At 69.5% G+C, this 55,613-nt stretch carries 55 protein-coding genes (2 of these 55 cut by a window edge); 28 read left to right on the top strand and 27 right to left on the bottom strand.

What is annotated here, in order from left to right; genetic code table 11:
• Positions 1-665, bottom strand: partial view of a sensor histidine kinase gene (locus tag ACERZO_RS26525; protein ID WP_372667477.1) — the 5' end (the start) only. Its footprint begins 1,132 nt before the window's first position; 665 of the gene's 1,797 nt are visible here — the first part of the coding sequence; its start codon is at positions 663-665; its stop codon lies off the left edge, out of view.
• Positions 666-839: 174 nt separating this feature from the next.
• On the opposite strand from ACERZO_RS26525, the gene ACERZO_RS26520 reads away from it, so the two are divergent.
• Positions 840-1,541 (top strand): ABC transporter ATP-binding protein, encoded by a 702-nt coding sequence (locus ACERZO_RS26520; RefSeq protein WP_372667476.1) that lies wholly within the window; start codon positions 840-842, stop codon positions 1,539-1,541.
• On the top strand, positions 1,538-3,781 hold the full coding sequence (locus tag ACERZO_RS26515; RefSeq protein WP_372667475.1) for an FtsX-like permease family protein: 2,244 nt from the start codon (positions 1,538-1,540) through the stop codon (positions 3,779-3,781). The genes ACERZO_RS26520 and ACERZO_RS26515 overlap by 4 nt, the downstream gene beginning before the upstream one ends.
• Before the next feature lie 39 nt (positions 3,782-3,820).
• On the opposite strand, the gene trmB is transcribed toward ACERZO_RS26515, so the two are convergent.
• The 6 genes from trmB to ACERZO_RS26485 all read right to left on the bottom strand — a co-directional run bounded on the left by trmB (position 3,821) and on the right by ACERZO_RS26485 (position 8,710).
• The gene (gene trmB, locus ACERZO_RS26510; protein WP_372667474.1) at positions 3,821-4,516 is read right to left on the bottom strand and encodes a tRNA (guanosine(46)-N7)-methyltransferase TrmB; all 696 of its coding nucleotides are present in this window, start codon (positions 4,514-4,516) and stop codon (positions 3,821-3,823) included.
• A 9-nt stretch (positions 4,517-4,525) separates the two neighbouring features.
• A complete protein-coding gene (locus tag ACERZO_RS26505) occupies positions 4,526-5,077 on the bottom strand; it encodes a hypothetical protein (protein WP_372667892.1) in 552 nt (183 codons plus the stop codon).
• Between the two features lie 174 nt (positions 5,078-5,251).
• Positions 5,252-6,007 (bottom strand): hypothetical protein, encoded by a 756-nt coding sequence (locus ACERZO_RS26500; protein WP_372667473.1) that lies wholly within the window; start codon positions 6,005-6,007, stop codon positions 5,252-5,254.
• On the bottom strand, positions 6,004-6,909 hold the full coding sequence (locus ACERZO_RS26495) for an ABC transporter ATP-binding protein (protein WP_372667472.1): 906 nt from the start codon (positions 6,907-6,909) through the stop codon (positions 6,004-6,006). The genes ACERZO_RS26500 and ACERZO_RS26495 overlap by 4 nt, the downstream gene beginning before the upstream one ends.
• A gap of 92 nt (positions 6,910-7,001) precedes the next feature.
• Entirely contained in the window at positions 7,002-7,754 is a 753-nt protein-coding gene (locus tag ACERZO_RS26490) for a hypothetical protein (RefSeq protein WP_372667471.1), read from the bottom strand.
• A gap of 17 nt (positions 7,755-7,771) precedes the next feature.
• Positions 7,772-8,710, bottom strand: coding sequence for an ABC transporter ATP-binding protein (locus tag ACERZO_RS26485; RefSeq protein ID WP_372667470.1), 939 nt, complete (start codon positions 8,708-8,710; stop codon positions 7,772-7,774).
• Positions 8,711-8,907: 197 nt separating this feature from the next.
• Here ACERZO_RS26485 and ACERZO_RS26480 point away from each other — a divergent pair, with 197 nt between their 5' ends.
• Both ACERZO_RS26480 and ACERZO_RS26475 read left to right on the top strand, forming a co-directional pair.
• Positions 8,908-9,495 (top strand): TetR/AcrR family transcriptional regulator, encoded by a 588-nt coding sequence (locus ACERZO_RS26480; RefSeq protein ID WP_372667469.1) that lies wholly within the window; start codon positions 8,908-8,910, stop codon positions 9,493-9,495.
• Positions 9,492-10,403 carry an SDR family NAD(P)-dependent oxidoreductase gene (locus ACERZO_RS26475; RefSeq protein ID WP_372667468.1) on the top strand — a complete coding sequence of 304 codons (912 nt, stop codon included), beginning with the start codon at positions 9,492-9,494 and terminating at the stop codon, positions 10,401-10,403. Before ACERZO_RS26480 ends, ACERZO_RS26475 begins: the two co-directional genes overlap by 4 nt.
• Positions 10,404-10,409: 6 nt before the next feature.
• Here ACERZO_RS26475 and ACERZO_RS26470 read toward each other — a convergent pair whose 3' ends face one another.
• Positions 10,410-11,135: an SDR family oxidoreductase gene (locus tag ACERZO_RS26470; RefSeq protein WP_372667467.1), complete on the bottom strand. Its 726-nt coding sequence runs from the start codon at positions 11,133-11,135 to the stop codon at positions 10,410-10,412.
• Positions 11,136-11,230: 95 nt separating this feature from the next.
• Between ACERZO_RS26470 and ACERZO_RS26465 the strand changes: the two genes are divergently transcribed.
• Positions 11,231-12,067, top strand: coding sequence for a LysR family transcriptional regulator (locus ACERZO_RS26465; RefSeq protein ID WP_372667466.1), 837 nt, complete (start codon positions 11,231-11,233; stop codon positions 12,065-12,067).
• Positions 12,068-12,073: 6 nt separating this feature from the next.
• On the opposite strand, the gene ACERZO_RS26460 is transcribed toward ACERZO_RS26465, so the two are convergent.
• Both ACERZO_RS26460 and ACERZO_RS26455 read right to left on the bottom strand, forming a co-directional pair.
• A complete protein-coding gene (locus ACERZO_RS26460) occupies positions 12,074-12,730 on the bottom strand; it encodes a response regulator (protein WP_372667465.1) in 657 nt (218 codons plus the stop codon).
• Positions 12,727-13,893: a sensor histidine kinase gene (locus ACERZO_RS26455; protein ID WP_444843236.1), complete on the bottom strand. Its 1,167-nt coding sequence runs from the start codon at positions 13,891-13,893 to the stop codon at positions 12,727-12,729. The genes ACERZO_RS26460 and ACERZO_RS26455 overlap by 4 nt, the downstream gene beginning before the upstream one ends.
• Before the next feature lie 191 nt (positions 13,894-14,084).
• On the opposite strand from ACERZO_RS26455, the gene ACERZO_RS26450 reads away from it, so the two are divergent.
• From ACERZO_RS26450 to ACERZO_RS26400, 11 genes are all read left to right on the top strand, one after another.
• Positions 14,085-15,593 carry a dynamin family protein gene (locus tag ACERZO_RS26450; RefSeq protein WP_372667890.1) on the top strand — a complete coding sequence of 503 codons (1,509 nt, stop codon included), beginning with the start codon at positions 14,085-14,087 and terminating at the stop codon, positions 15,591-15,593.
• Between the two features lie 59 nt (positions 15,594-15,652).
• Complete coding sequence (locus ACERZO_RS26445) at positions 15,653-16,300, top strand: hypothetical protein (protein WP_372667464.1); 648 nt, start codon at positions 15,653-15,655, stop codon at positions 16,298-16,300.
• 46 nt (positions 16,301-16,346) lie between these two features.
• Complete coding sequence (locus ACERZO_RS26440; RefSeq protein WP_372667463.1) at positions 16,347-16,733, top strand: nucleotide exchange factor GrpE; 387 nt, start codon at positions 16,347-16,349, stop codon at positions 16,731-16,733.
• The gene (locus ACERZO_RS26435) at positions 16,730-18,568 is read left to right on the top strand and encodes a dynamin family protein (RefSeq protein ID WP_372667462.1); all 1,839 of its coding nucleotides are present in this window, start codon (positions 16,730-16,732) and stop codon (positions 18,566-18,568) included. The genes ACERZO_RS26440 and ACERZO_RS26435 overlap by 4 nt, the downstream gene beginning before the upstream one ends.
• A gap of 104 nt (positions 18,569-18,672) precedes the next feature.
• Positions 18,673-19,374 (top strand): hypothetical protein, encoded by a 702-nt coding sequence (locus ACERZO_RS26430; protein ID WP_372667461.1) that lies wholly within the window; start codon positions 18,673-18,675, stop codon positions 19,372-19,374.
• Between the two features lie 351 nt (positions 19,375-19,725).
• Positions 19,726-21,549, top strand: a complete 1,824-nt coding sequence (locus ACERZO_RS26425) for a phosphoenolpyruvate carboxykinase (GTP) (protein ID WP_372667460.1) — start codon at positions 19,726-19,728, stop codon at positions 21,547-21,549.
• Positions 21,550-21,630: 81 nt separating this feature from the next.
• On the top strand, positions 21,631-22,473 hold the full coding sequence (locus tag ACERZO_RS26420; protein WP_372667459.1) for a TIGR03621 family F420-dependent LLM class oxidoreductase: 843 nt from the start codon (positions 21,631-21,633) through the stop codon (positions 22,471-22,473).
• Between the two features lie 14 nt (positions 22,474-22,487).
• Positions 22,488-23,369 (top strand): LLM class F420-dependent oxidoreductase, encoded by an 882-nt coding sequence (locus tag ACERZO_RS26415; protein ID WP_372667458.1) that lies wholly within the window; start codon positions 22,488-22,490, stop codon positions 23,367-23,369.
• Positions 23,366-23,971, top strand: a complete 606-nt coding sequence (locus tag ACERZO_RS26410) for an ABC transporter ATP-binding protein (protein WP_372667457.1) — start codon at positions 23,366-23,368, stop codon at positions 23,969-23,971. Before ACERZO_RS26415 ends, ACERZO_RS26410 begins: the two co-directional genes overlap by 4 nt.
• Positions 23,965-25,242, top strand: a complete 1,278-nt coding sequence (locus ACERZO_RS26405; protein WP_372667456.1) for a hypothetical protein — start codon at positions 23,965-23,967, stop codon at positions 25,240-25,242. The genes ACERZO_RS26410 and ACERZO_RS26405 overlap by 7 nt, the downstream gene beginning before the upstream one ends.
• Positions 25,243-25,272: 30 nt before the next feature.
• Positions 25,273-25,851 carry an EndoU domain-containing protein gene (locus ACERZO_RS26400; RefSeq protein ID WP_372667455.1) on the top strand — a complete coding sequence of 193 codons (579 nt, stop codon included), beginning with the start codon at positions 25,273-25,275 and terminating at the stop codon, positions 25,849-25,851.
• On the opposite strand, the gene ACERZO_RS26395 is transcribed toward ACERZO_RS26400, so the two are convergent.
• The 3 genes from ACERZO_RS26395 to ACERZO_RS26385 form a co-directional block, all read right to left on the bottom strand.
• Positions 25,848-26,663 (bottom strand): GNAT family N-acetyltransferase, encoded by an 816-nt coding sequence (locus tag ACERZO_RS26395; protein ID WP_372667454.1) that lies wholly within the window; start codon positions 26,661-26,663, stop codon positions 25,848-25,850. The genes ACERZO_RS26400 and ACERZO_RS26395 overlap by 4 nt on opposite strands.
• 9 nt (positions 26,664-26,672) lie before the next feature.
• Positions 26,673-26,945, bottom strand: coding sequence for a helix-turn-helix domain-containing protein (locus ACERZO_RS26390; protein WP_372667453.1), 273 nt, complete (start codon positions 26,943-26,945; stop codon positions 26,673-26,675).
• Positions 26,946-27,058: 113 nt separating this feature from the next.
• Entirely contained in the window at positions 27,059-28,678 is a 1,620-nt protein-coding gene (locus tag ACERZO_RS26385) for an alpha/beta hydrolase (RefSeq protein WP_372667452.1), read from the bottom strand.
• A 190-nt stretch (positions 28,679-28,868) separates the two neighbouring features.
• On the opposite strand from ACERZO_RS26385, the gene ACERZO_RS26380 reads away from it, so the two are divergent.
• Together ACERZO_RS26380 and mctP are read left to right on the top strand one after the other, a co-directional pair.
• On the top strand, positions 28,869-29,147 hold the full coding sequence (locus ACERZO_RS26380) for a DUF3311 domain-containing protein (protein ID WP_372667451.1): 279 nt from the start codon (positions 28,869-28,871) through the stop codon (positions 29,145-29,147).
• Positions 29,144-30,799, top strand: a complete 1,656-nt coding sequence (mctP, locus tag ACERZO_RS26375) for a monocarboxylate uptake permease MctP (RefSeq protein ID WP_372667450.1) — start codon at positions 29,144-29,146, stop codon at positions 30,797-30,799. The genes ACERZO_RS26380 and mctP overlap by 4 nt, the downstream gene beginning before the upstream one ends.
• Here the strand turns inward: mctP and ACERZO_RS26370 are convergent.
• The 4 genes from ACERZO_RS26370 to ACERZO_RS26355 form a co-directional block, all read right to left on the bottom strand.
• On the bottom strand, positions 30,796-31,398 hold the full coding sequence (locus ACERZO_RS26370) for a hypothetical protein (RefSeq protein ID WP_372667449.1): 603 nt from the start codon (positions 31,396-31,398) through the stop codon (positions 30,796-30,798). The genes mctP and ACERZO_RS26370 overlap by 4 nt on opposite strands.
• Positions 31,399-31,473: 75 nt before the next feature.
• Positions 31,474-32,400, bottom strand: a complete 927-nt coding sequence (locus ACERZO_RS26365; RefSeq protein WP_372667448.1) for a bifunctional helix-turn-helix transcriptional regulator/GNAT family N-acetyltransferase — start codon at positions 32,398-32,400, stop codon at positions 31,474-31,476.
• A gap of 227 nt (positions 32,401-32,627) precedes the next feature.
• The gene (locus tag ACERZO_RS26360; protein ID WP_167344411.1) at positions 32,628-32,777 is read right to left on the bottom strand and encodes a hypothetical protein; all 150 of its coding nucleotides are present in this window, start codon (positions 32,775-32,777) and stop codon (positions 32,628-32,630) included.
• Positions 32,778-33,014: 237 nt separating this feature from the next.
• Entirely contained in the window at positions 33,015-34,205 is a 1,191-nt protein-coding gene (locus ACERZO_RS26355; RefSeq protein WP_372667447.1) for an AAA family ATPase, read from the bottom strand.
• Positions 34,206-34,524: 319 nt separating this feature from the next.
• Here ACERZO_RS26355 and ACERZO_RS26350 point away from each other — a divergent pair, with 319 nt between their 5' ends.
• Positions 34,525-35,064 carry a DoxX family membrane protein gene (locus tag ACERZO_RS26350; protein WP_372667446.1) on the top strand — a complete coding sequence of 180 codons (540 nt, stop codon included), beginning with the start codon at positions 34,525-34,527 and terminating at the stop codon, positions 35,062-35,064.
• A gap of 46 nt (positions 35,065-35,110) precedes the next feature.
• On the opposite strand, the gene ACERZO_RS26345 is transcribed toward ACERZO_RS26350, so the two are convergent.
• A complete protein-coding gene (locus ACERZO_RS26345; RefSeq protein ID WP_372667445.1) occupies positions 35,111-36,400 on the bottom strand; it encodes an acetyl-CoA C-acetyltransferase in 1,290 nt (429 codons plus the stop codon).
• 92 nt (positions 36,401-36,492) lie between these two features.
• Between ACERZO_RS26345 and ACERZO_RS26340 the strand changes: the two genes are divergently transcribed.
• Together ACERZO_RS26340 and ACERZO_RS26335 are read left to right on the top strand one after the other, a co-directional pair.
• Entirely contained in the window at positions 36,493-37,827 is a 1,335-nt protein-coding gene (locus ACERZO_RS26340) for a 3-oxoacyl-ACP reductase (RefSeq protein ID WP_372667444.1), read from the top strand.
• A 1-nt stretch (position 37,828) separates the two neighbouring features.
• On the top strand, positions 37,829-38,662 hold the full coding sequence (locus tag ACERZO_RS26335) for a MaoC family dehydratase (RefSeq protein WP_372667443.1): 834 nt from the start codon (positions 37,829-37,831) through the stop codon (positions 38,660-38,662).
• Here the strand turns inward: ACERZO_RS26335 and ACERZO_RS26330 are convergent.
• Positions 38,654-39,310 (bottom strand): TetR/AcrR family transcriptional regulator, encoded by a 657-nt coding sequence (locus ACERZO_RS26330; protein ID WP_285457250.1) that lies wholly within the window; start codon positions 39,308-39,310, stop codon positions 38,654-38,656. The genes ACERZO_RS26335 and ACERZO_RS26330 overlap by 9 nt on opposite strands.
• 126 nt (positions 39,311-39,436) lie before the next feature.
• Here ACERZO_RS26330 and ACERZO_RS26325 point away from each other — a divergent pair, with 126 nt between their 5' ends.
• On the top strand, positions 39,437-40,099 hold the full coding sequence (locus ACERZO_RS26325; RefSeq protein WP_372667442.1) for an SCP2 sterol-binding domain-containing protein: 663 nt from the start codon (positions 39,437-39,439) through the stop codon (positions 40,097-40,099).
• A 69-nt stretch (positions 40,100-40,168) separates the two neighbouring features.
• Positions 40,169-40,720 (top strand): SCP2 sterol-binding domain-containing protein, encoded by a 552-nt coding sequence (locus ACERZO_RS26320; protein ID WP_372667441.1) that lies wholly within the window; start codon positions 40,169-40,171, stop codon positions 40,718-40,720.
• 647 nt (positions 40,721-41,367) lie between these two features.
• Here the strand turns inward: ACERZO_RS26320 and ACERZO_RS26315 are convergent.
• A complete protein-coding gene (locus ACERZO_RS26315; protein ID WP_372667440.1) occupies positions 41,368-41,763 on the bottom strand; it encodes a hypothetical protein in 396 nt (131 codons plus the stop codon).
• A gap of 648 nt (positions 41,764-42,411) precedes the next feature.
• Here ACERZO_RS26315 and ACERZO_RS26310 point away from each other — a divergent pair.
• The 3 genes from ACERZO_RS26310 (at position 42,412) to ACERZO_RS26300 (ending at position 46,346) form a co-directional block, all read left to right on the top strand.
• Entirely contained in the window at positions 42,412-43,050 is a 639-nt protein-coding gene (locus ACERZO_RS26310; RefSeq protein WP_372667439.1) for a hypothetical protein, read from the top strand.
• Positions 43,051-43,112: 62 nt separating this feature from the next.
• Positions 43,113-44,519 (top strand): transcriptional regulator, encoded by a 1,407-nt coding sequence (locus ACERZO_RS26305; protein ID WP_372667438.1) that lies wholly within the window; start codon positions 43,113-43,115, stop codon positions 44,517-44,519.
• Positions 44,520-46,346, top strand: a complete 1,827-nt coding sequence (locus tag ACERZO_RS26300) for a DEAD/DEAH box helicase (RefSeq protein ID WP_372667437.1) — start codon at positions 44,520-44,522, stop codon at positions 46,344-46,346.
• On the opposite strand, the gene ACERZO_RS26295 is transcribed toward ACERZO_RS26300, so the two are convergent.
• Positions 46,339-47,646 carry a DNA cytosine methyltransferase gene (locus ACERZO_RS26295; RefSeq protein ID WP_372667436.1) on the bottom strand — a complete coding sequence of 436 codons (1,308 nt, stop codon included), beginning with the start codon at positions 47,644-47,646 and terminating at the stop codon, positions 46,339-46,341. The genes ACERZO_RS26300 and ACERZO_RS26295 overlap by 8 nt on opposite strands.
• Before the next feature lie 53 nt (positions 47,647-47,699).
• On the opposite strand from ACERZO_RS26295, the gene ACERZO_RS26290 reads away from it, so the two are divergent.
• Positions 47,700-48,158 carry a very short patch repair endonuclease gene (locus ACERZO_RS26290; protein ID WP_372667435.1) on the top strand — a complete coding sequence of 153 codons (459 nt, stop codon included), beginning with the start codon at positions 47,700-47,702 and terminating at the stop codon, positions 48,156-48,158.
• A gap of 76 nt (positions 48,159-48,234) precedes the next feature.
• Here ACERZO_RS26290 and ACERZO_RS26285 read toward each other — a convergent pair whose 3' ends face one another.
• The gene (locus tag ACERZO_RS26285; protein WP_372667434.1) at positions 48,235-48,708 is read right to left on the bottom strand and encodes an FxsA family protein; all 474 of its coding nucleotides are present in this window, start codon (positions 48,706-48,708) and stop codon (positions 48,235-48,237) included.
• A gap of 69 nt (positions 48,709-48,777) precedes the next feature.
• Between ACERZO_RS26285 and ACERZO_RS26280 the strand changes: the two genes are divergently transcribed.
• Positions 48,778-50,016, top strand: a complete 1,239-nt coding sequence (locus ACERZO_RS26280; RefSeq protein WP_372667433.1) for a pentapeptide repeat-containing protein — start codon at positions 48,778-48,780, stop codon at positions 50,014-50,016.
• On the opposite strand, the gene ACERZO_RS26275 is transcribed toward ACERZO_RS26280, so the two are convergent.
• The 5 genes from ACERZO_RS26275 to pdhA form a co-directional block, all read right to left on the bottom strand.
• On the bottom strand, positions 49,973-51,919 hold the full coding sequence (locus tag ACERZO_RS26275; RefSeq protein WP_372667889.1) for an ABC transporter ATP-binding protein: 1,947 nt from the start codon (positions 51,917-51,919) through the stop codon (positions 49,973-49,975). The genes ACERZO_RS26280 and ACERZO_RS26275 overlap by 44 nt on opposite strands.
• Before the next feature lie 20 nt (positions 51,920-51,939).
• Positions 51,940-52,524 (bottom strand): TetR/AcrR family transcriptional regulator, encoded by a 585-nt coding sequence (locus ACERZO_RS26270; protein WP_372667432.1) that lies wholly within the window; start codon positions 52,522-52,524, stop codon positions 51,940-51,942.
• 123 nt (positions 52,525-52,647) lie between these two features.
• Positions 52,648-53,958 (bottom strand): dihydrolipoamide acetyltransferase family protein, encoded by a 1,311-nt coding sequence (locus tag ACERZO_RS26265; RefSeq protein WP_372667431.1) that lies wholly within the window; start codon positions 53,956-53,958, stop codon positions 52,648-52,650.
• 16 nt (positions 53,959-53,974) lie between these two features.
• Positions 53,975-54,967 (bottom strand): alpha-ketoacid dehydrogenase subunit beta, encoded by a 993-nt coding sequence (locus ACERZO_RS26260; RefSeq protein ID WP_372667430.1) that lies wholly within the window; start codon positions 54,965-54,967, stop codon positions 53,975-53,977.
• On the bottom strand, positions 54,967-55,613 hold the 3' portion of the coding sequence (pdhA, locus tag ACERZO_RS26255; protein ID WP_372667429.1) for a pyruvate dehydrogenase (acetyl-transferring) E1 component subunit alpha. It continues 559 nt past the right edge of the window; 647 of the gene's 1,206 nt are visible here — the last part of the coding sequence; its start codon lies beyond the right edge, outside the window; the stop codon is at positions 54,967-54,969. The genes ACERZO_RS26260 and pdhA overlap by 1 nt, the downstream gene beginning before the upstream one ends.

The raw sequence follows: 55,613 nt of genomic DNA, 5'->3' as shown, positions 1-55,613 counted from the left end.
CCGAACTCGAACAGCAGCGCGAACCCGAGCAGCCCGATCAGCGGCCACTGCCCCATGGCGAGCTCGTTCACCCGCTGCAGCTTCCGCGTCCGCGGATCGGCCTTCGGCCGGCGGTCCCGCAGCGTGATGGCGGGCGCGACCGGGCCGAGGAGCAGCAGCAGGCCGAACACCAGGCCCTGCGTCGCCGTGCCGCCGTCGATGTCGTCGACGCCCCGGTACCGGCCGAACAGGGCGACCAGGCCGCCGACGACCAGGAAGCTGACCACGCAGAACGCCACGCCCGCCCGCGCCCGCCGGGTGACGTAGTAGACCATCAGCACCCCGGCCACGACCTCGGTGATGGTGATCTTCGGCAGCACGCTGGAGTACGCCGGGATGCGGAACGCGTGGATCCAGAGCGTCGAGAACACCAGCACCACGCCCCCGGCCACGCCGGCGACGGCGGCGCGTTTCTGCGCCCACTGCGCGCAGGCGACCATCGCGAAGATGCCGGGCAGCAGCCCGAAGTCGATGAACTTGGGCCCGTGGTCGTCGAGCGCCGCCTGTGTCGTGAAGACGACGTCGAAGAGCAGGGCGGCGAACAGGACGGCCGAAGGCACGCCGATGCGCCGCACCAGGGCGGCGGCGCGGGCGTACAGCGTTTTCGGCGGGGGCGCGGCGGTCACAACGTGACGTTAGAGGATCCGGCCGCGTCCGCACCTTGGCCGAGTGGCCCGCGCTCCCTCGGCCGATCGGCCGATGCCGCACCGGGCGTGACTGGCCGTCTGCCCGAAGTGGACACCCCCTGGTCTCCGCGAAGCTCGTCGGCACAGCAAGATCCGAACCGACAGGAGAACGTGGTGGACCCGAACACTCCACAGTGGACCAATGGGCCGGTGCTCTCCGGCCGCGGGCTCGTGAAGCGCTACGGCGCTCAGCACGCCCTGGCCGGCATCGACATCGACATCCAGCCGCGGGACGCCGTCGCCATCGTCGGGCCGTCGGGCTCGGGCAAGACGTCGCTGTTGCACGTCCTGGCCGGGATCCTCCGCGCCGACGACGGGCAGATCTTCCTGGCCGGCCAGCGGATCGACCACCTCGGCGAGAAGAAGCGCAGCGAGCTGCGCCGCACCGAGTTCGGCTTCGTCTTCCAGTCGGGGATGCTGGTCGCGGAGCTGTCGGCCGAAGAGAACGTCGCGCTGCCGTCGCTGCTGGCCGGGCTCGGCCGCAAGGAGGCCATCGAGGCCGGCCGCCAGTGGCTTTCGCGCCTCGGCTTGGCCGGCAAGGAAAAGCGGCGCCCCGGCGAGCTGTCCGGCGGCGAGGCCCAGCGCGTCGCGATCGCCCGCGCCCTGACCCACCGGCCGAAGGTGATCTTCGCCGACGAGCCGACCGGCGCGCTCGACACGCGCACCGGCCGCGACACGATGGACGCCCTGCTCGGCGCCGCCCACGAGACCGGCGCCGCGGTGATCGTGGTGACCCACGACCGCGAGCTGGCCGAGTCGATGCCCAAGACCGTCGCCATCCGCGACGGCCTGATCGCGACGAGGCTAGCGGCGTGAACTCGCTCCAGATCGCCCTGCGGGTGCTGAAGGTCGACCGGCGGACCCGGACGTCGGCGATCCTCACCGCGATCGGGGTGGCCGTCGCGACCGGGCTGGTGCTGCTGCTGGCGACGCTGCCGTTCGCCACGCAGAACCGCGAGCAACGGGCCCTCTGGCAGGGCGAACACCACGTCGGCTACCAGCTCGACGGCCAGCGGAACGTGCTGTTCAACTCCGCCACGGACTACTTCGACGGACAGCAGATCATCCGCGTCGACGTCGCGCCGGTCGCCGGGGCCGGGTCGATCGCACTGCCGCCGGGCGTGCCGCAGCTGCCGGGGCCGGGCGAGACCGTCGTGTCGCCTGCGCTCGGCCGGCTCCTGCAGGGCCACCCGGCCGACCAGCTTGGCGACCGGTTCGGCAAGCCCGTCGGCGCGCTCGACGAGAACGCCCTCCGCTTCCCCGAGCAGCTCGTCGCGCTCGTCGGGCACACGCCGGACCAGATGCCGGAGAACGCCTACCCGCTGGCGGGCTTCCCCAGCGGCAAGGCGGGCGCGGATCCGCTGCTCATGCTGCTGTCCTGGGTCGGGATCATCGTGCTGCTGGTGCCGAGCCTGGTGCTGGTCGCGTCCTCGGCGCGGCTGACCGCGGCCCGGCGGGAGCGGCGGCTGGCCGCGATCCGGCTGGCCGGGGCGACCCCGGGACAGGTCACGAACATGGTGGCCGCCGAGACGACGTTGTCCGCGGGCATCGGCGCGCTGCTGGGGCTGCTGATCAGCCCGGCGCTGCACGGCCTGGCCTCGTTCGTGCCATGGGCGGGCGGCACGTGGCTCGCGTCCGACTTCGCGCTGCCGGTCGGCCTGACGGTGTTCATCGTCCTGGCCATCCCGGTGCTCGTGGTGCTCGCCGGCGTGCTCGGTCTGCGCCGCGTGCTCAAGAACCCGCTGTTCGCGACGGGCGGCCACGCGAAGAAGCCGTTGCGCTGGTGGCGCCTGCTGGCGCTGCCCGCCGCCGGGCTGTTCTTCCTCGTCGCGGTGACGACGGCGAAGGAATCCGGCGGCATCACGATGGTCATGGCGGGACTGTTCCTGCTGGTCGGCTCGGCCGCGGTCGTCGGGCCGTGGGTGACGTCGGCGGTGGGCGGCACGTTCGTCCGGATCTGGCGGCGCCCGTCGGCGCTGCTCGCCGGCCGCCGCCTGCGTGACGACCCGAAGGGCGCCTACCGCGCCTCCGCCGGGATCGTGCTCGCGGTGTTCGCCGGGTCGATGGCGCTGACGCTGCTGCCGACGTTCGAGTCGATGGCCGGCGGCGGGCGGTCCTTCCAGGACTCCGTGCTCTACGTCGACACCGACGCCCAGCACGCGGGGACGATCGTCGACCAGGCCAACGCGTCCCTGCGGAAGTACGGGCAGTCCGAGAAGGCCGTCGCGGTCGGCGAGGTCTACCTGGTGCAGGGCGAAGGCCGCGAGCGCAACGGCAACCGCGCGCTGGTGATGACCTGCGCCGACGCCGTCAAGCTGACCCGCTACGGCCTCACGCCCGCGAACTGCACCGGCGGCCCGGCCGTCTTCGGTGACAAGCAGCTGGACCTGGCGACGTACAAGATCGCCACCGAGTGGGAGGCCCCCGCGGTCGCCGTGAACTCGGGTACGCGGGCGGAAGCCGTCCCGCCTCGGGACTCGGACCTCTCCAGCACGCTGATCATCGACCCGGCCGCGCTGCCGGCCGGCCTCACGCCGAAGTGGGTCACCGTCGTCGCGCCGACCACCGACGCCAACCGCGAGATCGTCCGGACGGCGCTGGCCGCGCCGGCCGCGGGCGAGGAGATCGGCAGCCGGGACCAGTACCTGTTCAACCAGCAGACCGAACTCGGCGACCTGCGCCGCGTCACGGTGATCGGGCTGATCGCCGCCGGGATCCTGGCCGGCTGCAGTGCCGCGGTCGCGACCGCGGGCTCGGTGATGGACCGCCGCCGGACGTTCGGGGCGCTGATGGCGGCCGGCACGCCGGTGCGGGTGCTGGCGAGGGCGTTGCGGATGGAGGCCGCGCTGCCCGCGCTGGTCGCCACGATCGGCGCGGGAATCGTCGGGGTGGGAGTCGGTGTTGGGCTCTACAGCATGGTCGACGAGCGGGGCATCGTGCTCAGCCCGTGGCTGCTGGCCCCGGTCGTGCTCGGCGTCGGTGTGGCGCTGCTCGGCGCGTCGGTCTGCACCCCCGCCCTCAAGCGGGTCCAGGCCGAGCCGCTCGCCGAGGAATAGGGAGGAAGTTCGCCCCTCTGTCGGGGGAGGGGCGAACTCCTACCGCTTTTCGAAGATCAGGTCGTGCGAGACGCGGCCTTCGACGTCGGCCCGCTGCTCGAACTTGGTCACCGGCCGCCATTCCGGCCGCGGCGCCCAGCCGTCGTACCGGTTCTTCAACGCGGGTTCCGCGGAGCAGACCTCGAGCATCTGCTCGGCGTAGTTCTCCCAGTCGGTCGCCAGGTGGAAGGTGCCGCCGGGCGCGAGCCGCGACGCCACGAGCGCAGCGAACGACGGCGACACGATCCGCCGCTTGTGGTGCTTCTTCTTCGGCCACGGGTCCGGGAAGAACAGCCGCACGCCGTGCAGCGTGTCCGGCTCGACATGCTCGGTCAGCAGGACGACGGCGTCGCCGTGCAGCAGCCGCAGGTTCTCGACACCCAGCTTTTCCGCGCGCAGCATCAGCTGGCCGAGGCCCGGGTCGTAGACCTCGGCCGCGACGTAGTTCAGCTCCGGCGCCGCGGCAGCCAGCTGCGAAGTCGTCTCGCCCATGCCGGAGCCGATCTCCAGCATGACCGGCGCTTCGCGGCCGAACCACTCGGTGAAGTCCAGCTTTCCCTCGGGCAGCTCACCGACCGTGCGGCCGAGCTTCGGCCACAGTTCGTCCCACGCGCGTTGCTGCCCGACGGTCATCCGGCCGCCGCGCTTCACGTAGCTGACGACGCTGCGCAGCCGGGGCTGGTCTTCGTTCTCCACCCACCGAGGCTAACGAACGGCTTCGAGCTCCCCGAGACGAGACCGCAACCCCGCGAGTCCGGCGATCGCGATCGGGTCCGGCGTCCGGCCGCTGTGCGCGGGCAGGACGTCGATCCAGCCGGGGTGCCGGTCGGTGTTCATCACCGTCGTGGGAATCGCGTGCCCCGATTTCCCGCGTTCGGACGGCATGAACTCCCAGTAGCCGGATTCACCGTCCGCCGCCCACGGGACGAATTCCCAACCCGGCCGCCTGCCGAGCAGCTGGGCGATGCGGTCTTCGACGCGGAAACCCTGTTCCCGCGAATCCAGCTTCCCGTCCGCGACCGCGCGCAGCCACCACGGCGCCGGGATCGGCCCCGCCATCCCGGCCGAGGCGCGGAACAAGGCCAGGACGGTGTCTTCGGCCGCGCGGTGCACCCACGCCCGGCGGAGTTCGGCCGGCGTCGCCGCCGTCATGGCAGCCTGCGGGAGCTCGATCGCCCGCGACCATTCGAGGTCCAGCATCGGTTCGAGCCGGGGAGCGTCGTCTTCGACACGGGCTCGGGGAATCGTGTTGCCCAATTCTTGACCGGTGTTCACCGTCAAGGATCACCTCCAGGGGAGCGCAGACGGTTCCGGTGCTCACTTACGAATATTGCCTGGTCATAGCAGTATGTCCGGTGCCTGTGAGAGAAGCCACAGGCACTTCATCTTTTGTTAACACGAATTTTTGCGGTATTGACAGCGCCGTCACGCTCAGGCGTCGCGGCGTGCCGTGGTGATGACCCCGGCCACGAACAGTGCAACGCAGATCGCCGCGAAGTAACCGAGGTACCCCCACGGGCCGAGCGGAGCGGCCGGCAGCTGCACCGGTCCCCCGCCGAGTCCGCCCGCGCCGACGAACTGGTCGGCCGCGTGGAACGGCATCCACTGGTAGATGTGCTTGCCTGCGCCCGGGATGAAGATCACCACGCCCTCGAGCACCTGCGTCCACACGAGCACCACCGTCAGCGCGAAGGCGACACTGCGCAGCAGCAGGGCGACGCCGACGCCGGCCACCGCGGCGAGCAGGAAGACCAGGCTCTGCCCCAGCACCGAGCGCCACTCCGAGCCGGAGTGCAGCGCGAGGTCGGCGTCCGGCGCCACCACCGTCGCGAGCCCCCACGAGCCGAAGCCGACGAGCAGCCCGAGCCCGGCGCCGACCGCGCCGACGACGGCCACCTTCGCCAGCAGCGCGGGCACCCGGCTCGGCACGGCCTGGAACGTCAGCCGCATCGTGCCCCAGTTGAACTCCGACGCCGTCGCGAGGATCGCGAGCACGACCAGCACGGTCCGGCCGTTGCCGCTCGCGAGCTGGGTGTTGCCGACCGTCGGCGGGATCTCCGGGCCGGCCAGCGCGAAGAACAGCGCGGTGAAGCCGAGCGGCGCGGCCAGGGCGAGCAGCAGGCACCACCACGGTGCCCGGGTGCTGAAGAGCTTGATGCGCTCGGCGCGCAGCAGGTTGGTGATCATCGGCCGGCTCCAGCGGTGAACTCGGTGGCCTCGCGGGTGAGGTCGAGGTAGGCCTGCTCCAGGGAGCCGGTGATCGGGCTCAGCTCGTGCAGCGTCGCTCCCGCGTCGAAGGCGAGCTGCCCGATCCGGTCACTGTCCATTCCGGACACCACGAACGCGCCGCCGTCTTCGGTGAACTCCGCCTGCCCGGTCAGCGCGGCGCGCAGCTCGTCGGCGTGCGGGGTGCGCACGCGAACGCCGTGCCGGCTCGTCTGCGCGATGAAGTCGTCCATCGTGCCCTGGTAGATCAGCCTGCCCCGGCCGATCACGACCAGGTCCTGCGCCGTCTGCGCCATCTCGGGCAGCAGGTGGCTGGAGACGAAGACGGTCCGGCCCTCGGCGGCCAGCGCGTGCAGCAGCCGGCGGATCCAGGCCATGCCCTCGGGGTCGAGGCCGTTCACCGGCTCGTCGAACAGGAGCACGCGCGGGTCGCCGAGCAGCGTGGCCGCGATGCCGAGCCGCTGCAACATGCCGAGCGAGTACTGCCCGGCGCGGCGGCCCTCGGCGCTGGTCAGCCCGACCAGGGCGAGCACCTCGTCGACGCGCTTCTCGGGCAGGCCGTTGGTCGCGGCGAGCCAGCGCAGGTGGTCGCGCCCGCTGCGGCCGGGGTGGCGCCAGGTGGCGTCCAGCATCGCGCCGACCGTCCGGAGCGGGTCCTTCAGCTGCCGGTACGGGACGCCGTCGACGAGGACCGTGCCCGCGTCGGGCGTGTCGAGGCCGAGGACCAGGCGCATGGTCGTGGACTTGCCGGCGCCGTTGGGGCCGAGGAAGCCGGTGACGCGCCCCGACCGCGCGGTGAACGTCAGCTCGTTGACCGCGGTGGTGGCCCCGTACCGCTTGGTCAGTGCGTTCGCTTCGATCACGTGAGGAGACTATCGGGAAATGGGGAATCCGGGTCGCCCCCCGACAGCGCGACCCGGATTCCCGTTTTCCCCTTTATCCCCTTGTTCCCCCTTTATGCGTCCCGCTTCTTCGCGACCCCGAGCGCGATGAGCAGGAACACGATGGCGACCCCCGCGAAGTAGGCCAGGGCCCAGCCCGGGCTCAGCGGCGAGTCCGACACCGGCGGGCCGTCGCCCCCGACGGCCGAGCCGCGCAGGAACTTGTTCGCCACGTTGAACGGCAGCCACTCGTGGATGGTGTGGCCGATCTTCGGGATCAGCTGCACCAGCTCTTCCACGGCCAAGTAGTAGATGAGCAGCAGGGCGATGGCACCGGCGCTGTGCCGGATGAGGATCCCGAGCGCGACCGCGAGCACCGCGCTGAGGGCGAACACCGGCCCGAGACCGGCGACGTTCAGCCAGTCCTGCGAGGTGTGCAGGCCCAGGTTGTCGTTCGGCCGCATGAGCAGCCCGAGGCCCCAGGCGCCGAACGCGGCGATCTCACCGATGACCAGCGCGACCAGCGCGACGACGACCGCCTTGGCGATCAGCGCGGGCGAGCGGTGCGGCACCGCCTGGAACGTCGTGCGGATGGTGTTGAAGCGGTACTCGGTGGTCACCGCGAGGGCGGCGAGCACCATGACGACGGCGATGCCGAACTGGGAACCGCCGAACTGGGTGGCGGCCACCGAGAGCGGCTCGTCGGCGGGCGACGCGCCGGCGATGATGGCGGCGAAGCCGATGGTCAGGGCCAGGGTGATGAGCGCGCACCACCACGGCGAGCGGGTCGAGAACAGCTTGATGCGTTCTACGGCGAGCAGGTTCATGGTCTTGGTTTCCCCGGTTACTTGGCGGACTCGAGCACGTGCTGCGCCTCGGCGTCGAGACCGGTGTGGTACTCGACGGAGTCGCCGGTGATCTGCATGAAGGCCTGCTCCAGCGAGCCGGTCTGCGGGCTCAGCTCGTGCAGCACGATCCGGTTGGCGGCGGCGATCTCGCCGATCTTGTCGCTGTCCATCCCGGACACCACGAGCGCGTTCGCTTCCTCGGTGACCCCGGCGCTGGCGCGCTGCAACGCGTCGCGCATTTCGGCCAGCTGCGGCGAACGGACCTTGACGGTGTTCTCCGCGGCGCGGGAGACGAAGTCCTCGGTGGAGGACTGCGAGATCAGCTGACCCCGGCCGATCACCACGAGGTTGCTCGCGGTCAGCGCCATTTCCGAAAGCAGGTGGCTCGACACGAACACCGTGCGGCCTTCCTCGGCCAGGCGGTGCATGAACTTCCGGATCCAGAGGATGCCCTCCGGGTCCAGGCCGTTCACCGGCTCGTCGAACAGCAGGACTTCCGGGTCGCCCAGCAGGGCGGCCGCGATGCCGAGCCGCTGCGACATGCCGAGTGAGAACCCGCCGGCGCGCTTGCCTGCGACGCTGGTCAGGCCGACGATCTCGAGCACCTCGTCGACGCGGCTCGCCGGGATGCGGTTGGACTTCGCCATCCACAGCAGGTGGGCCCGCGCCGAGCGGTTCGGGTGCACCCACTTCGCGTCGAGCAGCGCACCGACCGTGCGCAGCGGTTCCTTGAGTTCGTGGTACTTCTTGCCCCCGATGGTGACCTGGCCGCCCGTCGGGTTGTCCAGGCCCAGGATCATCCGCATGGTGGTGGACTTGCCCGCCCCGTTCGGGCCGAGGAAGCCGGTGACCTGACCCGCGGCCACGGAGAACGACAGGTTGTTCACCGCCAGCGTCTTCCCGTACCGCTTGGTGAGGCCGGTTGCCTCGATCATGACTGCTCCTCTTCCGCCCCTCGCTTACGACGCGTTCATCGTCGCGGGTCGGGGGCGGTTCGCGCGTCACCCTGCGGGCCTAACCGCTCCCCCTACCTGAGTAGTACCTTGCTGGCTCTTCGGCCGATGCGCGATCCGTGATGACCCTGAGACGACCCTGATTCGACACAATTAATGAACTGTGGTTCAATAACGGCGTGGCCCGGCCGAGGAGCATCACCGACGAGCGGCTGCTGGGTGCGGCGGAGACCGTGATCGGCAGGTGTGGCCCCGGTTTCACGCTCGCGCAGGTAGCGGCGGAGGCGGGGGTGTCGGTCGGCACGGTCGCGCAGCGGTTCGGTTCGAAGAGCGGCCTGCTGCAGGCGATGAGCCGGCGGGCCACGCGGCGGGCGGTCGAGCAGATGCGGGAGTGCGCCGAGAAGGCGGACGACCCGGTCGACGGCCTGCGCGCCGCGGCGGTTTCGGTCTACGCGGTGCTCGGCGACGCCGAAGAGGCGGCGAACCACCTGGGCCAGCTCGGCGTGGACATCGGCGACCCGGTGCTGCGGGCGCTGCTGGGCGAGCACTTCACGGCGGTCGAGGAAGAACTGCGGCAGCTGGTGCGGGCGGCGGCTCCTTCGCTGCCGCGCGCGCCGAGCGTGCCGCGGGCCGCCCGGGTCGTGCTGGACGTGATCAACGGGGTGTCGATCGACTGGTCGATCCGGCCGCACGGGCGGCTGGCCGACCGGCTGGCGGAGGACGTCGACGCGGTTTTGACCGCGTGGCGGGGACGGGAGGATTCATGAGCTTGCAGGGCAAGGTCGCGGTGGTCACGGGGGCGACCCGGGGTTGCGGCCGGGCGATCGCGGTGGAGCTGGGCCGCGCGGGCGCGACGGTGTACGTCACCGGCCGCACGACACGCGAAACGGTCTCGCCGATGAAGCGGCCGGAAACGATCGAAGAGACGGGCGAGCTGGTCGAGGCGGCGGGCGGCCGCGCGGTCGTCGTCCGCTGCGACTTCACGTCGGTGTCCGATGTGGACGCGTTGAAGGCTCGCATCGAGTCCGAAGTGGACGGAATCGACATCCTCGTCGACGACGTCTGGGGCGGCGACATGTACTTCCACTTCGACGCGCCGTTCTGGGAGACGCCGCTGGAGGACGCGCTCAAGCTGACGCACAACGCCCTCGACACGCACCTGATCGCGCTGCACAAGCTGCTGCCCCTGGTGGTCGCCCGCCGCGGCCTGGTACTGGAGGTGACCGACGGCGACAACGACGACTACGTCGGCGCCGGCCTCCCTTACTACCTGGCGAAGTGCGGCATCCGCGCGCTCGGCCGGGCGCTGGGCGTGGAGCTGAAGAAGAACGACTGCGTCGGCCTCGCGGTGACCCCGGGCTTCCTGCGGTCGGAGTCGATGCTCGACCACTTCGAGGTCACCGAGGAAAACTGGCGCGACGCGGTCGGCAAGCTCGCCCCGGTCGACTTCAAGATCTCCGAGACGCCGTACCTCCTGGCCCGCGGCGTCGCGGCCCTGGCCCAAGACCCCGACGTGTCCCGCTTCGCGGGTCAGACGCTGGCGTCCTGGACCTTGATGAAGGAGTACGGCTACACCGACATCGACGGCGACCGCCCGGACTTCGGCCGCTGGATCACCGAAGTCCGCAACGCGGGCAAGGACCCGGCGACCACCCCGCCGGACGACTTCCGCTGACCCCCGTCACCACGGCACCTCCCCGGCGTCGTCGAAGAGCCCACCGCTCGGGCCGTCGTCGGGGAGAGTGGCGAGCCGGATGGCGGTCTTGGCGCCCTCCTCGGGCGTACTGGTGCCGTGGAAGCCGTTCAGGTCGGTGGCGACGTAGCCGGGGCAAGCGGCGTTGATCTTGATCGGCGTGCCGGCCAGCTCCTTGGCGTACTGGATGGTGAGCGCGTTGAGGAACGTCTTCGACGGCGAATACGCCCCGCTGACCCCGCCGAGGTCGACCCCCGGCGTGGTCTGCAGCGTCAGGGACGCGACGTGGCTGGACTGGTTGACGATCCGCGGGTGCGCGGAGCGGCGCAGCAGCGGCAGCATCGCGTTGGTGACCCGGACGACCCCGATCACGTTGGTCTCCACGACCGCTCGCAGGCTCTCCGGCGTGACGGCCGACGGCTCGTCCGGCCACGCTCCGGCGATACCGGCGTTGTTGACCAGCACGTCGACCCGCCCACCGCGCTCCTCGAGCAAGGCGGCGGCGGCCGCCACGCTCGCGTCGTCGGTCACGTCGAGCGGCACGCCGAACGCGTCGACGCCGGCCGCGCGCAGCTTGGCCATGGCCTCCTCGCGACGCTGTTCGTCCCGGGCACCGATTCCGACGCTCCAGCCCAGCGCGCCGAGCCCGGCCGCGATCTCGTACCCGATCCCCTTGTTCGCGCCGGTGACCAGCGCGATCGTCTGTTCGCTCATGCTTCGATCGTGGCGCGGAACCGGCGGCCGACCAACACTTCCCGGGTCCGGCATCGATACCCGCAAGACATGGATCGGCCGGGTAGCCTGACCGGGTGGAGACACGGGAGCTGCGGTGCTTCGTCGCGGTCGCCGAGGAGCTGCACTTCGGCCGGGCCGCCGAGCGGCTGGGCATCGCCCAGCCGCCGCTGTCGCGCACGATCGCCCGGCTCGAGCGACGGCTCGGCGTCGCGCTGCTGGAACGCACCAGCCGGCGGGTCTCGCTCACCGAAGCCGGAGCGGTACTGCTGACCGAGGGCCGGGCGATCCTCGGCGCGCTGGCCACCGCGGAGCGGCTCACCCGCCGCGCCGCCGCGAACCGGCCTTCGCTCGTCCTGGCCACAAAGGCCGGTGCCGTCCGCGAACTGCTGACGAAGCTGCTCGACGCGTACGCCGCCGAGCCGGGTGCGGTCGCCGTCGACCTGCTGCTCTGCGAATCCCAGCCGCAGCAGACGCTGCACGACGGCCGGGCCGACGTGGCGCTGCTGCACCTGCCCTTCGACTCGACGGCCGGGCTCGACACCGAAGTCCTGCACACCGAGGGCCAGGTCGTGATCCTGCCCAGCTCGCATCCGCTCGCCGCCCGGTCCGGCATCCGGCTGGCGGAGGCCGGCTCCGTGCCGGACCTCCCGCTCGCCCGCTGGCCCGGCCCCGGCGGTCGCTACCCGGACGGCCCCGGCGCGGAAGTCCGCAGCCTGACCCAGCTCTTCCAGCTGATCGCGCTCGGCCGGACCACCGTGGTGATGCCCGAGTCCAGCCGCGCGGACCTGCAGGAGGGCCTGGTCGCCGTGCCGGTTCCGGACGCGCCGCCCGTCACGACGGTCATCGCCTGGCCGCCGCACAGCCGCTCCCGGGCAGTCGCCGACCTGGTCCGCGTGGCCACCCGGCGCTGACTGCCGTCAGGCGAGGCCGGGGCGGGCGAGACCGGTTTCGTAGGCCAGGACCACGGCCTGCACCCGGTCCCGCAGCTCCAGCTTCGCCAGGATCCGCCCGACGTGCGTCTTCACCGTCGCCTCCGAGAGGAACAGCGCCTCGGCGATCTCCAGGTTCGACATGCCCTTGGCGATCAGCACGAGCACCTCGCGCTCGCGGTCGGTCAGCACGTCCAGCTCCGCGGTGTCGCGCATCGGCGCGCCGCCGGCGCCGACGAAGCGGTCGAGCAGCCGGCGGGTCACCGACGGCGACACCACCGCGTCGCCCGAAGCCACCGCCCGCAGTGCCGAAACGAGGTGGCCGGGCTGGGTGTCCTTGAGCAGGAACCCGCTCGCCCCGCCCTGCAGCGCCGCGTAGACGTACTCGTCGAGGTCGAACGTCGTCATCACGAGCACGCGCGCGGTGCCGGCCGCGACGATCCGCTTGGTCGCTTCGACGCCGTCGAGCACCGGCATCCGGACGTCCATCAGCACGACGTCGGGGCGTAGTTCCTCGGCCAGCTTGATGGCCTGCGCGCCGTCGCCCGCCTCGCCGACGACGTCGATGTCGGCCTGTGCGCCCAGCACCATCCGGAACCCGACGCGCATCAGTTCCTGGTCGTCGACGACCACCACCCGGATCACTTGTCCAACCTAACCGGCAGCTCCGCGCGGACCTGCCACCCACCACCCGGAGCGGGGCCCACGTCGAGCGTCCCGCCGTACACGTGCGCGCGTTCGCGCATCCCGATCAAGCCGTTGCCGCCCGGCAGCCGCTGAGAAGCACCGGCCAGCTGCGGGACGCGGCCGGCGCCGTCGTCGGAGACCAGCACCTCCACCAGGTCGCCGGTCCGGTGCACCCGCACCGACGCCGTCGCGCCGCGCCCGGCGTGCTTGAGCGTGTTCGTCAGCGACTCCTGCACGATCCGGTAGATCCCGAGCGAGACGCCGGCGGGCAGGTCGCCGAGGTCGTCGGCCGCCAGCTCGACCGGGACGCCGGCGGTGCGCATCCGCTCGGCCAGGTCGGCGATGGCGTGCGCGTCCGGCTGCGGCACGCGGGGTTCGCCGTCGGCGTCGTCGCTGCGGAGCACGTCGAGCAGGCGCCGCAGCTCGCCGAGCGCGCCGCGGCCGGTCTCGGAAATCGTTTGCAGGGCCCGTTGGGCGAGCTCGGGGTTGCTTTCGATCGCGTAGGACGCGCCGTCGGCCTGCACCACCATGACGCTCACCGCGTGCGCGACGACGTCGTGCAGCTCGCGCGCGATCCGCCCGCGCTCCTCGGCCACCGCGATCCGGGTGGCCTGGTCCCGTTCGGTCTCGAGCAGGTGCAACCTGGCCTCCACTTCCACGTCGTAGGCGCGCCGGGCGCCGACGAACTCGCCGAGCGTCCAGCACAGCGCGATGCCGAACGCGAGGAACAGGATCGCGATGACGAGCTCGTCGTCGAGCGGCTCCAGCGCCAGCTGCACGGCCGACCCGGCGACGACGGCACCGACGTACACCAGCCCCTGCCGCCGCCCCGCGTAGACGACGACCGAGTAGATGCTCATCGCCAGGGCGGCGACGCTGGAGATGCCGAGCTCGAGCGTGCCGTGCACAACGCCGATCACCAGCACGACGTAGGCCGACCACAGCGGCGACTTCCGCCGGAACACCAGCGGCGCCACCATGGCGAGGTTCACCGGCACGGCGATGTACCAGGGCGGCATTTCGGCGAATTCGGCGAAGCCGTCGGCGACGAACAGCAGTAAGTCGACCAGGCCCAGCAGGATGGCGAGCACCGTGTCGCCCGCCATGGGGTGGGCACGCATCCAGAGACTCAGCCGTCGCACCACACAACACTAGGTCGCGGCCCGGGGACGGCGCGTCGGTCGGCGGTACCACCTTCGGTGCGACCTGCGGATGAGGGACATGGCACGATTCACGGGGTTGTCCGTACGACCGGGGAGGACTGGGGGCCGTGACGTCACCGGAGCAGGGCCGGCTCGCGGGACCGCTGTCGATGTCGGTGGCCAACCTGTGCCACCGCCTGCAGTCGCAGGTCTCCGCGCGCACCGCGGCCGGCTTCGCCGAAGTGCTGCGCCGGCTCGGCGCGCCGCTGCAGGTGGCCGTCGCCGGGCGGATCAAGTCGGGCAAGTCGACGCTGGTCAACGCCCTGATCGGGCGCCGGGTCGCGCCGACCGACATCGGCGAGTGCACGCGGCTGGTGACCCGGTTCCAGTACGGCACGGTCGACCGGGTCGAGATCGTCTTCACCGACGGCCGCAAGCAGGTGCTCCCCTTCGCCGCCGACGGGATGATCCCGGCCGAGCTGGGCGTCGACATCGAAAAGGTGTCGCACATCGAGGCGTACCTGACCAACGCCGTCCTGCAGGGCATGACGGTGATCGACACTCCCGGCCTCGGCTCGCTCGACGCCGCTTCGGTGTCGCGGACCGAGCAGCTGCTGGGCGCCGCGAAGCACGCCAAGGACGACGAAGGCTCCGACGAGCTGGACGACACCTCGCGCAACGCCGTCGCGGGCGCCGAAGCCGTCCTCTACGTTGTTACGCAGGGCGTCCGCGCCGACGACCAGCAGGCCCTCGCCGCCTTCACCGCGGCCACCGCGAGCCGCGAGGCGGGCCCGGTCAACGCCATCGCCGTGCTGAACAAGGCCGACACCATCGCACCGGAGTCGGTCGACGGCGCGGACGGTGACGTCTGGAAAGCCGCGACGATCCTCGCCGAGAAGCAGGCGAGCACGCTGAAGCCGCGCGTGGCCGACGTGCTGCCGGTGATCGGGCTGATCGCCGAGTCCGCCGAGTCGGGCGGGTTCACCTCCGCCGACGCCGAGGCGCTGCGGCAGCTCGCCGACCTCGACGACGACATCCTGCAGACCATGCTGATCTCGGCCGACATCTTCACCACCTGGGAGTGCGACGTCCCGTCGGGCACCCGGCTGCGGCTGCTGGAGAAGCTCGACCTGTTCGGCATCTCCCACGCCGTCGAGGCCATCCGCAAGGAACCGGAGATCACGGCGGGCGCGCTGCGGCGTTCGCTGCTCGACGCGTCCGGCCTCGAAGCGGTGCGGCAGCGGTTGTCGATCGTGTTCGCCGCCCGCGCCGACGGCATCAAGGCGGCCGCCGCGCTCGCGTCGGTCACCGCGCTCGCGCACGCTTCCGGCGATCCCGGTGAACGCCAGCGCGTCCACGACGCCATCGAGGTGCTGCTCGCCAAGCCCGAAGCCCACCAGCTGCGGCTGCTCGAAGCGCTGACGCTGGTCGCTTCCGGCGCGGTCGACATGCCGGAAGACCTGTCGGAAGAGGTCCTGCGCGTCGGCAGCAACGCCGACATCGGGGCCCAGCTCGGCAAGCCCGGCGCACCCCGGCCGGACCTCGCCGCGCACGCGCTCGAGCGCGCCGGCTGGTGGCGGTCCTTCGCGTCCTTCGGCGCGACGCCCGCGCAGAGCCGCGTCGCGCACGTGGTGCACCGGGCGTACTTCTTGATCTGGCAACAGGTCCGCGAAGCCTGAGTTTGTTTCTGCTTGCCGACTTCGCCGGTCAGCGCCCTTTTCCCGCGTACTGTTGAGGCGTGCGCCTAGAAAACACGACATCGTGGCGAGCGGGCTGGAGCAGCGAGAACGAGATCGACGTCGCGCTGTACATCCGTGACGCCCTCGCGCTGTCCGTTTCCGAAGGACAGGTGCTGCCGCCCGTGGAGCCGCAGGTCCCGGTGCACGTCCCCCGCGAGATCGACCGCGCGGCCGTCCAGGCGCAGTGGGCCGACTGGTGGGTCGACCTGCTGGCCTTCCTGCGCAACCGCGAGGACCCGGACCCGCGCAGCCCGCGCTCCCGCTACGGCAGGCCCGCGCTCGCGCAGGGCTCGGCGATGCGCCAGGCGCTCGAGTTCTTCGGGCCGGCCGCGGCCCGCCACTTCGCCAACGCGCGCGGGCCCGCCCTGCGCGGCGCGGGCGAGCCGTCCGGCGGCACGCCGTGGGCCCCCGGCTTCTACCGGCGCCAGATCGTGGCCGGCGAACGGCTCGGCCAGCTCGTGCGCGAGGCCGAGGTCCGGCTGGGCCGGCGCGCGTACCCGTTCCGGCTGAACGTCATCGAGATCTCCGTCGCCGGGTCGATCTGGCTGCGCACGGCCGAGGACCAGCTGCTCGTCAGCTCCCGGCTCGCCGAGGACGGCCCCGGCCTCGAAGCCGTGCTCCGCGAGGTGATCGACCAGCTCGTCTGATCGGGTTCCGCTCCCGGCCGGCGGCAGAATCCGCCAGACTGTCCGCATGGCGTGGTTTCGCAAGGACGGAACCGACCGCGGGTCCGCCGCGTCGGACACCGATGTGCACCCCTTGCAGCAGGTGAGCGATCTCGAACGGGCCCTCGCGGATCGCCAGGCACTGATCCAGATGTGCCTGTACGCCCTGGACCGCGCCCGCAGTGGCGGCGTCGTCGAACGCCTGGAAGAAGGGCTCGCCGCGATCGGCGTCCAGGCCCTGCGGCCCGACGGCGAACGGTTCGACCCGGCCCGCCACGAGGCCGGCGGCGCGGTCCCGACCGACGACCCCGCTCTCGACGGCGTCGTCGCCGAAACCGAGGTCACCGGCTTCGCCGACCACGACCGGCTGCTGCGCGCCCCGATCGTCACCGTCTACGCGAAGAAGACCCCGTGAGCGCACCGACCGCGCCGAGCCTGCCCGCGCAGGTCCAGGCGGCCCGCGACCAGCTGCTGACCGTCGTCCGCGACGCCGACCCGGACGCCGCGAAGTGGGTGGACGAGGTCCGCAAGGCCCGGCCGAAGAAGCCGGCCGTGGTGGTCGTCGGCGAGACGAACCGCGGGAAGAGTTCGCTGGTCAACGCGCTGCTCGCGATGCCGGGACTGTCTCCTGTGGACGCCGACGTCGCCACCGCCACCTACCTCGTGTTCGACCACGCCGACGCGTGGGGCGCGCAGGCCTGCTACCCCGGCCAGCTCGCGTCGGTCCCGATCGACCTCGGCCAGCTGATCAACTGGGTGTCCGCCGCGCACGAGCTGCCGCCCGGCCAGCTCCCGCCGCGGTACGTCGAGGTCACCGGGCCGGTCCCGCTGCTGGAACGGCTTTCGCTGGTCGACACGCCGGGCGTCGGCGGGCTCGACTCGCTGCACGGCGAGCTCGCCAAGGAAGCCGCCGCGGGCGCGACCGCGCTGCTGTTCGTCGTCGACGCCTCGGCGCCGTTCACCTCGACCGAGCTGCAGTTCCTGCGCGACGTCGGCGAGCGCGTCGAGACCGTCGTGTTCGCGCTGACCAAGGTGGACATGTTCCGCGGCTGGCGCGAGGTCATGGAGGCGGACAAGCAGCTGCTGCGCGAGCACGCCCCCCGCTTCGCCGACGCCGTGTTCCACCCGGTGTCGGCGCGGATGTTCGAGACGGCCTCGAAGGCGCCGAACGAGCAGATGGCCGCGATGCTGCGGGAGAAGTCCGGCGTCGCCGCGGTGCAGACCGCGCTGCAGGAGCTCCTGGTCGGCCGCTCGGCCATGCTCGGCGAGGCGAACACGCTGCGTGCGCTGTCCAGCGCGCTCGGCGAGCTGAAGGCGAAGCTGCAGGCCGAGAGCCGGGCGCTGTCCGCGGGCGAGGCCGAGGCCGAGCAGCTGCGCGAACGCCGTGACCAGTTGCAGGCCGAGCGCCGGACGTCGACCCGCGGCTGGCAGCTGAAGCTGCGCGGCGAGGTGCAGCGCACCCGCGTCGAGGTCGGGCACGAGAGCGCCCGGCAGATGCGGGACGCCCAGACCCACTTCCGCCAGCTGATCGACGCCGCCAAGCGCGACGAGCTGGCCGCGTTGCCGCAGCAGGTCGACATCGCGCTGCAGACGACGTCGCAGCGCATCTCGATGTTGCTCTCGCAACGCCTGAACCAGGTCACCAACGTCTCGCTCTCGGAGCTGTTCTCCCCCGAGGAGCTCGACGTCATCCGCGCGCAGTTCGCCCGGGCCGGCGGCCCGCCGGTGGTGCTGCGGCCGCCGGACAAGAAGCCGCCGACGGCCGAGGACAAGCTGCTCGTCTTCATGGGCATCTCCGGCGGCGTCGGGGCCGGCAAGGTGGCCGCGTTGCCGCTGGCCGGCGTAGCGATCCTCAACCCGGTGGTGCTGCCGGCGACGATCATCATCGGCCTCGGCGCCGGCTGGTGGATGGCCCGCACCCGCAAGCACGCGGCCGACAAGCAGCACATGAAGCAGTGGCTGGTCGAGGCCATCGCGGACGCCCGTTCGACGCTCGACCAGCTCGTCGCCGAACAGCTCATCGAGGCCGAACAGCAGCTGTCGATGGCGCTGGACGAGGCCCTCGGCCGGCGCATCGACGCGATCGAGGCCGAGCTGAAGGAAGTCGACAAGACGATCAAGATGGGCGCCCAGGAACGCGCCAAGAAGATCGCCATCGTGTCGAAGCGGCTCAAAGAGGTTTCCGAAGGCCGCGACCGCGCCGAAGCCTTCCTCACCAGGATCCGGGCACTGCGGGACAAGACGGCCTGAGCACCCGTCCGGTTGTGGAGCGGAACCGAACGGGCCTACGGTGAGTCATACCCTCCGACAGCAGGTCAGAGACGGCGTTACCCGGTTCTAAGGGGGCAGTTCCCATGTGGGTCGACGAGAGCGGCGGCAGCGACACCGATGCCAGCGGCACCGAGGCGATGACCGTCCACGTCGACGGCCAGGAGTACCAGGCCGAGGTCAACTACGACGTGAACGAGGACGGCGTCAACGACACCGCGATCGTCGAGCACGACGACGGCACGGCCCAGGCCTTCATCGACACGAACCACGACGGTGAGGCCGACCAGTACGCGGTGCTGGACGAGAACGGCAAGGTCGTCGAGCAGGCCGTCTACGACGAGGCCAGCGGCGAGTGGGTCGAGGCCTCCGGGGGCGGCCACGACGACTCCGGCACGAGCGGTCACGACGACAGCTCCGGCGGCCACATCCACGCGGACATGCCGGACGGCGAGGTCGACGCGGGTGCCGCGACGATCGACACCGACCACGACGGCCACAACGACACCGCCATCGTCGAGACGAAGAGCGGCGGCACGATCGCCTTCACCGACAAGGACGGCGACGGCGAAGCGGACATCGCCGTGCAGACCGACGCGGACGGCACGACCACGACGTTCGAGCACAGCGGACCCGGCCAGTGGACCGAGGTCTCCAGTGGACTGATGGACTCCGGCAGCGAGGGCGACCCGGCGGCCGACGCCGAATGGGGCGGCGCCGGCACGCAGACGCTGGAGGGCGTCGCGCGCATCGACTCCGGCACGGGGCAGTGGATCTCCCCCAACTGAAAAGTAACCCAGGTCACAGTTTGAAAGCCCGGTGCGCGAGCGCCGGGCTTTCTTCATGTCGCAAATGAAAACGACCAGGTCACGGGCGTGATCGCGGTCACCGGAAGATTTACTGCGAATGCACCGATCCGGTGACGTCTGAATCGATTCCCTTATCGTTCTTGTGAGAGAACGTACACGTCAGCTATCGGTTACCTGCCGGTCATGCGGCTACTCTCGAAGAATCCCAAATCACCGCACACCGGTTCGCCAGCCGGTGTGCGAAGCCATTCGGTCGTCGGCAATGTGGCCCGCGCCGGAACAGCGTCGTTCCGGTGTGGGCTCTTTTGTCGTCGGAAGTCAGGAGTAGAGATGACCGCAGTCGCCATCCCCGGACTGGACACCGCGCCGACGACGCACACTGGCGTGCTGTCCTTCGTCCGGGAGGTCGCCGAGCTGACCACCCCGGACCGCGTGGTGTGGGTCGACGGGTCCGACGAAGAAGCCGCCCGGATCAACCAGGAGCTGGTCGAGGCCGGGACGTTCGTGCAGCTCAAGTCGAAGCCCAACTCCTTCTGGGCCACTTCCGACCCGAACGACGTCGCCCGCGTCGAGGACCGCACCTTCATCTGTTCGGAGCGCCCCGAGGACGCCGGGCCGACGAACAACTGGATGGACCCGGCCGAGATGAAGGCCACCATGACCGAGCTCTTCCGGGGCTCGATGCGCGGCCGCACGATGTACGTCATCCCCTTCTGCATGGGCCCGCTCGGTGACGAGAACCCCAAGCTGGGTATCGAAATCACCGATTTCGCCTACGTTGTCGCCTCCATGCGCGTGATGACGCGCGCGGGCAAGGCGGCCCTCGACAAGTTCGTCGCGCCGGATGGCACCGAGCGTGAATTCGTGCCCGCCCTCCACTCCGTGGGTGCGCCGCTCGAGCCGGGGCAGAAGGACGTTTCCTGGCCCTGCAACGAAACGAAGTACATTTCGCACTTCCCGGAGGAGCGCGCGATCTGGAGCTACGGCTCGGGTTACGGCGGCAACTCCCTGCTGGGCAAGAAGTGCTACTCGCTGCGCATCGCTTCGGTGATGGCCCGCGACGAGGGCTGGCTCGCCGAGCACATGCTGATCCTCAAGCTGATCTCGCCCGAGGACAAGGTCCACTACGTCGCGGCCGCGTTCCCGAGCGCCTGCGGCAAGACCAACCTCGCCATGCTGCAGCCGACCATCCCGGGCTGGCGTGCCGAGACCCTCGGTGACGACATCGCCTGGATGCGCTTCGGCGAGGACGGCCGCCTGTACGCGGTCAACCCCGAGTTCGGCTTCTTCGGCGTCGCGCCGGGCACCGACTGGCACACCAACCCGAACGCCATGCGCACGATCGAGAAGGGCAACACGGTCTTCACGAACGTCGCCCTGACCGACGACGGCGACATCTGGTGGGAGGGCATGGAGAACAAGCCCGAGCACGCCACCTCGTGGAAGCACCAGGACTGGACGCCGGACTCCGACGAGAAGGCCGCCCACCCGAACTCGCGCTACTGCACGCCGATGTCGCAGTGCCCGATCCTCGCGCCGGAGTGGGACGACCCGAAGGGCGTGCCGATCTCGGCGATCCTGTTCGGCGGCCGCCGCAAGACGACGGTCCCGCTGGTCAACGAGGCCCGCGACTGGCAGCACGGCGTCTTCATGGGCGCCACGATGTCGTCGGAGACCACCGCCGCGGCGGCCGGCGCGGTCGGCAACGTCCGCCGCGACCCGATGGCGATGCTGCCGTTCCTCGGCTACCACGCCGGTGACTACTTCAAGCACTGGCTGAACCTGGGCAAGAACGCCGACGCGAACAAGCTGCCGAAGATCTTCTACGTCAACTGGTTCCGCCGCGGCGACGACGGCCGCTTCCTGTGGCCGGGCTTCGGCGAGAACTCGCGGATCCTCAAGTGGGTCATCGAGCGCGTCGAGGGCAAGGGCAACGCCGTCGAGACGCCGGTCGGCTTCGTGCCGCGCGCCGAGGACCTCGACACCGAGGGCCTGACCGAGCCGATCGAGGACATCCAGGCCGCCCTGGACGTCAAGCCCGAGGAGTGGCGCGAGGAGCTGCCGCTGATCGAGGAGTGGTTCGAGAAGATCGGCGACCGGGTTCCGACGTCGCTGCGTGACGAGCTCGACGCGTTGGCCCAGCGCCTCGCCTGAGTTCCCTGAGACAGAAGGGGACGCCTCCCGGCCGCATCCGGGAGGCGTCCCCTTCTACCTTTTCCCGGTAGTTTCGCGGCCATGAAACCGTTTCGCTTCGGGGTGGCGCTCGTGGCGCCCGGTTCGCGCGCCGAGTGGGTGGCGAAGTGCCGGCAGGCCGAAGACCTCGGGTACGACGTCGTCGGCGTGGTCGACCACCTAGGGCGGGTCGCTCCGGTGCCCGCCCTGCTGCTCGCCGCGGAAGCCACCGAACGGGTCCGGCTCAACACGTACGTGCTCAACGCGAGCTTCCACAACCCGGTGCTGCTGGCCCGCGACCTCGGCGGGCTCGACGAGTTCACCGGCGGCCGCCTCGAAGTCGGTATTGGCGCCGGTTACGCCCGCGGGGAGTTCGAGGCCACCGGCATCGAGTGGGGCACGGCCGGGCAGCGGTTCGAGCGGCTCGTCCGCGCGGTCACCGAACTCGAGCGCGCCTACGAAGGCCGCCCCCGCCCGCCGCTGCTGCTCGGCGGCCGCGGCGACCGGATGCTGACGTTCGCGGCGGAGCACGCCGACACCATCGCCTTCACCGGCACCGCGCCCGGCGCGGCCGAAGGGCGGCTGGCGTTGGCCGGTCCCGATGCGCTCGCCGAGCGCATCGAATTCGCGAACCGGGCGCTCGGCGGCCGCGACGCCGAGCTCAACCTGCTGATCCACTTCATCCGCGTCACCGACGACCGGCGGTCGGCGCTCGAAACGGCGCGCCGGCTCGTACCGCACCTCGGCGCCGACGAGCTCGGTGAGCTGCCCACCGTCGTCATCGGGTCGGCCGGGGCGGCGGCCGAGCAGCTGCTGCGCACCCGCGAGACGCTCGGCGTCAGCTACTTCACGGTGATCGAAGAAGACCTCACGCGGCTGGCGCCGGTGATCGAAAAACTCCGGTGAGTATTTTGGGGATCATGACTGGGGATTTCCGCTTCGGCGTCAACATGGTGGTTCCGGACAGCCGCGCCGCGTGGGTCGACAAGTGCCGCAAGGTCGAGGACCTCGGCTACGACGTGCTGTCCGTCGCCGACCACCTCGGCATGGCCACGCCCTTCCCGTCGCTGGTGCTCGCCGGCGAGGCCACGTCCCGCGTCCAGCTGAACACCTTCGTGCTCAACGCGCCCTTCTACAACCCGGTGCTGCTCGCCCGCGACGTCACGGGCACCGACCAGTTCACCGACGGCCGGCTGGAGCTGGGGCTCGGCGCCGGGTACGTCAAAGCCGAGTTCGAAGCGGCCGGCATGCCGTTCCCGTCCGCCGGCGAGCGCGTCGACCACCTCGAACGCACCATCCTCGAGCTGAAGCGGCTCTACGCCGACCCCGAGCACAAGCCGTCGCCCGTTCGTCCCCAAGGGCCGCCGCTGCTGCTCGGCGGCCGCGGCGACCGCGTGCTCGGCCTGGCCGTCGAGCACGCCGACATCATCGGGTTCACCGGCACGGCGAAGACGCCGGACGGCGCGCCGATCGCGGCGGCCCCGCCCGAGGACGTCGACGAGCGGGTGGATTTCGTCCGGGCGAAGCTCGGCGGGCGAGCGTCCGAAGTGGAGTTCAACCTGCTCTGCCAGTTCGTGAAGGTCACAAACGACCGCGCGGCCGGCCTGGCCGAGCTCGAGCAGCTCGTCCCGGGCGGGATGACCGCCGAGCAGATCGGCGAGCTGCCGATCGCGCTCGTCGGTACGCCGGCCCAGATCGCCGACCAGATCCGCGCGCACCGGGAGCGGTGGGGGTTCACCTACTTCACCATCCTCGAGATGTTCTTCGACGAGTTCGCCCCGGTGCTCGAGCACCTCCGATGATCGACGCGCGGGGCATCGGGGTCCGGGCCGGCGAACTGTGGCTGTTCGACGACCTGGACTTCTCCGTCGACCCCGGCGAGTGCGCCGCGATCGTCGGGCCGAACGGGGTCGGCAAGTCGACCTTGATGCGCTGCTTCTACGGCATGCAGAAGCCGCAGCGGGGCCGCGTGCTCGTCGACGGCAAGGCGCCGGACGAACGGGACGTCGAGTTCCGCCGCAAGGTCTCGGTGCTGTTCGACGACTCCGACTTCTTCGCCGAGCTGACGCCGGTGCAGCACCTCGAGCTGCTGTCCGGCTCGTTCGGCGCCGACCTCGGCGACCACGAGGAACTGCTGCGCGACGCGGGGCTGGGTGACCGCATGCGCGTCACGTCCGGGCACTTCTCCGCGGGGCAGCGTCGTCGGCTGCTCCTGCTCGGCGTCACCGCGCGGCCGCACAAGCTCCTGCTGCTCGACGAGCCCGAGCGAGCCCTCGACGTCGAGGGCAAGGAATGGCTGGTCGAGCTGATCGCCCGGTCGACGGCGGCCGGCGCGGCGGTCGTGGTGGCCACGCACCACCCGCCGCTGCTGGAAGCCGCCGACAGCACGCTCGAACTGTGGTGACCCTGACGCCGCGGCGGATGCGGATCCCGGGCCGCAAGCGGTTCGGCGGGATCTTCAGCGGCGACTCGGCGTCGTTCCTCTTCCTCTTCGCCTTCGGGTTCCTGTTCACCGCGTTCTTCCACGTCGACGCGTGGCGCCAGGCCGTCTACGGCTCGGCCCACGTGGACTTCCCGGCCGTGCTCGGCCTCCTGACGCTCTGCTGCGCGGTGGGCTGGCGCGGCCTGCTGCGCCGCGGGTTCGCGTGGGTCGAACCGGCCGAGCTGACCTGGCTCGACTTCGCGCCGGTGGACCGCGGCCGCGTCGTCACGCTGCGGCTGCTCGGCGCCTGGACCGGCGTCGTCGCGGTGACCGGTTACCTGGCCGCGCTGATGCTCGCCGTCGGCGGCGCCGGGCTGGACCAGTGGCGCGCGGGCGTCGCCGTCGTGGCCGCGACCGCGGTGGTCGCGTTCGTGAGCGCGCGGCGGACGTCGTTGCGGTTCGACGCGGCCGGCCCGCTGGCGCTCGCGGTCGTCGGGCTGGCGATCACCGCCTTCGGCCTCGGCCCGGTGACCGTCGAAGTCGTCGCGGCGGGCGTGCTGGTCGCGGCGCTGCCGCTGGCCTTCGGCGGCGAACCGGTCTCGCGCGCGGGCCGGTCCGCGCTGCTCGCCGGGTGGGACGGCCGGGTGCTGCGCTCGGTCGCCGTCACCTTCCTCGACCCGATGATGCTGCTCCCGCCGTCCGCGCCGATCGGGCTTTCGGTGCGGCGCCCGACCCCGCCGCGGCTGGCGGTGGCGGGCACGCTCGGCCGGTCGCGGTACGCCGGGGCGGCGGTGCTGGTCGGCTTCGCGGTGGTCGTCGCGCACATCGCGTTGCCGACCCTGCCGGGCGCGGTCCTGGTGGGCGTCGGCGCGTACGTCGCGCTGACGCCGTTCGGCGCCGGGCTCGGCGAGCTGTGGCGCAACCCGGGCCGCCGTCGCTGGCTCGGGTCGTCGAACCGCGACCTCGTCCTGGCGCACGGCGTCGTGCTCGCCGGCGTCGGCCTGCTCTGGGCGGGCGCGCTCGCCGTGGTCACCCTCGCGGGTGGGACGTCGTTCGGTGCGGGCGCTTGGCTCGCCGTGCCGCTGGCGGTGCTGTCGATCCTGCGCACGGTCACGCGCACCGCGGTTGACTACGCGAATCCGGGTTTCGTGGACACCCCGATGGGGCCGATGCCCGCCAACCTGGCCCGGCAGTTGTTCCGCGGTCCCGACCTGCTCGTGCTCGGCATCGTGGTGCTGTCGGCCGCCGTTTGACCTACGCTCGTTCCGTCGAAGGGAGCAGCGGTGGGCGGCGGACACGCACCGGGCGTCGGGCGGCGGGCGACCAGTGAGTTCCCGCCCGGCTGGAGCGACGAGCACATCATCTCGGTGGTCAAGGACGTCGCGAACGACCCGAGCGAAGCCCGGCGGCGGCAGCCGAACGGCCGCTGGCGCTGTGCCGGCGAGCGCTACAACGTGCACCTGATCGTGCTGGTCGAGGAGAACGGCCACGTCCACACGGCGTACCCGGTGGCGGGCCCCGGCGTGGTCCGCAACCCGGACGCGGCCCGCGACCCGGCGAACCCGACGGTGGCCGACCTCAAGGAGAACCGGATCAGCTTCTTCGGCGACAGCGTCCTGACCCAGCTGGCCGACCGCCTGTCCCCGGAGGACTACACGCACTACCGGACGCTGCTGTGGTCCGGCGAGTGGGAAGAGCTGGCCGACGTCCTGGCGGCCCACGCGGTCAAGGTCGGCTTCGGCTTCTCGACGGACGAGTTCTCCGACTTCGAGCGGCTGCTGAACAGCTACGACCTGCCGGTCCCGGCGTGCGCGTTCCTCAACGACCGCGAGCACATCCTGAACCAGCTCCGCCCGGTCTAGCCGAAGTCGTACCCGGTGAACGCGGCGATCGGGACGTAGCCGAGGCGCCGGTACAGGGCGTTGCTGGTGACGTTGGCGGGATCGGTGTAGAGGACGACGTCCGTCGCGCCCGCCGCCAGCGCGGCCTGGCTCACCGCGAAGGTCACGGCGCCCGCGTAACCCCGGCCGCGGAACCGGGCCGGCGTGTAGACGGGGTCGACCCGGACCATGCCGGCCACCATCGCGGTGGCGCCGGCCATGGCGACCGGCGCGTCGGTCGCCCAGAACGTGAACTGCTTGTCGGCGAAGTTCGAGGCGGCCCAGGACTGCTCGTCGGCGAAGGGTGCCTGCCCGACGGCGGTGGCGAACTCGCTGCACCAGCGGATGATTTCCGCGCGGTCCGGCGCGTCCGAGGCCTGGCCGTCCGGCATCGGCTCCGGCGGGACGAGGATGCCGAGCCGGTGGAGGCGGACCCGCACCCCGGGTATCGGCGCGGCGTCGGTGCGCCGCTGCCACGCCTCGGCGAACGCGGCGGCCGAATCGTCCGGCGCGGTCACTCCGCACAACGGACGGCCGGCCAGTTCCGCGGCGAGGGCGTCGGCTTGGGCGGGGTCGACTTCGGTGAGGATCAGGCGTTGCTCAGAGCGGCAGTAGCAGATCGCGCGGACCTCGCCGTCCTGCTCCAGACGGCCGAAGAGCGTGCCCTCTTCCTCCTGCTTCCGCAGCTTCTCGAGCCGGGTCAGCGGCGAGGTGTGCAGCGCGGGACGCGAGCGTAGGAAGTCGTCGGTCCGGGCCAGGAAGTCGTCGATGTCCTCGGTGAGGTGCCAGCTCATGTGCAGTGGTCAGCTCGCCTGGGAAAGCGGTGGGGACGCCGTCTCCGCGACGGCCGCGCGCAGCTCGTCCAGCGGCAGGCCCACGGCGTCCGCGATGGCCGTGACCGTGAAGAACGCGGGGGTCGGGATCCGTCCCGTCTCGATCTTGCGGAGCGTCTCGACCGAGATCCCGGCCTCCGCGGCGACGTCGACCATGCTCCGGCCGGCCCGCGCCGCTCGTAGCGCTTGGCCGAGGCGTTCGCCCCGTTCGCGCTCTTCGTCCGTAAGCGGTACCCGCACCATGGGGCCAATACTAATACCAGAGTTGTCCACAGGTGGTGGACAACTCTGTGCACAGGTGTGGAAAAGGCCCCGCCGATCCGGAGATCGGCGGGGCCCCACCACATCTAGTGCCCTCAGGCGCCCGCGGGCACCGGAAGTGGCATGCCGGGCAGGCTCTGGTCGTTCGGCACGACGCCGTCGACCAGGTAGGCCTCCACGACCTTGTCCACACCCGCGTTGCCGCCGGCGTAGATGCCGTGGTCACCCTCACCGGTGATCGTCAGCATCCGCGAGTTCTCGAACGCCTTGTGCGCGCGCCGCGCGCCCTCGATCGGCGTCGCCGGGTCGTGCTCCGACTCGACGATCAGCACCGGCGGGACGCCCTTGCCGTTGAGCACCGGCAGCGGGGACGGCGGCTTCTTCCAGAACAGGCACGGCTGGATGAACCAGCCCGCGCCGAGCAGGGGCAGCTGCTGGTCGATCAGCTTCTGCGACTGCTTGATGGCGCTCTGGGTCGAGCCGGTCCACGGACCCTCGTTGCACGGGATCGTCCAGAACGAGGCGTCGTAGGCGTCGCCGTCGGTCGGGACCATCAGCGGCTGCGCGCCGGAGGTCTCGTTGCTCTTGTCGGCGGCCTTGACCTTCTGCGCGGCCGACGTCTTGGCCTGCGCGGACGCGGTGCCCTGGGTCAGCGTGCGGACGCTGACCAGGTAGTCGGCCAGACCCGGGAAGGACCGCTTCGAGTAGATGTTCGACGCGATGAACGAGTCCAGCCCGTTGGCCGACACGGTCGAGCCGTCGGGCAGGGTGACCGCGCCCTGGGTCAGGGCGTAGCGGACCTGCTCGTACGTCTGGCGGGCGGCCTCGCCGGTGGTGCCGAAGTGGTAGAGCTTGTCGTACTTCGCCACCCACGGGAGGAAGTCCTGCCGGAAGCGGCGCTCGAAGCCGAGCGGCTGCCAGTCGAACGACTTCTGCCAGGTCGTGGTGAACTCCGTCGAGGAGTCGAGGACGAACCGGCCGGTGCGCGTCGGGTAGGCCTGCGCGTAGTGCGCGCCCATCCACGTGCCCGCCGAGTAGCCGACCCAGTTGATCTTGTCGCGGCCCAGGAGCACGCGCAGCAGGTCGATGTCCTTGACCGTCTGGTCGGTGTTGATCAGCGGGCCGAGCTCGCCGGACTTCTGCTGGCAGGACAGCGCCGCGTACTTCGTCGCCTGCAGGATCAGGTTCAGGTTCTGCTTGCTGCGGTCACGCGGGTCCAGGTCCGAGCCGGTGCCGATGGCGCCACCGCACGTGATGTTCGTGCTCTTGCCGGTGCCGCGCGGGTCGAACCCGACGATCTCCTGGTGCTCGCGCAGCTTGGGCTGGTTGCGCAGGCGGGCCGGGAAGTTGCGCCCGGGCGCCCCCGGGCCGCCCGGGTTGGTGACGACGCTGGCCGTCGCGTCCTTGGTCGCCTTCAGCCGGCTGACCGCGATGGTCAGGTCGATCTGGGCGTTCGCCTGGTACCAGTTGCGCGGCGTCTTGTAGGTCGCGCACTCCATGTCCTCGGCGCCCGCGGGCGGGGCCGTCGGCAGCTCGGAGGGGACGGCGCACTTGTGCCAGTCCAGCTTCTGGTTCGCGTACTGGGCCGGGATGTTCGTGGAGTTCAGCGGCTGCTTGCCGGCCGCGGCATCCTGGCCTGCGAACGCAGGGGTGAACCCGGCCAGCAGGGTGCCGGCGATCGCCGGGATCACCACCGCGTAGCGGAGTCGTGTCATACGGTTGCCCCTTATCGGGTTTTCGCGTGCGAGTCCGGCTATTCCTATAGGCCGGGTGCGGGCGGGGCAACCGACGTTGGTCGGGCACCGCGCGGATCGCGGCGATCAAATCGATATCGGACAGACGTGACTCCCTGTCACCCAGGTTCTAAGGTCAGGCGGTCGGTTACGGGAGTGTTAGGTGAGGTCGATGTCAACGGTGAAACACGACGGAAAGGTGCGCGGGTTGCGGTTCAGCCCGTGGAACCTGCTCCTGATCGTCCCGCTGCTGGTCCTGGTCACGCCACTGTTCAACATGGACGGTCCACGGCTGTTCGGGATGCCGTTCTTCTACTGGTTCCAGTTCCTGATGGTGGCGGTCGGGGTGCTGAGCACCTGGATCGTCTACCTGATGACGCGGGACAAGCCGACCGCTGACGCGCCGGACAAGCTGAGCGTCGAGGACCTGGACGAGGGGGACGCTCGATGAGCAACCTGCAGTGGCCCGAGCTGATCATCTTCACGATCCTGTTCGCGCTGGTCACCGTCCTCGGCTTCATGGCGTCGCGCTGGCAGCGCGGCAGCACGCTGGACCACCTGGACGAATGGGGCCTCGGCGGCCGCAAGTTCGGCTCGTGGATCACGTGGTTCCTGCTCGGCGGTGACCTCTACACGGCGTACACGTTCGTCGCGGTGCCCGCGCTGGTGTTCAGCGCCGGCGCGCTCGGCCTGTACGCGCTGCCGTACACGATCGTCGTCTACCCGATCGTGCTGCTCCCGGCGCTGCGGATGTGGTCGGTCTCGCGGGTCCGCGGTTACGTGACCCCGGCCGACTTCGTGCGTGGCCGCTTCGGCTCGCCGATCCTGGCGCTGCTGGTGGCGATCACCGGCATCGTCGCGACCATGCCGTACATCGCGCTGCAGCTGGTCGGCCTCGAAGCCGTGCTGCGGACGATGGGCATCAACGGCTCCGGCATCGTCGGGCACCTGCCGCTGCTGGTCGCGTTTGTGATCCTGGCCTTCTACACCTACCAGTCCGGCCTGCGGGCGCCCGCGCTGATCGCGTTCGTCAAGGACATCCTGATCTACATCGTGATCCTGGTGGCGATCATCTACCTGCCCTCGAAGCTGGGCGGCTGGGCGCACATCTTCGACGCGGCGGCGAAGAAGCTCGGCACGCCGAGCCCGGCCACCGGCAAGCCGGCCGGGTCGATCCTGCTGACGGCCAACAACCAGCTGCAGTACGCGACGCTGGCACTGGGTTCGGCGCTCGCGCTGTTCCTGTACCCGCACTCGCTGACCAGCGTGCTGGCTTCGCGCGGCCGCAACGTGATCAAGCGGAACATGGTCGCGCTGCCGGCGTACTCGCTGGTGCTGGGCCTGCTGGCGCTGCTCGGGTACGTGGCGATCACCGCCGGCGTCAAACCGCTGACGAACGCGGCGACCGGCAAGGCGGACGGCAACACGATCGTCCCGGTGCTGTTCGACAGCCAGTTCTCGTCGTGGTTCGCCGGCATCGCGTTCGCCGCGATCGGCATCGGCGCGCTGGTGCCCGCCGCGATCATGTCGATCGCCGCGGCCAACCTGTGGACCCGCAACATCTACAAGGAGTACATCCGCAAGAACGCGACCCCAGCGGAAGAGGCGAAGCAGGCGAAGCTGGCTTCGCTGGTCGTGAAGCTGGGCGCGGTGGCCGTGATCATCCTGATCGACCCGCAGTTTTCGATCGACCTCCAGCTCATCGGCGGCGTGCTGATCCTGCAGACGCTGCCGGCCGTGGCGCTCGCGCTGTACACGCGCTGGTTCCACCGCTGGGGCCTGATCGCGGGCTGGGTCGTCGGCATCGGCTGGGGCCTGATCATGCTGTACGGCATCCCCAACCCGGCCAACGGCAAGCTCCACTTCGGCGGGTCGGCGCTGGCGCTGGGCAACATGTCGATCTTCGGCTGGCACCCGTTCGCGGGCTCCCAGGTCCAGATCTACGTCGGCTTCGTGGCGCTGATCGCCAACCTGGTGGTCGCGGCGATCGTCACGGTGATCGCGCGGCAGCTGAAGGTGTTCAACGGCACCGACGACACCAACGCCGAGGACTACCACGCCGACGAGCACGACAAGGACCTGCGGCCCATCGGCGTCCACTAAGTCCACTGTGGACGGATGGCCGCCCGCGAAACGAGGTAGAGCACCAGGCCGTTGAGCAGGTGCCAGAGGAAGTGCGTGCCGGCCGGGACGTAGTCGCAGACGTCCCGGTCGAGCGTGCGCAAGCTCAGCGAGAGCGCGAAAACCGCGCCGGCGACGGCGAAGTGCGTCCAGCGGGTGTCGCGCTGGACCGCGAGTACCGCGGCGAAGGCGCCCAGCCCGATGAGGGCCGAGAGGTAGAGCCCGCCGCCCAGCAATGCGGTGACCACGGTGAGCGCGAGAAACCCCGGCGCGGCAACCCAAGCCCACCGCCGGCTCCAGTACTCCCGCACGAACACCACGGCGTACACCAGCACGAAGACGAGGATGGCCGCCGAGTCCGCGGCGCCCGCCCAGCGCGTCGCAAGCAGGTGGAAGACGCTGCTGGCGACGAAAACCAGCCCGATCAGCACGGCCAGCAACCGCCCGATCCGCTCCCCCGCGGCCAGCCGCCACACGAGCACGGCGGCCACGAGGAAGGCGAGGTTGCTGAGATCGTTGAGCGGCTCACCCCAGAGCCCGGGCGCGACGCGTTCGCAGTACCCGTCGACGTAGTCCGTCACGAACACAGCCAACCAGGGATCACCCGCACGCGGCCAGCCGCTCCTTCGTCCGAGACGGCTCGGCCGCGTGCCGCGTCAGAACTTCAAGCGCCAGGTCTCGTCGGTCAGCTTCGGCCCCCAGTCGGCGAAGTCCGTCTCTTCGACCAGCTCGAAGCCGGCCGCGCGGTAGATCGAGCGCGCGGCGGTCAAGATCGAGACCGTCGACAGCTCCATCGCCTGATAACCGTGTGCTCTCGCGAAAGAAACGCACTCGGTCACCAGCCGCTTGCCGACGCCGTGGCCCCGGGCCGACGGCTCGAGCAGCAGCAGCCGCAGCTTCGCGGTGTCTTCGTCCGGGCCGCGGGTGCACGCGATGCTGCCGACGCGTTCGTCGTCGAGCTCGGCGATCCAGAACGCCTGCCGCGGGTCGTCGTGCTCGGCGAAGTCGGCGACGATCCGGGCGACCAGGCCCTCGAACCGGGGGCCGAAGCCGTACTCGCGGCCGTAGAGCGCGCCGTGGCGTTCCACCACCCATCCGAGGTCACCCGGTCGTGGTGGCCGGAGCACGAGGTCCGGGTCGCGCCGGCGGTCGCCGACCAGGTCGCCGATCGTGCGCATCGCGGTCAGCAGCCGCTGCTGGTCGTCGTCGGCGAACCGGCGCAGCAGCCCGCCGATCTGCTCGGTGGACCGGGCGTTCAGCACGGCGAAGGCGTCCCGGCCCGCGGGCGTCGGGCGCACGAGCTGGCGCCGGGCGTCTTCGTCGGACCGTTCACGCGCGATCAGCCCGCGCGATTCGAGCCGGGCGAGCAGCCTGCTGGCGTAGCCGGCGTCCAGGTCGAGGCGTTTGCGCAGCTCGGTCACCGGCAGCGGGTCCTGGTGCGCGAGCTCGAAGAGCACGCGGGCTTCGGGCAGCGAGTACTCGGCGTCGGCCGGTCCCTCGTCGAGCACCCCGATGACTCCGGTGTAGAGCCGGTTGAAGGCCCGGACCGCGGCCACGCGGTCGGCGAGCTGAGCGTCGTTCATTGACCACCTCAACAAGTTCGTTGACGAAGTCAAAGATTACTCTGCAAGCCGACCTGGGCAAGGGGTTTGCCGGGGAAATGGGAAACCCCGCGATGCTGCCAGGTCGGGGGTCCGCCAGCATCACGGGGTCGTAGGGGGTATCGACGACACTTTGCGTGTCGTTACACCTTCAGCACTTTGTGGCATAGGTCACTCGAATGGGCGACCGCCACGGGGTGAAACAGAGGTCAGCGCATGTAGCCCGAGCGAGCCTGCGCGATCGCGATGAGTTCCTGACGGACCGTCGCGGTGGCGGCGGTGTCGATCGCCCGGTTCAGCGCCCGGCGAGTGCGAGCCTCGGCGCGACGGGCACGGAGCTTGGCGGCGATGTTGTTCATCGGTTTCTGCATCCCCTTCGAGGGTTCTGGGTGGCTTGTGCCTCTAGTATGCGCCTTTTTTCACAAGGAAGCCAATGAATATCCGGTGATGTGGCGCACGTGCCGATGAATCATCGGCAAACTTGGGTATAGGCCGGAGAGATCGGGGGTGGCGGCGGTCACGACGGAGCAACCCGCTACATACTTATAAGGCTCTCTAACCTTGTCGCTAGAGAGCCTTATAAGGGTGGATAGGCGTCAGTCGCGCCCGAGCAGGTAGTGGCCGAAGTGCGGCACGGTGAAGGCGATCTGGCCCCGCTCGGCGGAGAAGACCAGGCCCTTCTTCATCAGGCTGTCGCGCGCCGGCGACAGCGAAGACGGCTTCCGCCCGAGGAACACGGCGACGTCGGCGGTCCCGGCGGGCTCGTCGCGCCCCTGGGTCAGCTCGGCCATGGCCTGCAGGTACTCGCGCTCGGCCGGCGTCGCGCGGTCGTAGCGGGAGCCGAAGAAGCCGACCGCCAGCTCGGACTCCGCTTCGGGCGCGGCGACCTGGACGTCCTTGACGGTGATCGGGTCGGACGGCGCCGCGTCCCAGGCCGCCTTGCCGTAGGCCTGGATGAAGTACGGGTAGCCGCCGGACGCGTCGAAGAGCGCGTCGAGGGCTTCGGGCTCGATGCCGGCGTCCTCGCGCTCGATCGGCGCCATCACGGCGTAGTCGGCGTCTTCGCGGTCGAGCCGGTCGATCCGCGCGTACCGGAAGAGCCGCTCGGAGTAGGACTTCGACGCCGAGAGCACCGCGGGCACGTGCGGCAGCCCGGCTCCGACGACGACGAGCGGCGCCCCGGACTGCGAGAGCTCGTGACAGGCAGCGCACAACGCGGAGACGTCGTCGGGCTGCAGGTCCTGGATCTCGTCGATGAGCAGCGCGACCCCGGTCCCGACGTCCGCGGCCAGCTCGGCGACGTCGGTGAACAGCTCGACGAGGTCGATCTCGATGTCCCCGGAGTCCGCGCGGCCTTGGGCGGCGGGCACGTCGATGCCCGGCTGCCAGCGGTCGCGCAGCTTGGCGTCGGCCTTGTTGGCCCGCAGCGCGAAGGCCTTGAGCACGCCGAGCACCTCTTCGACGCGGTCCGGAGCGCGGTGCCGCACGGCGAGGTCCCGGATGGCCCGGTGCAACGCGGCGGAGAGCGGCCGCCGCAGCTCGGCGTCCGGCCGGGCTTCGATCTTCCCGGCCCCCCACTTGTGCCGCACGGCCATCGCCCGCAGCTCCCCGAGCAGCACGGTCTTCCCGACCCCGCGGAGGCCGGTGAGGACGAGACTGCGTTCGGGTCTCCCCCGCGCAACCCGTTCGAGCACGACCTCGAAGGCCTTGAGCTCACGCTCGCGCCCGGCCAGCTCAGGCGGCCGCTGCCCGGCGCCCGGCGCGAAGGGGTTGCGGATGGGGTCCACTCTGCCAAGTTATCGACGTATCTAGCGCGAGCCCGATATTCCGCCATAGACGGCTAGGGCGTGTCGCCGGAGTTCGACCGGATGGCCGTACATAGAGACGAACAGGTCTGCAGCCCTGCTCGTCCCTACCCCCAGCGCGCACTACGACGTAGCACTACTCGCCGAGGTTCCGTTCCGCGTGGATAAGTCTTCCTAGTGCTATCTAGTGTCAAGACTATAAATCTCCAGAAACCCCGATGAGGATTCGACGGCAGGACGAGCGGGCATCCAGCGAGTAGGTTCGACCAGGCAGCGGCCCGTACGAGGAAGGCAAACGACCGTGATACTCCGTCGAGTGGCACGTCCCCTGCTCGCCACGATCTTCGTGACGGGCGGAATCAATGCGCTGAGGCAGGCCGAAGGGCACGCGAAGGCGGCGGAACCCTTCCTCAACAGCGCGTTCGAGAAGGTCGGTGACGTCGTGCCGGAGCAGGTTCCGCGCGACCCGGTGACGCTCGTCCGCATCGACGCCGCCGTGAAGATCGGCGCCGGTCTCGCGCTCGCGGCCGGCAAGGCACCGCGGCTCGCCGCCGGCCTGCTGCTCGGCAGCCTCGTGCCGACGACGCTCGCGACGCACAGCTTCTGGACCATCAAGGACCCGGGCGAAAAGCAGCAGCAGCAGATCCAGTTCTTCAAGAACGCCGGTCTGGCCGGTGGCCTGCTGCTCGCGGTCGCTGACACGCACGGGAAGCCGTCGGCGGCCTGGCGCGCGAAGCACGCCGCGAAGGACGTCGGGGTTGCCGCCGGCAAGCTGAGCCGCAAGGCCGAGAAGCGCGCGAACAAGCTCGCGAAGCGGGCCCAGAAGGCGCTCCCCAACTAGACCGCGAAAAGGGCCGCCCCCAGCTAGGGGCGGCCCTTTTTCGTGCTTACTTCTCCAGGATCGCGGTGACGCCCTGGCCGCCGGCCGCGCAGATCGAGATCAGGCCGCGGCCGGACCCCTTCTCGTGCAGCAGCTTCGCCAGTGTCGCGACGATCCGGCCGCCGGTCGCGGCGAACGGGTGCCCGGCCGCCAGCGACGAGCCGTTGACGTTCAGCTTCGCCCGGTCGATCGCGCCCAGCGGCTCGTCGAGGTCCAGCTTCTCCTTGGCGAACGCCGGGTCCTCCCACGCCTTGAGCGTGGCCAGCACCTGCGACGCGAACGCTTCGTGGATCTCGTAGAAGTCGAAGTCCTGCAGCGAAAGCCCGGCGCGCGCGAGCATCCGCGGCACGGCGTACGCGGGCGCCATCAGCAGACCCTCTTCGCCGTGGACGTAGTCGACGGCCGCGGTCTGCGAGAACGTCAGGTACGCCAGCACCGGCAGCTTGTGCGCCTTCGCCCACTCGTCGGTGGCGAGCAGGACCGTCGACGCGCCGTCGGTCAGCGGCGTCGAGTTGCCCGCCGTCATCGTGCCGTCCGGGCCGCCGAAGGCCGGCTTGAGCTTGGCGAGCTTCTCCGCGGTCGAGTCCGCGCGCAGGTTCTGGTCGCGCGCCAGCTTGAGGAACGGCGTCACGAGGTCGTCGAAGAACCCGCGGTCGTACGCGGCGGCGAGCTTCTGGTGGCTGCTCGCGGCCAGCTCGTCCTGCGCTTCGCGGGTGATCTCCCAGATCTTCGCGGTGAGCGCCGCGTGCTCGCCCATCGACAGGCCCGTGCGCGGCTCCTCGTTGCGCGGGATCGCCGGGACGATGTGGCCCGGCCGGATCTTCGCGACGAGCTTGAGGCGGTCGCCGAGCGTCTTCGCGGCGTTGAGCTGGATGAGGATCTGGCGCAGGTCCTCGTTGACGGCCAGCGGCGCGTCGGACGTCGTGTCGACACCGCCGGCGATCGCCGAGTCGATCTGGCCGAGCGCGATCTTGTTGGCGACGTTGACGATGGCCTGCAGGCCGGTGCCGCACGCCATCTGGACGTCGGACGCGGGTGTCGCGGGCGAGAGCTTGCTGCCCAGCACGCTCTCGCGCGCCAGGTTGAAGTCCTTCGAGTGCTTGAGCACGGCGCCGGCGGCGACCTCGCCGATCACCTCGCCCTGCAGCGAGAAGCGGCTGACCAGGCCGTCGAGCGCGGCGGTGAACATGTCCTGGTTCGACGCCTTCGCGTACGGGCCGTTGGACCGCGCGAAGGGGATCCGGTTGCCCCCGACGATCGCGACCTTGCGTACAGCGGGAGTCTTCTTCGGCGGCATGACTTCACCTCTCTGGTCGTGTCCCTCACACTGTAACCTACTCGGGAGTAGGTTAGACTGCGACGTGACGCAGACTGCACGGGAGGCAACCGATGGCTGACAGGTACCAGCAGTTCACGAAAACCCCGGTGGGGAAGTTCGTGGTGCCGAAGCTCGGCCTGCCCAACCCCGCGACGCTGCGCCGGTACAAGCCCGGGCAACCCGCTCTCGAGGGTCCCGCACTTCTGGGTTCCGCGCCTGGTAGCCGGCTCGAGAAGACCCTTAAGGATCAGCTCGCCGACGCGGGCATCGAGGTCATCACGTCGCCGGCCGACCGGCACGCGGCGCTCGTCTTCGACGCCACCGGCGTCACCGACCCTTCGCGCCTGCGCGAGGTCTACGACTTCTTCCACCCGGTGATCCGCAGCGTCGGGCCGTCCGGCCGGGTCGTCATCCTGGGCACGCCGCCGGAGCAGGTGGAAGGTCCCGAGCGGATCGCGCAACGCGCTCTCGAGGGCTTCGTGCGCTCGGTGGGTAAGGAGCTGAAGCGCGGCGCGACGGCTCAGCTCGTGTACGTCGCCGAAGGCGCCGAAGAGGCGACGGAGTCGACGCTGCGTTTCCTGCTCTCGGCGAAGTCGGCGTTCGTCGACGCGCAGGTCATCCGGATCGGCGCCGAGGGCAAGACGGCTTCGGCGCCGGCGAACTGGGAAAAGCCCCTCGACGGCAAGGTCGCGCTGGTCACGGGTGCGTCACGCGGCATCGGCGCGGCGATCGCCGAGGTGCTGGCCCGCGACGGCGCGCACGTCGTCGCGCTCGACATCCCCGCCCAGGGCGGTGACCTGTCGAAGGTCGCCAACAAGATCGGCGGCTCGTCGCTGCAGCTCGACATCACTTCGCCGAGCGCGCCCGCGAAGCTCGCGGAGTACCTGAAGGAGCGGCACGGCGGCGTCGACGTCGTTGTCCACAACGCCGGTATCACCCGCGACAAGACGCTCGGCAACATGAGCGAGAGCGCGTGGGACTCGGTCATCGCGGTGAACCTCGCTTCGCAGCTCGCGGTGAACGACAAGCTGCTCGGCGATCGCGTGCTGAACGAGAACGGCCGGATCATCGGCGTCTCGTCGATCGCGGGCATCGCCGGCAACGTCGGCCAGACGAACTACGCGACGTCCAAGGCGGGCGTGATCGGCATGGTGAACGTCGGCGCGCCGCAGCTCGCGGCGTACGGCGGCACGATCAACGCCGTCGCGCCCGGCTTCATCGAGACGAAGATGACGGCGGCGGTCCCGCTGTTCATCCGCGAGGCCGGCCGCCGGCTGTCGAGCCTCGGCCAGGGTGGGCTGCCGGTCGACGTCGCCGAGACGATCGCCTGGTACGCGAACCCGGCGTCGGCCGCGGTGAACGGCAACGTGGTCCGCGTCTGCGGCCAGGCCCTGCTGGGGGCGTGACGTGGCGATCCGCGAACTCGACAGCACGCCGAGCCTGGCGACGCTGTACCCGAAGGCGCTGCTCGGTTTTCGCAAAACCGGCTCATCGCTGCCGGACACCGAGCTGGTCCGCACGGGTGTCGTCGTCGACCCGGCGCACCTCGCCGCGTACAACACGGTCTGCGGGTTCCGGCTGAGCGACGAGCTGCCGGCGACGTACCCGCACATGCTGGCGTTCCCGCTGCAGATGGCGCTGATGACCGAGCCGGGGTTCCCGTTCCCGCTGCTCGGCATGGTGCACGTGGCGAACCGGATCACCCAGCACCGCGCGCTGCGGCTGGGCGAGGCGTTGACGATCCGGGTGCGCGCGGAGAACCTGCGCCCGCACGAGAAGGGGCGTCAGTTCGACGTCGTCAGCGAAGCCTGGGCCGGGGACGACCTGGTCTGGGTGGATGTCAGCACGTACCTGCGTCGCGGTTCTTCTTCGGGCTCGTCCGCGCGCCGGGAGTCGCTCGCCCCGCCGACCCCGGACGCGATCTGGCGGATCCCGGGGGACATCGGCCGGCGCTACGCGGAGGTCTCGGGCGACCGCAACCCGATCCACCTGCACCCGCTGACGGCCAAGCTGTTCGGCTTCCCGCGCGCGATCGCCCACGGCATGTGGACGAAGGCCCACGCCCTGGCGGCGTTCGAAGGCCGGCTGCCGGCGGCGTTCACGATCGACGTCAAGTTCAAGCAGCCGGTGCTGCTGCCGGCGAAGGCGGGCTTCACGTCGTGGGCCACCCCGGAGGGCTGGGCGTTCGAGCTGTGGAGCGGGTCGAAGCCGCACCTGGAAGGCTCGATCACCTCACTCTGACGGCTTCCAGACCTCGCCCTCGATGAGGTCGTTGAAGCCCAGCCAGACGAGGTTCATCAGCCAGGACGCCAGCACGCCGTCGGAGATGTCGGGGTGGTCGAGGGCCCAGTCGGCCAGCGACTCGGCCGCCCCGACCAGCGACGCGGCCAGGCCTTCGCCGGAGAATTCGGCCTGCTCGCCGACGCCCTTGCGCGTGCCCGCCGACACGACCAGGGCCGCGACGAGCTGGATCGCGCGTGCCCGCATGTCGGTGATCTCCGCGGCGAACGCCCCGCCGACGGTGAGGGCCTGGCGGTGCAGCACCGTCCACGACTCGCGGTACTCCGCGACGAAGCGGTAGAACGACCGCAGGCCGTGCCAGAGCTGCATGTCCGGTGGCAGGTCGGGCTGCACGCCGGCCTGGATGGCCTCGAGCAGCCGCGTCGCCTCGCGGCGGATGCACGCACCGAACAGGTCCTCTTTGGACCCGAGGTAGGTGTAGATCATCGGCTTCGAGACCCCGGCGACGTCGGAGATCTCGTCCATCGAGGCCGCGTGGTAGCCGTGGCGCGAGAAAACCTGGACGGCGGCGTCCAGGATCTGCCGCTCGCGCACCGCGCGCGGCAGCCGCCTGGCCCGTTCGGGCGGACGCTGATCATCCTCTGACACGCTGGACCTCCCTGTTGCTGCCGAGAGACGGTACCGGGCGCTGCCCCGTCAGGGTGATTTCGGCACGCTTGCCCGCCTACCTACTGGCGGGTAGCCTTACGCGTGAGTAACTGCAGAGGAGTGACCATGGCCGACAACGCCGGGATGACCAGCGCCGATCAGGTCGCGGGGCTCCGTGGGGCGGCGCTGCTGGACGCCCTGGAGCGGCTCGACCCGCTGAGCCCCGAGGCGCACGCCCTCGACGTCAACGCCCTCGCCGACGCGGTCAACCCGCGCGACCTCGGCAAGGACGACTTCCGAAGACTCTTGAACGCGCTCTTGAGACTGGCTGCCCAAGCCCCGGCGTTCGACTTGAGCAAGGTCGAGCCGGCCAGGTTTGCGTCCCTGGTGTCCTCGGCATCGCGCGCGCAGCTGGAGAGCGTCGTCGCGGAGAGGCCCCTGCGCGAGCGGGTGTTGGACGAGATCTTCGCCCGCATGGGCGCGCACATCCGGCCCGATCGGGCCCGCGACCTGCACGCGGTGGTCCACTGGCGCCTGTCGGGCGGAGCGGGCGAGGGAGGCTACGACCGCTACGAGACAACGATCTCCCACGGCGCGTGCACGGTGAGCCGGGAGATGCACGCCGCCCCGCGGGTGACGATCACGATCGCCCCGGCCGACTTCTTCCGGCTCATCACCCACCAGGCAACGCCGGCGGTGTTGTTCGTCACGGGAAGAATCAAGGTCAAGGGCGATCTGGCGTTCGCGGCGGGCCTGATCGGATACTTCGACCTCCCCCACCCCGTATAGTCCGTCGCTGTGCCCCGAAAAGCGAAGTGGCGCCTTTCCCGGCCCCGCGGAGTACGCGCCGGCCACGCGGTGAACGCGTTCGCGGACAAGCTCGTCATCGCCAACTTGACGCCCGCGCAGTTCATCCAGGTCCTGGAAACCCTCCACATGCTGGGCTCCGCGGGAGCGGGCATAGAGCTGAGTTCCCTGTCGACGGACGTCCTGGTGGACGTGGTCAAACGCAGCTCCCGCGACCAGCTGAAGGCGCTCGCATCTCATCCGGAGCTGCGCGCAGTGTTTCTGGACGAGATCTTCCGCAGAATGTCGGAGCACTTTTCCCCAGCGCGAGCGCGTCACGTGGATTTCGTGGTTTCCTGGCGCTTTTCCGAAGGAGCAGGCGAGGACGGCTACGACCGTTTCCAGACGGTGATCGAGGACGGGGTGTGCGTTTCGTCGACGGACTTGTCCCGAACCCCGGACACCACGATCACCCTCTCGGTGGACGACTTCATCCGGATGGCCACGGGCAACGCCGCGGTGGCGGCGATGTTCGTGACGGGCCGGGTGAAGGTGAAGGGCGAGTACGCCCCGGCGGTCCGGTTCTCGAGCTACTTCGACATCCCCAAGCCGTCTGACGCGTAGGCCGGCGTGCTCCGCCGACCTACGCGTCACGCTCGGCCGGCTAAAGGAGCGACTGCAGCCACTCGATGAGCCGGTCGGCCGCCTCCTTTCCCAGCGAGTAGAGCGCACCGCGGGCGAACGATGCGGGCCAGCTGGGCTCTCCGCTCACCCGTCCGGTGGTCTGTGCCGGCCTCCTGGAACGCGTGATCCTGGCGTTACGGAGCCGCGAACCCCGCCTCGGACGCTTAGACTTGACCATAGGAGCTCCTGACTGGTTTGTCCTGGTAGGGGTTCTGAAGGGGAAAGCCCGCCGGTGTTCGCTTGCCTGCTAGCCGGCTGGCTTTCCCTGAGCACGCTGAGGTCTGGAACGCCTCGGTGAGACGCCCCGGGTTAGGGCTTGCGCGCGCACCCGGTGGCTTGGGTACGTGCCCAGGAAGGTGCAACACCATGTTTTCTCCTGCAAATGTGCTGTCGATCACGTGTCAGCTGTCATGCGCCTAGGTGAGAGCCCGTCACTAACAGGACTGCGAGATGACCTGGTCTGTCCCACGCTTTGCCGCGGTGGAACGAGGAGTTGGGTGAGATGGCTGTCGAAGGGCTTTTCCTTTCCGGCGGTGTCAGCGGAGAGAGAGGTCGGCAAGTTCTGTTGCGCCGGTCCACCTGGGGCCCTACTGGGGGACCGGCGCAACGGATGCTCGGGCGGGATCTGCTGATCCCGCCTGCATCACTGCCGGAAAAGGCTCTGGCAACGCGAACCGGGACAAGCTCAACCGTGACCGGGCGATTTCCCGCAGTTCGAGCAGGGTTCGCAGGGAGCATGGAAGCGTGGTGCCGCCGCCCTGCTGTGCCAGTGAATACAGCAGCTTCAAGGTGTCAGAGCTGGGAACCCTGCGCGCGTTGGCGAAGAGCGAGAGCGCTGCCGGGGATACCCACAGCTGCTTTGCCCGCTCGGCCTGGGTTCGCTGCTTCATGCATCGGCACAGCTGGACGACAAGATCAGCGAGCTGACGCTGTTCCAGCGTCGAACCCGGAGGATAGCGCCCACCGGCGTGCCCGAGCTTCATTCGTTCCCCTCCTCAATTTTGGGTGCACTGAATAGAGGGCAGGACCTGCGGTCGCTTGCGCGGGGAGGCCGCCCTTGCCTGCCGGCTCAAGCCGCCTTGGTGATGACGCGAGCCGGTGTCGTGTGGTTGTCCATATGGGTTGCTGGGGTGCGGCCTCCTGGGGTGACGCGTCGCCTGTAGATGTTGATCAGTTCGCTGCAGTGGTAGCCAGTCGAGCTTCTGAGACTAGCCCACCTTCGCGTCCTCCGGGGCGCGTTGTCGCCGTGTGTCTCGAAGGGCTGCGAAGCATTGAAGCCCGCGAAGCGGTCTGAGGTGCGCATCGTCGAGGATCTACGATCGCTCCCCGGTTGCCAGAAGAGGTATTGGCCCAGCTAGCGCCGTTCCAGGGCGCTAGCTGCGTGGAGATGATCTTGAATTGCCGGGTTATTCCGGCGCAAATTAATTTGCTTAAGCGAATGACGCTGTCCCCGTGTTTACACATCTTGTAAACACGGGGACAGCGTCTTGTGTTCACGGCCGTGCTACAAAGAATGAAGTTCAGGCGAGTATCCGCCGCTCCGCGAAGCCGCCGACGCGGTGCGGTCGGATGTGAACAGAAAGTGAAGGTCAGCTTTGCGCCCGTCTTGGACAGCTCCCGACCTGGGGACCATGAAACGTGTCGCCCTGTGGCTGCTCGATGTAGTTGGTGAAGGGAACGAGTTCACCAAGGAGGAGATGCGCGCAGCGTTCCCGGGCGTCTCGCAGATCGATCGCCGGATGCGTGACCTGCGCAGCTTTGGCTGGCGTATCGACACGAACCGGGAAGACCCGTCTCTGACGTCATTCCAGCAGCGCTTCGTGAAGAGTGGCCAGCCCGTGTGGGAGAAGGGCATGGCCTCGAGGCCGCAATCCGCAGCGGCGATCGGCGCTGTACGCCGGCGCGAAATCATCTCCAGGGACGGCAACATGTGCCGCTCGTGCGGGATCGCGCCGGGTGACCTCTATCCGGGAACCTTCGAGGGTGCGCAGCTGGACATCGCGCGCCGGGATGTCCAGCTGCCCGATGGGCGAGTGGAGCAACAGCTGGTCACCGAGTGCAAGAAGTGCCGTATCGGCGCGAAGGACCTGGAAGTCTTCCTTCCCACCGTGCTGGATCGCGTGAACGCCTTGACGCCGGAGGAGCGGAAGCTTCTGGCCTCGTGGATGGCCGCGGACGAACGTCCCTTCACGCCGGCTGAGCGGGTATGGGCTGAGTACCGGGCTTTGCCCGCGGACGCACGCGCCACGGTGCAGGGTTCCCTGGGCTGACCAGGCCTGGAGACCCGGATATCGTTTGCCGTTGCTGCGTACGTAAGTAGTACAGGAGAAGCATGATCAAGGACTACGGACGACCGCCCAGGTCCGGCGAGAACCGCGCCCTCGTCGAGCGCCGCCTCAAGGAGGTGGTCGAGGCCGGCGGCTCACGCGAGACGCAGACCGTCGACTGGCGGGGCAGCCAAGTGCACCTCGACGTCATCCAGATGCCGGTCGGCGACCTGTACTACAACCCGGCGACGCACCGGATCCGTGCCCAGCGCAGTCACGACCCGCAGCTCGACCAGCTCGTTGACGAGGACCCTTGGAGCAGCGCGAGCCAGGAGTACCTCGGATACCTCCTGCAGGCGCTGCCGGCGGATCCCAGCAGGACCGACCCGGCTTTCACCGAGCTGTCGGAAAGCCTGCGAGATTACGAGCAGACCGAGCCGGGGCTGATCACGCGCGACGGTGTGCTCGTGAACGGCAACACCCGGCGTGCTGCCCTGCTGAAGATGGGCGGCCCGCAGCAGCCCATCAGGGTCGCCGTGCTCCCGGAGTCCTGCGACTGGACGGACATCCAGGATGTCGAACTGTCGCTGCAGCTCAGGAAAGAGCATCGTCGCGACTACTCGTACATCAACCGCCTGCTGGCGATCGACGAGCTGGTGAGCCAAAGCATTCCGATTGCGAAGATCGCTGCGATCTTCCGCAGCACCGTGCAGGCTTGCAAGCAAGACCAGTGGGTCTTCGCTTGCATCAAGTCGATGATTGAACGTAGTGAGGTGAACGGCCACCGCATCCCGCTCATCGCGTTCGAGGCCCACCAGGAAAGCTTGAAGGAGCTGCACCGGCGCTACAAGAAGGACCTGGCGACGAGTGGCGACCGTGCGGAGCTGACCAAGGAGTCGAGGCTCGCGGCGATCATGCTCGGGTTCTCCAAGACCGACGTCCGTTTCATCGAGTCGGACTTCCAGTCCCGCTACCTGAACAGTGCGCTGCCGGCCGACCTCAAGCCGGAGCCGTCTTCATCGAAGGTCGCGATTCCCGGGCTAGGTGTTTCGGTCAAGGGCACGTCGGACGATGTGGCGGCCGCCAAGGACTTGACGGACACGGTGCTGAAGGCGCGCACGATCGAAATCACCCATGCCAGCGGGTACGCGGTGGGGTCCGCCGGTAAGTCGGCAGAGATCAAGGACGCGATCGACAAGGCGATCGAAGTTGCTGGGCGTCAGGCGAAGATTCAAAAACGCAAGCAAGCGGCGCCGGACCGGTTGAACTCCGCTACAGCGGAGATCGACCAGTGCGTCACGGAGCTGGCCATGTCGCGTGCGAATCGCGCATTCGACGAAGAGACCTTCAACGACGCGCTCCTGAGTTTTCGCCGCAGCATCCGGAAACTTGCCGTCGAGGTGGGCCGGACGGTCGAGGACCAGGGCGAAGGGGCCGCCTGGCTACGACAGCTTCTCGAACTGGAGTCCTGAGTGGAGCCAAGTGGTCCAAGCCTGATCATCGGTTTCGACCTGACACGCACGCAGGCGAAGCTGCAGACGGTGAACCAGTTCCGCGAGAACCTGGCTAGCCTGCTCGCTGCGTTCCCGGGGGGCCAGATGACTGAGCGCCTCGCTGCCGCGGTGCCGATCGACGAGTTCATCGGGGGTATCGAAGCCCTGGCGGGCTGGCCGGCTCCGGAGTCAGTGGTCTGGGAGGACTCGTTCCGCACCCTGGTCATGGAAATGATCAACGATGCGGAACGCTCGGAGCGCTTGCTCGCCGGCGAAGAAGACGACTTCGTTGTCCACGAAGAAGACGTCGCAGGCGAGCTGGATCCCAGCTGGACCGGAGATCTCACGCCGTTCCAGCGGCGAGACATTGCCAAGCTCGTTTCCCTGGGCCATGGAGCAAACTTCAGCGTTCCCGGTGCGGGCAAAACCCGCGTGGCGCTGGCTGCTTTCTCCATCTTCCGCCGGCGCCAGCGGGTCCAGCGCTTGCTGGTCGTCTGCCCGAAGTCGGCGTACGAGGCGTGGCAGGAAGAAAGCGAGAAGTGCTTCGCCAGTGCATTGGACGTTCAGGTCTTCGATGGCAGACCTTCGATGTCCGCGGACGTGCTGCTGGTGAACTACGAGCGCCTTGACCGGTCGCTGGGGAGCATCACCGATTGGCTGGAGTCGGCGCCGGCGATGATGATCCTGGACGAGGCGCACCGGATGAAGCTCGGCACGGCCGGTGTGTACGGAGCTGCGTGCATGGCTCTCGGCCCGCTCAGCGTCATCAGGATGATCCTCACGGGTACTCCCGCTCCGAATGGTCCCAAAGACCTCGAAAGCTTGCTGGCCTTCGTCTGGCCCGGTCGTGGGAAACGGGTCGTCAACGACGCCATCGACGGTGGCAACCTCACCTATGCCAGCCGCGTGCTGAAGCCCCTCTACACCAGGACCACCAAGCACGAGCTCGGGTTGCCGCCGGTGTCTCTGGGTATGCGCATGGTCGACCTCCCTCCGCTCCACCGGGAGATCTACGACGCCATCGTAGGGCGGTTCACCTCCCGAGCCGAACGAAGCCGATCAGACTTCGACGCGCTCGGGCGAACCGTCTTGCAGCTGATCATGGCCGCGACCAGCCCTGCTCTGCTGGCTGAGGGAGCCTCGCGGTACGAGCCGTTGTCCCTCCAGGTGCCACCGCTGGAGATTCCGGTCAGCGACCCCCTGCACACCCTGCTCGGCTCTCTTTCCGAATACGAGATGCCACCGAAGTACCAAGAGGTACTCGCTGTGGTCGAAGAGAACGCCGCGAACAAGCGGAAGACTCTGGTCTGGGCCAGTTTCGTACGCTCCATAACGACTCTCGAGGTTCTCCTCGCCGGCTTCAACCCCGCTGTGGTGCACGGGGGAACAGCTGATCGCGATGCGCAGATCGAGGCCTTCCGCACCGATCCGGACTGCGCCGTGCTCATCTCCAACCCGGCCACCTTGGGCGAGGGGATCAGCTTGCATCAGGTCTGCCACGACGCCGTCTACGTTGACCGGGACTTCCAGGCTGGCCGTTTTCTGCAGAGCCTGGACCGCATTCACCGGCTCGGCCTGGCACCTGACATCGAGACCCGCATAACCATCCTGGCGGCACGCGGAACGGTCGACGAGGTTGTGGCACTCAGGCTCAACGAGAAGCTCGAGTTCATGGGCAAGCTCCTCGACGACGCGTCAGTCCAGCAGCTCGGCGACCCGTTCGAAGAGCCATCCGTCATCGCCGGCATGGACGCCGCGGACGTGAAGGCCCTGCTGCGGCACGTCCGGAAGCCAGAACTCAGCTGATCTTGGCCCGGTTCTGGAGGAACTTCTCGTGGCGTTCGTGGTTGGCCTGGCCGATGAATGCTTTGAACTCGCCGAGCTTGTACGCAAAGCTATCGTCAGGCAAGTGCTTGGGGTCGATGTCGAAGTCGCGGCGAAGCTGGGTGATGCGTTCTTCGAGCTCCGCGATCCCGTTGCGAAGCTTGGCACGCTTCAAAATCACGTCAGCAGGAACGTAGCCGCCGAGTTCCCGGAGCACCTTGTAAACGGGATCGTGGCTCGAGGTCTCGCGTGAGACGACCTCGCCCTCGTGCTTGAGCGCCTTCAAGATCGCTGATCCCACGGCTTCAGCGACCGGGGGCGGGAATGCGTTGCCGATCTGCCGGTACCGAGTTGTCTTCCGGCCGGTGAACTCCCACTCGTAGCCGGGAAGCCACCCTTGAATACGGGCGACCATGTCGGTGGTCAGCTTCGGCCCGGGAGCTGGGTTGGCCTTGGTGTTGAACTTGGCGTCCCGTGCGGGCGGGGCATCCGCCACCCCCATCGCATCGACGCTCAGCTCGGCCCATGCGCGCTTGGCCCTGGTCGGTCCCAGGTCCGCGCCACCGTGCTTCTTGGAACCACCGACGATCGTGGGCCCGATCTTGTCAGCGTTCTTCATCCATTGCTCGAGCCCTTCCCAGCCGTTGGCACCCATGAGGTCGTGAATGGCGGCGCTGACGGTGAGCTGCTCCTCGACGGGCTCGGGCCATTGGAAGTACTTGGCGTCGTCCTCTTGCATGGCGACCAGGACGAACCGGGGCCGTAGCTGCGGCACTCCGAAGTCGCAGGCGTTGAGCAACCGCCATTCGGCGACGTACTTGAACTCGGCAAGCCGGTCCAGGACGTACTGCCGGTAACCCGAAAACCGGGGCAAGCTGAGCCCGCGGACGTTCTCCAGCATCAGGGCACGCGGCCGGACCCTGTCCACCTGTTCCACAGCCCAGGCGAAGAGGTCGCGTTCATCGTTCGCACCGAGCTGCTTGCCAGCGATCGTGAAGGGAGGACAAGGAACCCCGCCGGCGAGCAACGCGACCTCGCGGTGATCTTCGGGATTGAAGATGGCGGGGTCGGCGACGTCACCTTGCTGGACGATGGCCCGTTTCTCTTCGTTGATCTCGATCTTGCCTGGGATGTTGGTCCGCAGGGTCTCGAAGGCGTTGGAGTCCAGCTCGACCGCAAGGCGGTGCTTGAACCCGGCTCGCTCGAGGCCGAGGGCTTGGCCGCCCGCGCCAGCGCAGAGTTCAACGACCTCGAAGGAGCTGTCGTCGGAGGCGCCGGTCATCGGAGTCCTTCCCAGGGTGGCGTGGCGAGGTAGCGCCTGAGACTATCTGGCGCATGGCGCGCCGCGAGACACCCCCGCCAACTGATGGAGTAGCGAAGCCGAAGCCCTATCCAGCCGCTGCTAGCGAGGGCCGCTCGCGCAACATGCGAGCCAACAGGCGCACGGACACCAAGCCCGAGGTGGCTCTTCGTAAGGAGCTGCATCGGCTTGGTTATCGGTACCGCAAAGACCTGCCGATAGTGCTCGAAAGTGTGCGTGTTCGTCCGGACATCGTCTTCACCAAGCGAAAGGTCGCGGTCTTCGTCGACGGCTGCTTCTGGCACGTCTGCCCGGAACACGGACGCCATCCGACCAGCAACGAGTGGTACTGGACGCCGAAGCTCCGGCGCAACATGAGCCGCGATCAGCTGGTAACCGAAGCGCTTGTAGAGGCGGGCTGGCGAGTGGTCCGCATCTGGGAACACGTGCCGCTGCGCGATGCCGTCTCGGCAATCGAGGCCGCGATCTCGTAGCACGAACACGCGTTCGATCTTAGAGACTGCACGTGCAAACGCCTAGCAGTGTCAGCTCGCGTGTCGTTACCGCTGATCAGCCCTCGATGATCCGCCCTTCGATCACCGTCGGCTGGTCGCGCCGTGGTCCGGCCTCCGGAGGCGGCACCACCTCACTGTCCACCACCATCACCGGCCCCCGCCGCTGGTTGGCGAACCGCACCGCCCGCTTCTCCATCCGACGCAGCCACCACCGACGCGCCACCGCCCGTGACGGCGGCAGCATCAGCAGCAAGCCCAAGACGTCCGAAACGAACCCCGGTACCAGGATCAACACCCCGCCGAGCGCGACCAGCATCCCGTCGGTCAGTTCCTTCTCCGCCGGCTGCCCAGCCCGGGCCGCCGACATGAACGCGCGCATCGCCTTGCCGCCCTCGCGGCGGGCCAGCCAGGAACCCAGGAACGCGCCGGCTAGGAGGAGGCCCAGTGTGCCGAGCACGCCGACGGCCGAGCCCACCGCCCAGATCGCGGCGATCTCGGCGAACACGTAAAGCAGGAACGCGACAGCCATACCCGGTCAACGAACGAGCTGTCCGATTTGCTCCCGCGCCCTCCGACGCACCGGCTAGTCTCACCCCTCGTGTCCGACTGGCTCCGCTGGCTCCTCATCGCCGCAGCGGTGCTCGCCGCGGTCGGCCTGGTCGTCGGGCGGCGGGTGTCGCCGGACCGGCTGGGGCTCTCCTCGCTGCGGATGCCGAACCTCGACGGCCGCGGCTCGATCCTGCTTTCCGTGGTGGCTTGGTTGCTCGTGGCGATCGTCGTCGCCGGCGGGACCACCGGGGGGCTGCTGTGGTTCCTCGGCTGGCCGAAGCTGCCGACCGCCGGCGTGTTCGGGGTCGACCAGCTGCTCGATCTGCTCAAGATCGCCCTCTCCGTCGTCGCCGGGTTCGGCGGCGTGGTGCTGCTCGCCGTCAACTACCGCAAGCAGCGGGTCACCGAACAAGAGCACGACCTCGCCGTCGACAAGGCTGATCGCGAGACCGTCCAGAGCTTCAACGAACGCCTCGGCACCGCCGCCGAACAGCTCGCCCACGAGAGCCCGGCCGTTCGGCTGACCGGCGTCTACGCCCTCGCCGGCCTCGCCGACGACTGGGCCGACAAGCGCCAGGTCTGCGTCGACGTCCTCTGCGGCTACCTGCGCCTCCAGCCCGAGGTCATGACGCCCGGCGAGACCGAGGTCCGGCAGGCCATCCTCCGGATGATCCGGGACCGGCTCACCGGCTTCGAGTGGTGGCTGCCCGTCGACTTCGACTTCACCGGGGTCGTGTTCGAGAACGCCGACTTCTCCGGCCTGCGGTTCCCCGGCCGGGTCATCTTCGACCGGGCCGACTTCACCGGTGAGCTGACTTCGTTCGACCGCGCGCGCTTCGAGGGCCTGCTCAGCTGCCACGGCACGCGCTTCACCACCGAGCGGACCTCGTTCACCTCGGCGTGGCTCAACGGCGGTGCCGAGTTCGTCGGCGCCGAATTCGGTGGGCGGCACCTGGCCTGCTCCCGCTGGGACGCCCGGGGACCGGTCGACCTGGGCAACTGGGCCGGCGAAGGCGCGTTCGCCCGCCTGAACTTCGACGACGTGCGGTTCACCCGGTGCCGGCTCGACCTGAGGTTCCTGTCCGAGAGCGAGCGGGCGATCTGGTTCACCGACTGCGTGCTCGACACCACCGTCGTCGTCATCGACGACCGCGACGCACCGATGCCCTGGCTGAACCTGCGGAACGTCGAACTGCGCGGGGGCACCGAAATCCCCGAAGGGATCATCCGGCGCCCCCGATCGCTCAGCTCGGCACCTCGTCGAGGTACGCGCGCGCCTGGAGGGTGAACAGCTCCGCGTACCCCGCCTTCGCCGCCATCAGCTGCTCGTGCGTTCCGTACTCCGCGACCTTTCCGTGGTCCAGCAGCAGGATCCGCTCCGCCTGCCGCACCGTCGAGAACCGGTGCGAGATGTACAACGTCGTCCGGCCCTCGGACAGCTCGCGCAGCCGCGAGAACAGATCGTGCTCGGCCTGCGCGTCCAGCGCCGACGTCGGCTCGTCGAGGATCAGCAGCGGTGCCTCGCGCTGGAACGCCCGCGCCAAAGCGATCTTCTGCCACTCGCCGCCGGACAACGAAACGCCCTGGTCGAACCACCGCCCCAGCGGGCTGTCGTAACCGCTGGGCAGGCGCTCGATGCGCTCGTCCGCGCCAGCTCGGCGGGCCGAGTCCTCGATGTGGGGACGGTCCTCCAGCCGCGAGAGATCACCCAGGCCGATGTTCTCCGCCGCCGTTCCCTGGTACGTCACGTAGTCCTGGAACATCGCGCTGATCCGCGTGCGCAGCTCCACCGGGTCGTACTCGCGGATGTCGACGCCGTCCAGCAGGATGCGGCCGCCGGTCGGGTCGTACAGGCGGCAGAGCAGCTTGAACAGCGTCGACTTGCCCGCGCCGTTGCGGCCCACCACCGCCACCGTCTCGCCCGGGTGGATCTCGAAGCTGACGTTGTCCAACGCCGGTTCGTCCGCGCCCGGGTAGGCGAACGTCACCGAGTCGAACTCGATGTGTCCGTCCACTTCGGAGGGGAATGGCCGCGGTGACGCAGGCGGCGTGATCTCCGGCTTCGTGTCCAGGAACCGGTACAGCGTGTCCAGGTACAGGTTGTTCTCGTACATCCCCGAAAACGCCGTGAACAGCCCGGACACCGACGTCTGCACGGAAGTAGCTGCAGCTGTGTACAGCGCCAGGTCGCCGAGCGTCAGCCGTCCGCCGACCGCCTCCAGCGCGATGTACAACGCGATCGCCGAGCCCGCGAACGTGCTCAGCAATCCCCAGGACGTCGAGCTGATGTTGCGGTTGATCGTCAGCTTCCGCTGCCGCTCGTACGACACCAGGCCGAGCCGGCGGAACCGGTCGACGAAGTACGGGCCGAGCCCGAACAGCTTCGTCTCCTTGGCGTACGTGTCCGTCGTGACCAACGAGGACAGGTAGTCCATCCGGCGCTTGATCGGCGACATCAGGAACGTCAGCCAGAACGCGCGCGAGCCGTACTTCGACTGCGAGATGAACGCCGGGATCGGCGCCACCAGGGCGACCAGGGCCAGCAGCGGGCTGATCGCCACGAGCAGCGCGATCATGCTGCCGAACGTGATCAACGTCCGGACCAGGCCCAGCGCGGAGTTCATCATCGACAGCGGCCGCGTCGGCGCCTCCTGCGCCGCCTGGCGCAGCATGTCGTACGACGTCGAGCCTTCGAAGTACGCGAGGTGCAGCTCGCTCGCGTGCGCCATCACCTGGTGGCGGATGGTCAGCGTCATGCGTTCCTGCAGCAGCGACTGCGCGATCGACGTCATGGCGCTGCTGATCGCGGTCGCGGCGAGCACGCCGAACTGGAACAGCGCGACGTTGACGATGTCGCCTGTGGTCCCCTTGCCCTGGATCGCCGCGACGACCGAGTCGAGCAGCAGCTTCGCGACGTACGCCGTCACGGTCGGCAGCAGGCCCGACAGCAGCGTGATCAACGCCAGGAGGATCGTCAGGATCGGGCTGGCCTGCCACGTCAGCTTGACGACCTTCGGCAGGCCGCGGACCGTGCCCGCCACGGACGTCTTCGCGCGCTTGAGCCGCGAGCGCAGGTCCTTCGGCTGGTCCTCCGGCTTCGGTTCGGGAATGTCGACGGGCCCGGTGAGCCCGCTCTCCGGCACCGTCGAAGCGTGCCGCCGACGACCGCGCCTGGCCAGCATGAACTCCATGCCGCCCCCACCGCCCGGGATCACTTGGCCTCCACGGCGCCGTGCAGGAAGACGTCGACCACCTGGCGCGTGGTGGGGGCGTCGTCGATCGGCGCCATCCGGCGGCCGCCGAACAGCAGGGTCAGGAACAGCGCGGCCAGCTGCTCGGGGGTCAGCCGCAGCCGCTCCTGGTCGGGTTCGAACAGTTCGGTGATCGCGCCGCGCATGGCGGTCATCGACTCGCTGCGACCCCCCTTCATCGTGCGGTTCTTGAGGCGCTGCTCGGGGTCGCGGTGCCGGACGCGGCCGGACGCGTGCAGGGCGCCCATCAGCGCGCCCATCCGCTCGAAGTGCGCGCCGAGCGCTTCGGCGGCCTCGACGAGCCGGTCCGCCAGTGGCTGCTCGATGGGGATGTCGGCGATCGCGTCGAGGACGTGGTCGGGGCGCAGCACCTCGGCGGTGCAGGCGTCGAACAGCTCGTCCTTGTCCTTGAACGCGCGGAAGATGGTGCCCTCGCCGATGCCGGCGGCGCGGGCGATCTGGCTGGTCGTGACGTTGGCGCCGTGCTCCATGAGGAGCGGCAGCACCGCGTGCACGATCATGGCGCGCCGGTCTTCGACGCTCATGCTCGGCGCTCTGCGCCGGGTTTCGGGTGCTGGTGTCATGTCACCAGTGTGCGGAGTGAGTGCTCACTCCGTCAAATGGATAAAGGTGAGGGCCGCCCGAAGACGGCCCTCACCTGCGGAAACTCAGTACGTCATCGCCATGGCCGGGTCGGCCAGCAACGCGCCGACGTCGGCCAGGAACTCCGAACCCTGCTGGCCGTCGACCACGCGGTGGTCGAAGCTCAGCGACAGCTGGAGCACCTTACGGACCTTGATCTCGCCGTCCACCACCCACGGCTGGTCCTTGATCGCGCCGAGGCACAGGATCGCGGACTCGCCCGGGTTGATGATCGGCGTTCCGGTGTCGACGCCGAACACGCCCACGTTGGTGATCGTGATCGTGCCGTTCGCCATGTCCGCCGGCGACGTCTTGCCCTCCCGGGCCACGTCCGTGAGCTGCGTCAACGCGACCGCCAGCTCCTTCAGAGACATCGAGTCGGCGTCGCGGACCTTGGGCACGATCAGGCCGCGCGGCGTCGCCGCCGCGATGCCGAGGTGCACGTAGTCCTTGTAGACGATCTCCTGCGCCGCTTCGTCCCAGACCGCGTTGACGTCCGGGGTGCGCTTCGCCGCCAGGCACACGGCCTTCGCCGCGAACGTCAGCGGCGTCACCTTCACGCCGGCGAACTCCCGCGACTTCTTCAGCTTCTCGCGGAACTCCATCATCGGCGTGACGTCGATGGTCAGGAACTCCGTGACGTGCGGAGCGGTGTACGCGCTCTGCACCATCGCGGCCGCGGTCATCTTGCGGACGCCCTTGATCGGCACGCGCCGCTCGCGGGAGCCGCTGTCCACGACGGACTCGACGACCGGCGTGCCGTTGGCGGCGCGCTCGACGTCGTCGCGGGTGATCACGCCACCGGAAGCGCTGCCGGTCAGGGTGTGCAGGTCGACGCCGAGGTCCTTCGCCAGCTTCCGCACCGGCGGCTTCGCCAGCGGGACGTACCCGCCGCGAGGAGCAGCCGGGGCGGCGGGCGCAGGCGCCGGAGGAGCGGCAACGGCCGCGGCCGGGGCAGGAGCGACGGGCTCAGCACCCTTCCGCGCGCGCCGCTGCGTGACCACGGCCTTGGAGCCGTAGCCGACCAGCGGCTTCATCTCTTCTTCTTCAACGGGAGCCGGCGCGGCGGCAGCAGGAGCCGCAGCGCCACCGGGGTCGACGTCGATGGTGAGGATCGGCGTGCCGACCTCCACCGTCTGCCCCGGCTCGACGAGCAGCTCCGTGACCACCCCGGCCCACGGGATCGGCAGCTCGACGGCGGCCTTCGCGGTCTCGATCTCGACCACGATCTGGTTGACCGTCACCGCGTCGCCCGGCTTGACGTGCCAGTTGAGGATGTCGGCTTCGGTCAGCCCCTCGGCGGTGTCGGCCAGGGGGAACTGTTTGTACGTAGGCATTGCGCGGAGATCCCCCTTACCAGGCGAGCGAGCGGTCGACGGCGTGCAGCACCCGGTCCAGGTCGGGGAGGTAGTGCTCCTCGAGCTTGGCCGGCGGGTACGGCGTGTCGAACCCGGTCACCCGGAGGACGGGCGCTTCCAGCGAGTAGAAGCATTCCTGCTGGACGCGCGCCGCGATCTCCGACGTCAGCGACGACTCCGACGGCGCCTCGGAAAGCGCGATCAGGCGGCCGGTCTTGCGCACCGACTCGAACACCGGGCCGAGGTCCAGCGGCGAGAGCGTGCGCAGGTCGATGACCTCGAGGGACTTGCCCTCGTCCTCCGCCGCCGCGGCCGCGTCGAGCGCGACCTTCACCGACGGGCCGTACGCGACGACCGTCGCCGTCGTGCCTTCGCGGACGACCTGCGAGGAGAACACCTGCGCCGGCGTGCCGGCCACGTCGATCTCCGCGCGCAGCGCACCCGAGTGGTACAGCCGCTTGGGCTCGAAGAACAGCACCGGGTCGTCGGACTTGATGGCCTGCTGGATGCCCCAGTAGGCGTCGACGGCGTTCGAAATGGACACGACCTTGAGGCCCGGGATGTGCGCGAACAGCGACTCCGGCGACTCCGAGTGGTGCTCGACCGCGCCGATCCCGCCGCCGAACGGCACCCGGATCACGACGGGCATCTTGACCTTGCCCTGCGTCCGATAGTGCAGCTTCGCCAGCTGCGAGGAGATCTGGTCGAAGCCCGGGAAGATGAAGCCCTCGAACTGGATCTCGCACACCGGCCGGAAGCCGCGCACGGCCAGGCCGACCGCGGTGCCGATGATGCCGGACTCCGCGAGCGGCGTGTCCAGCACGCGCTGCTCGCCGAAGTCCTTCTGGAGGCCGTCGGTGATCCGGAAGACGCCGCCGAGCTTGCCGACGTCCTCACCCATGATCAGGACCTTGGGGTCTTCTTCCATCGCGCGGCGCAGGCCGAGGTTGAGCGCCTTGCCGATGGTGAGTTTCTGGAGGTCGGTCATCAGTGCTCACCCGCCGTTGCGAAGCCGTCGAGGTAGGACAGGAACTCTTCGCGCTGCGCGTCCAGCACCGGGTTGCCCTCGGCGTAGACGTTGCTGAAGATCCGCTCCGGCGGCGGCTCGGGCATGTTGAAGGTGTAGTCGCGCAGGTCGGCGGCGAACGCGTCGGCTTCGGCCTGGATGCTGTCGAAGAACGCCTGGTCGGCGTAGCCGCCGCGGGCCAGGTACGCCCGGACGCGCTCGATCGGGTCCTTGAGCTTCCACTCCTCCAGCTCGTCGGAGAGGCGGTAGCGGGTCGGGTCGTCGGTCGTCGTGTGCGCGTCCATCCGGTACGTGAACGCCTCGATCAGGACGGGTCCGTTGCCGTGCCGGCACTCGTCGAGCGCCCAGCGGGACACCGCCAGGCAGGCCAGGACGTCGTTGCCGTCGACGCGGATGCCGGGGAAGCCGTAGCCGCGGGCGCGCTGGTACAGCGGCAGGCGCGACTGGCGCTCGGTCGGCTCGGAGATCGCCCACTGGTTGTTCTGGCAGAAGAACACCAGCGGCGCGTCGTAGACCGCGGCCCAGACGAATCCTTCGTGGACGTCGCCCTGCGAGGTCGCGCCGTCACCGAAGTAGCAGATGGTGGCTTCGCCGTCGTCGTCCCCGA

The sequence above is a fragment of the Amycolatopsis kentuckyensis genome (assembly GCF_041679295.1).
Classification (GTDB): domain Bacteria; phylum Actinomycetota; class Actinomycetes; order Mycobacteriales; family Pseudonocardiaceae; genus Amycolatopsis; species Amycolatopsis kentuckyensis_A.
Note: the sequence above shows the minus strand (reverse complement) of the source record. Positions and strands in the feature narration are given on the sequence as shown.

What these genes read in the sequence shown, in the direction of transcription:
- ACERZO_RS26475 (WP_372667468.1), top strand. Translation starts at nt 9,492, where the DNA reads ATGAGCTTGCAGGGCAAGGTCGCGGTGGTCACGGGGGCGACCCGGGGT.
- mctP (WP_372667450.1), top strand. Translation starts at nt 29,144, where the DNA reads ATGAGCAACCTGCAGTGGCCCGAGCTGATCATCTTCACGATCCTGTTC.
- ACERZO_RS26450 (WP_372667890.1), top strand. Translation starts at nt 14,085, where the DNA reads ATGTCGGTGGCCAACCTGTGCCACCGCCTGCAGTCGCAGGTCTCCGCG.
- ACERZO_RS26390 (WP_372667453.1), bottom strand. Translation starts at nt 26,945, where the DNA reads ATGGTGCGGGTACCGCTTACGGACGAAGAGCGCGAACGGGGCGAACGC.
- ACERZO_RS26385 (WP_372667452.1), bottom strand. Translation starts at nt 28,678, where the DNA reads ATGACACGACTCCGCTACGCGGTGGTGATCCCGGCGATCGCCGGCACC.
- ACERZO_RS26455 (WP_444843236.1), bottom strand. Translation starts at nt 13,893, where the DNA reads ATGCGTGCCCACCCCATGGCGGGCGACACGGTGCTCGCCATCCTGCTG.
- ACERZO_RS26340 (WP_372667444.1), top strand. Translation starts at nt 36,493, where the DNA reads ATGGCTGACAGGTACCAGCAGTTCACGAAAACCCCGGTGGGGAAGTTC.
- ACERZO_RS26310 (WP_372667439.1), top strand. Translation starts at nt 42,412, where the DNA reads ATGAAACGTGTCGCCCTGTGGCTGCTCGATGTAGTTGGTGAAGGGAAC.
- ACERZO_RS26470 (WP_372667467.1), bottom strand. Translation starts at nt 11,135, where the DNA reads ATGAGCGAACAGACGATCGCGCTGGTCACCGGCGCGAACAAGGGGATC.
- ACERZO_RS26270 (WP_372667432.1), bottom strand. Translation starts at nt 52,524, where the DNA reads ATGAGCGTCGAAGACCGGCGCGCCATGATCGTGCACGCGGTGCTGCCG.
- ACERZO_RS26410 (WP_372667457.1), top strand. Translation starts at nt 23,366, where the DNA reads ATGATCGACGCGCGGGGCATCGGGGTCCGGGCCGGCGAACTGTGGCTG.
- ACERZO_RS26420 (WP_372667459.1), top strand. Translation starts at nt 21,631, where the DNA reads ATGAAACCGTTTCGCTTCGGGGTGGCGCTCGTGGCGCCCGGTTCGCGC.
- ACERZO_RS26380 (WP_372667451.1), top strand. Translation starts at nt 28,869, where the DNA reads ATGTCAACGGTGAAACACGACGGAAAGGTGCGCGGGTTGCGGTTCAGC.
- ACERZO_RS26345 (WP_372667445.1), bottom strand. Translation starts at nt 36,400, where the DNA reads ATGCCGCCGAAGAAGACTCCCGCTGTACGCAAGGTCGCGATCGTCGGG.
- ACERZO_RS26440 (WP_372667463.1), top strand. Translation starts at nt 16,347, where the DNA reads ATGGCGTGGTTTCGCAAGGACGGAACCGACCGCGGGTCCGCCGCGTCG.
- ACERZO_RS26415 (WP_372667458.1), top strand. Translation starts at nt 22,488, where the DNA reads ATGACTGGGGATTTCCGCTTCGGCGTCAACATGGTGGTTCCGGACAGC.
- ACERZO_RS26265 (WP_372667431.1), bottom strand. Translation starts at nt 53,958, where the DNA reads ATGCCTACGTACAAACAGTTCCCCCTGGCCGACACCGCCGAGGGGCTG.
- ACERZO_RS26425 (WP_372667460.1), top strand. Translation starts at nt 19,726, where the DNA reads ATGACCGCAGTCGCCATCCCCGGACTGGACACCGCGCCGACGACGCAC.
- ACERZO_RS26430 (WP_372667461.1), top strand. Translation starts at nt 18,673, where the DNA reads ATGTGGGTCGACGAGAGCGGCGGCAGCGACACCGATGCCAGCGGCACC.
- ACERZO_RS26365 (WP_372667448.1), bottom strand. Translation starts at nt 32,400, where the DNA reads ATGAACGACGCTCAGCTCGCCGACCGCGTGGCCGCGGTCCGGGCCTTC.
- ACERZO_RS26325 (WP_372667442.1), top strand. Translation starts at nt 39,437, where the DNA reads ATGGCCGACAACGCCGGGATGACCAGCGCCGATCAGGTCGCGGGGCTC.
- ACERZO_RS26490 (WP_372667471.1), bottom strand. Translation starts at nt 7,754, where the DNA reads ATGAACCTGCTCGCCGTAGAACGCATCAAGCTGTTCTCGACCCGCTCG.
- ACERZO_RS26295 (WP_372667436.1), bottom strand. Translation starts at nt 47,646, where the DNA reads ATGACCGGCGCCTCCGACGACAGCTCCTTCGAGGTCGTTGAACTCTGC.
- ACERZO_RS26260 (WP_372667430.1), bottom strand. Translation starts at nt 54,967, where the DNA reads ATGACCGACCTCCAGAAACTCACCATCGGCAAGGCGCTCAACCTCGGC.
- ACERZO_RS26305 (WP_372667438.1), top strand. Translation starts at nt 43,113, where the DNA reads ATGATCAAGGACTACGGACGACCGCCCAGGTCCGGCGAGAACCGCGCC.
- ACERZO_RS26275 (WP_372667889.1), bottom strand. Translation starts at nt 51,919, where the DNA reads ATGGAGTTCATGCTGGCCAGGCGCGGTCGTCGGCGGCACGCTTCGACG.
- ACERZO_RS26485 (WP_372667470.1), bottom strand. Translation starts at nt 8,710, where the DNA reads ATGATCGAGGCAACCGGCCTCACCAAGCGGTACGGGAAGACGCTGGCG.
- ACERZO_RS26360 (WP_167344411.1), bottom strand. Translation starts at nt 32,777, where the DNA reads ATGAACAACATCGCCGCCAAGCTCCGTGCCCGTCGCGCCGAGGCTCGC.
- ACERZO_RS26315 (WP_372667440.1), bottom strand. Translation starts at nt 41,763, where the DNA reads ATGAAGCTCGGGCACGCCGGTGGGCGCTATCCTCCGGGTTCGACGCTG.
- ACERZO_RS26395 (WP_372667454.1), bottom strand. Translation starts at nt 26,663, where the DNA reads ATGAGCTGGCACCTCACCGAGGACATCGACGACTTCCTGGCCCGGACC.
- ACERZO_RS26290 (WP_372667435.1), top strand. Translation starts at nt 47,700, where the DNA reads ATGGCGCGCCGCGAGACACCCCCGCCAACTGATGGAGTAGCGAAGCCG.
- ACERZO_RS26285 (WP_372667434.1), bottom strand. Translation starts at nt 48,708, where the DNA reads ATGGCTGTCGCGTTCCTGCTTTACGTGTTCGCCGAGATCGCCGCGATC.
- ACERZO_RS26500 (WP_372667473.1), bottom strand. Translation starts at nt 6,007, where the DNA reads ATGATCACCAACCTGCTGCGCGCCGAGCGCATCAAGCTCTTCAGCACC.